A 57,671-nucleotide genomic window follows, 5' to 3' on the forward strand; every position below is an offset into this window, starting at 1 on the left:
CGGGAACTCGCCGCCGGCGAGCGCGAGCGCGCGCACGTCGTCGCGGCGGCGACCGGCGAGCAGCGCCGGCAGCAGCCGGTCGGCGAGCGCCTGCCGGCCGCGCCAGTCCGGCAGGAAAGGTTCGTCGTCGTCGAGCTCCTCGTCGCCGCCGGGCAGCGTCAGCCCGAGGCGCTCGCGCAGCAGGAAGCGGCTCGGGTTGCGGAAGAAGCGGATCAGCCGGTCGAGGCCGACGTCGCGCCATTCGGCACCGGGCGCGGGCAGCGGAGCCGAAAAGAACGGCAGCTGCATGCCGTCGTCGGGCTGGTCGCAATCGTCGGCCTCGTCGGCGGACGGGAGCGCGAGCGCGTCGTCGACGCCCGCGTGGCACGCGGACGCCCCGAGCCGCGCCCCGCCGGCGACGTTCGCGCGGTGCCGCAAGGCCTCGCAGTACTCGGCGTTGAAGCTCGCAAGCCGCGGATCCTGCCCCGGCTCGGCGAGGAAGTAGTGGCGCGAGAACGCCTGCAGCGGGTGGATCACGGTGAGCCGCCGGCGCGCCGCGGCGAGCGACGCCGGGTTGCGCGGATCGGCGGCGGTCGCGCGCGCGGCGTAGTCGAGCAGCTCGTCGACGAGCACCGACGGCGGCTTCTCGCTGTTGTCGCGCGTGCTGCGGCCGGCGTAGGACAGGTGCAGGCGCTCGCGCGCGGCGAGCAGCAGGTCGAGGAACAGGTTGCGTTCGTCGTCGCGGCGCTGGCGGTCGCCGCGCGCGGGATGCCTCGCCATCAGGTCGAACTCGACCGGCCGCTCGACGCCCGGGAACGCGCCGTCGTCGAGGCCGATCGCGCAGACGACGCGGTACGGCAGGGCGCGCAGCGTCGTCATCGCGGAGAAGGTCACCGCGCCGCCGGGCACGCCGCCGCGCGCCGGATCGTCGAGCACGTCGGTCAGCGCACGATGCACGAGCGCGAGCGGCAGCGGGATGCGCACGCCGCCGGCGGCGATGTTCGCGTGCAGTTCGGCGATCGCCGCGCGCACCGCGCGCAAGTCGTCGGCCCATTCCGCGGTCGGCGGAATCAGGCGGTCGAGCAGCTCGACGAGCAGTGCGCGCCAGCCGTCGGCGTCATGCGTCCGCGACGCGGCCGCTTCGAGCCACTGCAGCAGGTCGACATAGCGCGCCAGCCGACCGAGCGTCTGCGCGTCGCCGCCTTCCGGGTTGGCGGCGCCGATGCGCCCGCCGAACAGCACGCCGCCGACGCCTGCGCCGTCGTCTTCCTCGGCCCCGTCGTCGCCGTCGCCGAGCGCGTACGCGAGGAACAGGCGATGCAGGCCGTCGGCGAGGCTGTGGCGTTCGAGCGCCGGCAGGCCGAGGCGTCCGCGCTGCGCCGCGTCGAGGCCCCAGCGCACACCGGCTTCGCGCAGCCAGTCGTGCACCTGTTCAAGATCGGCGCCGTCGAGGCCGAAGCGCTGCGCGACCGGCGCGAGCTGCAGCAGCTCGAACACGCGGCTCGCGGGAAAGCGGCCGGCGGCGAGCGCGAGCGCGACGGCGAGCACGCGCGCGACCGGATTCGTGCGCGTGTGGCCGAGGCCGGTGATCGTCCACGGGATGCGGCGCGCCGGCGGCGCGGTGCCGAACACCGCTTCGATCAGCGGCGCGGCCGCTTCGAGGTCGGGCGTGACGACGAGGATCTCGTCGGGGCGCGGCGCGTCGGGCGCGGCGAAGAGCGCGAGCAGCCGGTCCTGCAGCACTTCGAGCTCGCGCGTCAGCGAATGGCAGACATGCACTTCGACGCTGCGGTCGTCGTCGGCGAGCGCGACGCTGCCGGGCTCCGGATCGACGAGGTCGAGCACCGCGTTCTGCAGCCGCGCGAGCAGGGTGTCGCCTGCCGCCGGCACGAACAGGCTGTCGTCGACTTCGGCCGCGCCGTCGCCTTCGAACAGCAGATCGACGTGCGACTGCGTCTGCCGGCCCCACGCCGCGAGCAGCCGGTTGCCGGTCTCGAAATAGAGGTCCTGCTGCCGCCCGACGAGCCACGCGAGCCGCCGCGGCTCGACGATCTCGAACCAGTATTCGCGGCACGGATTCAGCACGTAGAGCCGCACCTCGACCCACGCGGCGAGCGCGCGCAGCACGTCGCGGTACAGCGGCGGCATCGCCGGCAGGCAGAACACATGCACGCTCGCCGGGAGCTGCGGCAACGCGCCGGGCAGCGCGACGCCGGCATCCTCGATCGCGCGGAAGAAGGTCGCCGCGGGATGTTCGCTGCGCGCGCCGAGCTCGGCGGTGAGCCGCCGCCACAGCTCGGCCTGCCAGGCTTCGTCGGCGCGCGCATCGTCGGCGAGTCCGGCGACGGGGCGCCCGGCGGACCACTCGGCGAGCCAGCGCGGGCGGTAGGTCAGATAATGGTCGAGGACGCGTGCGGCGCGCGTCGCGAGGTCGAAGCGCATCGGCGCGTCGGCGCCGGCGAGGTAGCGCGCGAGCCGCGGGTGGCCTGACGTCCAGCCGCCTTCAGCCTGCTCGCCGCGCTCGCCGAACAGCCCGAAGATGCGCCACGCGAGTTGCGCCGGCGCGAACGGCGACGCTTCGTCGACGGCGATGACCTTGCCGATCTGGCTCCACAGCCACTGCGCGAGGTACGAGAAGCGCAGGTTCGCCGCAACGCCTTCTCGGTCGGCGACCGCGAGCTCGACGCTGCGCCGCAGCGCCGCGCTCGGCACGACGATCTCGCGCTGGCCGAACGGCCCCGGCTGCTCGTCGGCGAGGCGCGCGAGCAGCGTTTCGAGCAGCACTTCGTAGCGGTTCGAGAAGGCGAGCGAGAGCATCAGGAGGGTTCGCGAAACAGGCCGCCATGTTACCCGTTCCCGCCGGGCCGTTCGTCCGCAGGCGCTCGCCCGTCAAAGGCCTCGACGCGGATTGAACGGCAGCTCGCGCGCCATCCGTTCGTAGACCTGCCGCGCCGCATCCGTATCCGCGGGCGGCAGCACGATTTCGAGCACGAGGTAGAGGTCGCCCGCTTCGGCCGCGGGGATGCCGCGCCCCTTCAGGCGCAGCTTGCGGCCGTTCTGCGAGCCGGCCGGCACGCGCACCGACACCGGGCCGACCGGCGTCGGCACTTCGATCGTCGCACCCAGCGCCGCTTCCCACGGCGCGATCGGCACGGTCTCGTGGATGTCGCGGCCGTCGACGCGGTAGCGCGGATGCGGGCGGAAATGCACTTCGAGGTACAGGTCGCCCGCCGGCGCACCGCCCGCGCCCGGCATCCCCTGCCCGGCGAGCCGGATCCGCTGGCCATCGCGTACGCCTTTCGGGATGCGGACCTGCAGCGTGCGCTCGTGCGTCCCGACGTGGCCGTGGCTGTCGACCTGCGGCGCGCGCAGCATGATCTCGCGCGTCGCGCCGTGGAACGCGTCGTCGAGGTCGATGACGACTTTCGCGTGGTGATCCTCGCCGCGCGTGCGGAAATGCCCGCCGCGGCCATGGCCCATCTGCCCGAACAGACTGGAGAAGAAATCGCTGAAGTCGCCGGCCTCGCCGCCGCGGGTGAATTCGAAACCCGCGTCCCAGTTCGGCGGCGGCCGGAAATCCTGCCCCGCGTGGAAGCCGCGCCCGAGCTGGTCGTACGCCGCGCGCCGCTCCGGGTCGGACAGCACGGCGTTGGCCTCGTTGACCTCCTTCATGCGCTGCTCGGCGTCCGCCGCCTTGTTGACGTCGGGGTGGTACTTGCGCGCGAGCTTGCGGTAGGCCCGCTTGATGTCGTCGGCCGACGCGTCGCGCGCGACGCCGAGCACCTCGTAGTAATCCCTGAATTCCATATCGTCGAATCTCCCGCTCCGCCCCGAACGCGAGGCCGGGATCCGCGAATCATGCCACTTTCAAGATAGGGCCGGCGGCGCGGGTTTGAAAGGCGACGGGCGGCCGGGTCCCGCGACAGGCGCCGCGCACAGGTTTGTATTTGCGCGCCGCTTCACTACCATGCGCCGATCCCGATTTCCCGCGAGCGGCCGGCGATGGCACGGATTCACCCCGAAGGATGGCGGCAGGTGCCGGCGAGCGGCGCGCTCGCGCGCGAACTCGAAACACTCGCGACGCTCGCCGCCGGCCTGCCCGACGATTACGCGGTCTATCACGGCGTGCATTGGACCCGCGTCGAGGGCGGGCACCGGCTCTTCGGTGAGATCGATTTCGTCGTCGTCGGGCCGACCGGCCGGCTGCTGCTGATCGAGCAGAAATCCGGCTTCCTCGACGAGACGCCGGAAGGCCTCGTGCGCTCCCCGGCGAACGCGAAAGAGACCGTCGGCGTGCAGATCGCCCGCAGCGCCGCGCAGTTGCGCGAACGGCTCGCCGCGTTCCTGGAGCGGCGCGACGCGGACGTCGACGCGCTTCTCTACTGCCCCGACTACCTTGTGCGCCAGCCGGGCAGCGCCGGCATCGACCCCTCGCGGATCGTCGACGCGACCAAGCGCGAACATCTGCCGACGATCGGGCAGAGCCTGCTGCGCGGCGACGCGCGCGACGCAGTCCTCCTCGACGGCGTCCACCGCTTCCTCGCCGACCGCTTCGAACTCGTCCCGGACGTCGGCGCCGTCGTCGGGCAGGCCGACGCGCTCTACACGCGGCTCGCCGGCGGCCTCGCGGAATGGGCGCGGCGCATCGAGGTGGAACCCTTCCGCCTGCGCGTCACCGGAACCGCCGGCAGCGGCAAGACGCAGCTCGCGCTGGCGGTGTTCCGCGACGCGCTCGCCGCCGGGCGCCGCCCGCTGTACGTCTGCTACAACCGCCCGCTCGCCGACCGCATCGCGCTGCTCGCGCCGGCCGGCGGCGAAGTCGCGACCTATCATCAGTTGTGCGACCGGATCGTGCGCGCCCGCAGCGAACGGCCCGATTTCGCGCAGCCGGACGCGTTCGCGCGCCTCGAAGCGGCGTTCCGCGAACTCGAACCCGGCGACGACTGGCGCTTCGACGAGTTGATCGTCGACGAAGGCCAGGACTTCCGCGAAGACTGGCGCGACGCGCTGCTGCGGCTGCTGCGACCGGCCGGGCGCGCGTGGTGGCTCGAAGACCCGATGCAGAATCTCTACGGCCGTGCGCCGGTCGCACTGCCGGGCTGGGTGCGCCTCACGAGCGGGCGCAACTACCGCAGCCCGTCGGAGATCGTCGCGGCGCTGAACCGGCTGCTGCCGCTGCCGAAACCGCTCGAAGCCGGCAGCCCGGTCAGCGGCGGCGACGTGGAAATGCTGGTCTGGAAGAACCCCGAGGAACTCGTCGAGCAGACCAAGCGCGCGATCACCCGCGCGATCGGACTCGGATTCCGGCGCGAGATGATCGCGACGCTGACGTTGCGCGGCCGCGAGCATTCGCGGTTCACCGGCTCCGCGCGGCTCGGCGCGCACCGGCTGAAAGCTTTCACCGGCCGCTACGACCTGCTCGGCAACGCGGAATATTCGGACGGCGACGTGCTGATCGACTCGGTCTACCGCTTCAAGGGGCAGTCCGCGCCGTGCGTGATCTTTACCGAGATCGACTTCGACGCGCTCGACGAGCTGACCGTGCGCAAGCTCTTCGTCGGCGCGACGCGCGCGAGCGTGAAGCTGATCCTGGTGCTGTCGGAGCGGGCGGCGAAGCTGCTTTCACCGCCGCCCAACTGAAAGAGAGGCCGCCGTTCCGGCACGAGGCCGGTGCCGCGACGAACCGCACTTGGGGGCGCTGTGCGCTGCCGGCGGTCGCGAGGCTGCCGCCACCGCGAGCCCCGTCAAGCGCGGCTCAGCCTTTCGAGAACTTCCCGAGCAGCTGTTGCAGCTTCTCGGCCTTGCGGCGCTCGGCTTCCTCGGCGGCGCGCTGGGCCTTTTCCTGTTCGAGCGCGGCCTTCTTGCGTTTCGCGACGTCGGCGAAGCGCTCCTTCAGCGTCTGCTTCGCATGCTCGCGCTGCTCGGCGGTGACTTCGCCGTCGATCTTGCCGTCGAGGTCGAAGCGCTCGGTCGCCTTCTCCATCGCCTTCAGGTAGCGCGTCGAAGCGGTGTGCTGGCGCATCGCGCTTCGGATCACCTTGCGGTCGACGTCGGGGAAGCGCGCGGCGATCGCCTTGTCGATGCGCAGCGCGAGCGGCCTGACTTCGCGGAAGGTCGGCGAGACTTCCTGCAGCTTCGCGAGCAGGCCGCGGGCGTCGATCTGCGACTTCTTCGCCGCGGGGGTCCCGGCGGTCTGCTCGTTCGCGGCCGGCTCGCCTCCCGTCTGGGCGGCGGCGTCGGCTTGCTGCGCCTTCGGTTCGACTGTCGGATCTTGCGCGGCGGCCAGGGGCGCCGGTTGCTCGGGCTGTGCCGCGGAACGGGTTTCGGTAGTCATTGCGGGAAGAGTGTGCTTCGGCTGCGATCGAAAGCGCGCATGATCGCACGAAATGCGCGCAGATAGCCGTCGGTTGCCGGCGGCTATCCGGGATCGAACGCAGCCCGGTTCAGGCCGGCGTCGGTGCAACCTCGATGGGCGCCTCCACGCCCAGGCGCACCGCGCAGAACTTGAACTCCGGGATCTTGCCGAACGGATCGAGCGCCGGCTGCGTCAGCAGGTTAGCGGCCGCTTCGACGTAGCAGAACGGCATGAACACTGAGCCGCGCTGCACGACGGTGTCGGCGCGGGCTTCCAGCGCGATCGCGCCGCGGCGGGTTTCGAGCCGCACGCGCGCGCCGGACACGAGGCCCAGCGCCGCGAGGTCGTCCGGATGCACCGAGCACCACGGCAGCGGTTCGAGCGCATCGAGCACGTCGGCGCGGCGCGTCATCGAGCCGGTGTGCCAGTGTTCGAGCACGCGGCCGGTGATCAGCACGAGCGGGTAATCCGCGTCGGGCAGCTCGGCGGCCGGCAGCGGCGCGACCGCGACGAAGCGCGCGCGGCCGTCGGGCGTCGGGAAGCGGTCCTCGAACAGCACCGGATACGACGGCCCGTCCTCGGTGAACTTCGGCGCGACGACCGCGCGCTCGGCTTGGAGCTGCGCCCACGTGATGCCGGCGTAACTCGGCAGCGCGCGGCGCAGTTCGTCGAAGATCTCGTGCGGTCCGGCGTAATTCCACGTCAAACCGAGGCGCTGCGCGACCTGCTGGATGATCCACCAGTCCGGCCGAGCGTCGCCGGGCAGCGGCAGCACCGGCTGCGAGAGCTGCACGAGACGGTCGGTGTTCGTGAAGCTGCCGGTCTTCTCCATCAGGCTCGACGCCGGCAGGATCACGTCGGCGAGCATCGCGGTCTCGGTGAGGAAAAGGTCCTGCACGACGAGGTGCTCGAGGCCGCCGAGCGCGGCGCGCGCGTGCGCGAGGTCGGGGTCGGACATCGCCGGGTTCTCGCCTTCGATGAACATGCCGCGGATGTCACCGGCGAGCGCCGCGTCCATGATCTCGACGACCGTCAGACCGGGCTTGTCGGCGAGTTTCGTTCCCCACAGCGCCTCGAACTTCGCACGCACGGTGGGGTCGGCGACGTGCTGGTAGTCCGGGAACATCATCGGGATCAGGCCCGCGTCGGATGCGCCCTGCACGTTGTTCTGCCCGCGCAGCGGGTGCAAGCCCGTGCCGCGGCGACCGATCTGGCCGGTCATCAGCGCGAGCGCGATCAGGCAGCGCGAGTTGTCGGTGCCGTGCACGTGCTGCGACACGCCCATGCCCCAGAAGATCATGCTGTTGGGGCCCTTCGCATAGAGACGGGCGACTTCGCGCGCGGTGGCGGCGGGAATGCCGGTGATCGCTTCGACGCGCTCCGGCGGGAACGCGAGCGCCGCATCGCGGAACGCGTCGAAGCCGCTCGTGCGCGCGGCGATGAAGGCGTCGTCGGTGAGCCCTTCCTCGATGATCACGCACGCGAGCGACAGCAGCAGCGTGACATCGGCGTCGGGGCGGAACTGCAGGAAGCGGTAGGCGTGGCGCGCGAGCGGCGTCGCGCGCGGGTCCATCAGCACGAGCTTCGCGCCACGCTCGGCCGCATTCTTCATGAACGCCGCGGCGACCGGATGGTTCGACGCCGGGTTCGCGCCGATCACGACGATGACGTCGGCGACCTCGACGTCGCGCACCGGGTTCGACACCGCGCCCGACCCGATGCCTTCGAGGAGTGCCGCGACCGACGACGCGTGGCACAGCCGCGTGCAGTGGTCGACGTTGTGCGTGCCGAAGCCCGCGCGGACGAGCTTCTGGAAGAGGTAAGCCTCCTCGTTGCTGCCTTTCGCCGAGCCGAAGCCGGCGAGCGCGTGCGGACCGTGCTGCGCCTTGACGCGCGCGAGCCCGGCCGCGGCGAAGTCCAACGCCTCGTCCCAAGTCGCCTCGCGGAACGCCGCGAGCGGATTCGACGGGTCGAGGTCGACGGCTTTCGGGATGCCCGGCTTGCGGATCAGCGGCTTCGTCAGACGGTGCCGGTGCTGCGGATAGCCGAAGCCGTAGCGCCCCTTGACGCACAGCCGCCCGGCGTTCGCCGGTCCGTCGCGGCCTTCGACGTGGATGATCTTCGCCGCCGCGCCGTCGCCGGCGACCTGGTACGCGACCTGACAGCCGACGCCGCAGTACGGGCACAGCGACTCGATCGGGCGCAGGCCGGAGGCGGCCACGGGGCTCGGCTCGCTTTCGGTTGCCGCGCCTCTCCCGACTTCGACCGGCGTCCCGGCCGTCTCGCCCGGCACCGCTTCGGCAGCGTAGAAATCCGCGAGCGCCGCCGGCAGCAGCGCGCCGGTCGGGCAGGCCTGCACGCACTCGCCGCAGCCGACGCAGGTCGACGTCCCCATCGGGTCCGCGAAGTCGAACACGATCGCGGTGTCGGCGCCGCGGCGCGCGAGGCCGATGACGTCGTTCACCTGCTCCTCGCGGCACGCGCGTACGCAGCGCGTGCACTGGATGCACGCGGCGAGGTTCACCGCGATGCCGGGGTGGCTGCGGTCGGGCGCGGGGTTGTCGCGGGGCGCGAAGCGGGATTTCGCGATGCCGAGTTCGTCGCACCAGTGCGCGAGCTCGGAGTCGGGCTTCTCGGCGTCGGACGGGACATCCGCGCGCACCAGTTCCAGCACCATGCGCTGCGACGCGCGCGCGCGTTCGCTCTCGGCCTTCACCTTCATGCCCGGTTTCGGCGCGCGACAGCACGACGGCGCGAGCACGCGCTCGCCGTCGATCTCGACGACGCACGCCCGGCAGTTGCCGTCGGCGCGCATGCCCTCGGTGTAACAGAGGTGCGGGATGTCGACGCCGGCACGTTGCGCGGCTTGCAGGATCGACTCGCCGGGGACGGCCGGAATTTCGCGGCCGTCGAGCTCGAAGCGGATCAGGTCGGCGGCGTTCATGCGGTTTGCTCCTTCACGGCGGACTCGGTCGTCGGCGCGCCGACTTCATGCGCAAAAAAGCGCAGCACCGATTGCATCGGGTTCGGCGCGGCCTGGCCGAGGCCGCAGATCGACGCGTCCATCATCGTCTTTCCGAGTTCGCTCAGCAGTCCGGCGTTCCACTCCGGCGCTTTCATCAACTCGACCGCCTTTGCGGTGCCGACGCGGCACGGCGTGCATTGGCCGCAGGATTCGTGCGCGAAGAACGCCATCGCGTTCTCGGCGAGCACGCGTGCGCGGTCGTGCTGCGAGAACACGACGATCGCCGCCGAGCCGATGAAGCAGCCGTGCGGCGCGAGCGTGTCGAAGTCGAGCGGCACGTCGGCAAGGCTTGCAGGCAAGATGCCGCCCGACGCGCCGCCGGGGAAATAGCCGTACAGCTCGTGGCCGGGCAGCATGCCGCCGCAGTGCTCAATGATGAGTTCGCGCAGCGTGATGCCCGCGTCGGTGACGACGACGCCGGGCTTCGCGACGCGGCCGCTGACCGAGAAGCTGCGCAAGCCCTTGCGGCCGTTGCGCCCGAAGCTCGCGAACCAGTCGGCGCCGCGCTCGATGATGTCCCGCACCCACCACAGCGTCTCGAGGTTGTGCTCGAGCGTCGGCCGCCCGAAGAGACCGACTTCGGCGACGTAGGGCGGGCGCAGCCGCGGCATCCCGCGCTTGCCTTCGATCGACTCGATCATCGCCGATTCCTCGCCGCACACGTACGCGCCGGCGCCACGGCGCAGCTCGAACGGCGGCACGTCCGGCCATTCGGCGCGCACGCGGTCGAGCTCCTCGGCGAGGAGGCGCCGCAGCGCCGGGTATTCGTCGCGGATGTAGATCCAGATGCCAGCAACGCCGACGACGCGCGCCGCGATCAGCATGCCTTCGATGAAGCGGTGCGGGTCGGTCGCGAGGTAGTGCCGGTCCTTGAACGTGCCGGGCTCGCCTTCGTCGATATTGACCGCCATGTTGCGCGGCGCCGGCTGCGCGGCGACGGTGCGCCATTTGCGCGCCGCCGGGAAGCCCGCGCCGCCGAGGCCGCGCAGGCCCGCAGCGTCGAGCGCGGCGACGATAGCCTCGGGGTCGCGCTCGCCGCTCCTCACCGCTTCCCACAGCCGGTAGCCGCCCGCCGCGCGGTACGCGTCGAAGCGGATCGCGTCCGGCAGCGCCTCGTCACGCTCACCGCTGGCGACGACGGCCACGACTTTGTCGACGTCGGCGTTCAGCACCGGCTTCTGGCCGACGACCGCGACGGGCGCGCTGTCGCAGCGGCCGACGCACGGCACGCGCTGCACCCGCACGTCGGCACCGAGCCGGCCCGCGAGCGACGCCGCGAGTTCGGCGCCGCCCGCGATCGCACAGCCCAGCGAGTCGCAGACGCGCACCGTCAGCGCGGGCGGCGCTTCACCGCCGGTCGGCACGAAGTCGAAATGGTGGTAGAAGGTCGCGACTTCGAACACTTCGGCGCGCGCGAGCTTCAGCGCTTCGGCGAGCGCGGCGAGGTGGTCCGCGTGCAGCGCGCCCTGCGCGTCCTGCAGGCGGTGCAGGTATTCGATCAGCCGGTCGGCGCGCGGCGCGCTGCCGGCTTCGAGGTCCGCGGCGAGCGCCGCGGCGGCAGCCGCATGGGCCGATTCGGGGAGCGGTGCGCGCACGCGGCCGCGGTCGGGATTTCTTCGCATAGTGGGATTCCCGCGAAAAGAGGGCCGCGAGCACAGACCGCGGCGATGGAGCTGAACGATAGTGCGGACCGCGGCGTGCGCAAAGCGGAATCTGCCGAAGGTCCGTTCGCTTTTTCCGAACGTCACCCGCGCCGGTTCGACGACCCACGGCGCCAGCCGGACACTGCCCCGCCGCGCTCGGGCCGGAGACGATTCCTACGTGCCCGACGCGTAACCGGGCAGCGTGCGCGCCGCGGCGAGCAGCGCGTCGACGAGCGGTGAATTCGGCTCGCGCCGCAAGGTCACGAGGCCGGTCTCCCACGCGACCGAAGGCTTCACGAGCGGCAATGCGCGCAGGCCGTTCGGCGTGCCGACGAGTCCGAGCACGCTGCGCGGCAAAATCGTCGCCCAGCGCCCGGTGCGCACGTGCGCCAGCAGGCTCAGGATCGAGTTCGTCTCAAGGCTCACGTGCGGCGTGCATTCGAGGCCGTCGAACACGCGGTCGATCGTCTGGCGGTTCTGCATGTCGCGCGACAGCAGGCACAGCGGCCGGCGCGCGGCCGTCGCCCATTCGATCTCGTCGCCCGCGGCCGGCGCCGACTCGGCGGTAACGTAGACGAGCTTCTCGCGCCACAGCGAGGAATACTGCAGGTCCGCCGCGTCGGCCGACTGCGCATAGACGACCCCCGCGTCGAGTTCGAAGCCGCGCAGCCCCGTCAGGATCGCCTGCGTGCTCGCGGAGCGCACCTCGATCGCGACCGCCGGATGCGCGTCGGCGAACGCTCCCGTCAGCGACGCGACGACCGGCAGCGCGGTCGGGATCACGCCGATCCGCAACGGCCCGCGCAGCCCGTCGCGCAGCATCCCGAGCTCGTGCCGCAGATCGTCCGCCCCGACCGCGACGCGCTGGGCATGTGCGACGACGCACTCGCCCTCCGCGGTCAGCCCCGCGAAGCGCTGGCCGCGCACGACCAGCGCGACGCCGAGTTCGTCCTCGAGATCGCGGATCGCCGCCGACAGCGTCGACGGCGACACGTGACAGCTCGCCGCCGCCTTGGCGAAATGCCGTTCGCGCGCAAGGGCGAGGAGGTAGAGGTATTTGCGGGCGATCATGGCGGAAGATGCGACGGATGCGCAGCATGCGGGTTACGAACCACCGTACTGTACGCGCGCAGGGTTCGCAAAGAGATCGTTTGTGCAGACCGCGGCGTTCATCGCGCCCTTCCCCCCGACGCGCGATCGACGAAAAAAAGCCGGGGAGCCCCGGCTGATTCGTGTGTCGCGAAACGGGTTCCGCTTACTGCACGCGCACCTCGACGCGACGCGCCTCGGCGGCATCGCCACCGCCCAAAGTAACCGCCGGACGGCGCAGCAGCACGCGCTCGGCGGGCACCCCTGCCTCGAGCAGCGCCTCGCGCACCGACAGCGCGCGGTTCTTCGACACTTCGGCATTCACCGCGGCGCCACCGGTCTCGTCGTGGAAGCCCGACAGCAGCACCTTCTTCTCCGGCGCAGCCTCCACTGCGGCGACGACGGTCTCCAGGTCGGCGGACGCGTTCGCGGACATCGCGGTTTCTCCGACCCCGAAATAGAACTTCACCAGCGGCTCGCCGACCTCCGCGACTTCGGTGAATTCGGCCGCCGGCGTTGCCGCGATCGGCTCCGCATTGGCCGCGCCCAGCTTCCAGGTTGCAATTCCGATGACCAGCGCGATCACAAGCGCTATGACGCCGAAGAGTACACCGATGACGACGTTGAGTTCGCCGTCTTCCTGATCGAACATGTCCCGAGCTCCAGTCATGAGGTTGTCCCGCGCACGCGGGGTCGGGCGAGAGTTTAGCCCAATCCCGTTCGCCTTTTGTCCGGATGCATGGAACGGGCACATAGCGGGCAAGCCGGAGGAAAACAAGGTCTGCCACCCCAGTGTGGCCGCGGTTGCTGCGGTTGCCCTCCCCCGCACCGCCCTTCATGAGCGCCGGTTTTCCGTGCTATGGTCGCTCGGGAATATTTCCTCAAATTCTTTGCCTTACGGAGCACGCCGATGACCGATCCGTACCTGTCAGCGACCGCACTGATCGACAGCGACCACCCCGAAGTCCTTGCCTTCGCGCAAAAGCACTGTCGCGGCAACGACGTCCGCGAGCGCGCGGTGTCCCTGTACTACGCCGTCCGCGACGGCTTCCGCTACGATCCCTATCGCATCGACCTGTCGGAAACCGGGATGAAGGCGAGCAGCGTCATTGCCACCGGCGCGGGCTGGTGCGTGCCGAAAGCGACGCTGTTGGCCGCCGCTTGCCGCGCAGTGGGCATTGCGGCGCGCCCCGGTTACGCCGACGTGCGCAACCACCTCAGCACCGAACGCATGCGTCAGACCTTCGGATCGGATCTGTACCGCTGGCACGGCTACACCGAAATCCTCATCGACGGCGCCTGGCACAAGGCCACGCCCGCCTTCAACCTCGCCCTGTGCGAGCGCTTCGGCTTGCTGCCGCTGGAATTCGACGGTCGCAGCGACTCGATCTATCACGCCTTCGACCGCAGCGGGAATCAGCACATGGAATACGTGCACCAGCGCGGGCACTACCCCGACGTGCCGCTGCCGCAGCTCGCCGCGGATTTCCGCACGCATTACCCGGTGTGGCTCGAACAGGCCGAACAGCTGAGGGCGGAGGATTTCCTCGCGGACGTGGAAAGGGAAAACCAGCCTGCGTAGCGTCGTTTTAAGGGAACGGGGGGGGTTCCGACCGAGAGAACACGTCGAGCGCAATTCGACTCTGCTCCCGATTTTCTACTCGCGGCCGGGGGGCGCAGGGATTCTGAAAACGGCATTTAACCCCGCTTTCCCCGACGACGCTTGAAGGGCAATTGGCGCGCGACCCCGTTTTCGCCCCCGGTCACGCCCGGTTTTCGGAACCCGTTTTTGCGTCGAACGCCAGGTCGCCCGCCACGTCGACGATCGCCCGCAGCATCGGCGCCACGAATGGATTGTGCCCCGCGCTCGCGACGATATGCAGCCGGGCGTGCGGCACCGCGCGATGCAGGCGGCGGGCATTGTCGACGCGGCAGACGAGGTCGTCGGCGCCGTGAAGGATCGCAACCGGCAGGGTGTCGAGCGTCGCGGCGAGTTCGAGGACGCGCGGCTCGCCGAGGAAACACTGCCGGCGCAGGTAATGCGCCTGGACCCGGTATTTCGCGAGGAGCGCCGCCTGCGCGTCCGGGTCCGGAAACGGCGGCAACGGGACCGGGGAGCCGCCGTCGAGCGTTGCCTCCCATTGCATCCAGCGGCGCACCGCTTCGGCTGCGACCCTCTCGTCGTCTCCGAGCACGGCGTGGAACAGGCGATCCGCGAGCGCGCGATCGTGGCCGCCGGGCACGTGCCGGTCGAATGCCTGCCACGCTTGCGGGAACAGGCCGGCGGCGCCGCCGAAGAACCAGTCGAGATCCGCAGGACCGGTCAGGAAGATGCCGCGCAGGATCGCGCCGACACACGCTTCCCGGTGCGTCGCGGCGTACGCGACGGCGAGCGCGGCGCCCCATGAGCCACCGGTGACGAGCCAGCGCGCGACGCCGAGATGGCATCGCAGCCGCTCGATGTCGGCGACCAGATCGGCGGTCGTGTTGTGCGCGCGTTCCCCGCGCGGCGTACTGCGTCCGCAGCCGCGCTGGTCGAAGAGCACGATGCAAAAGCGCGCGGGGTCGAACAGCTGCCGCATGCGCGGCGAACACCCGCTGCCGGGGCCGCCGTGCAGCACGACCAGCGGCCGGCCCTGCGGATTGCCGCACTGCTCGAAGTAGATGGCATGGCCGTCGCCGACAGGGAGCCAGCCGCGTCGCCAGGGTTCGATCGACGGGAATGGCGGCGAGGGCGTGCGAGCGGACTGAGGAATGGCCGGCATGCGCAGGATCCTAGCGCAATCCCCGCGCCAGCGGCCGTCGGCGGCGGAGTGCAGAAGCGCCGGCCCGTATCTCATGCAAATCGCTAGGCGAAATTCGCCGCCTTTGCGATCTGCGTCGGGGAGCGCGCAGGGCATCCTGTCTTCCAGACCGGCAAGACGCCGCGGTCGCTTCGCAAGGAGGCAGGAGGTGAAGATCAGGGTGCTCGGCTCGGCGGCGGGAGGCGGATTCCCGCAGTGGAACTGCAACTGCCGCAATTGTGACGGACTGCGGCGCGGAACCGTGCGCGCGCAGGCGCGGACGCAGTCGTCGATCGCGGTCAGCGGCGACGACGAGAACTGGGTGCTGTTCAACGCATCGCCCGACGTGCTGCAGCAGATCCGCAGCTTTCCCGCGTTGCAGCCGGCTCGCGCGCTGCGCGACACGGCGATCCGCGCGATCGTGCTGATCGACGCGCAGATCGACCACACGACGGGGCTCCTGATGCTGCGCGAGCACCGCTCGCCGCACCCGCTGTGGTGCACGGTCGAGGTGCGGGACGACCTGTCGGCCGGCAACCCGCTTTTCGGCGTGCTCGGTCATTACTGCGGCATCGACTGGCGCGAGGTGCCGCTCGGGGGACGATTCGACATCGACGGCGCCGCGGGCCTCGCGTTCGAGGCGCTGCCGCTGACGAGCAACGCCCCGCCGTACTCGCCCCATCGCGACCAGCCCCGTCCAGGCGACAACATCGGCGTGACGCTCGTCGATGCGAAGAGCGGCCGGAAGGCGTTCTACGCGCCGGGCCTCGGCGAGATGGAGAAGCACGTCTGGACGGCGATGCAGGCGGCCGATTGCGTGCTCGTCGACGGCACCTTGTGGACCGACGACGAGATGATCCGGCTCGGCGCGGCGCAGAAGACCTCGCGCGCGATGGGGCACCTGCCGCAGTCCGGCCCGGGCGGGATGATCGAATGGCTCGACCGCCTGCCCGCGACGACGCGCAAGGTGCTGATCCACATCAACAACACGAACCCGATCCTCGACGAGGAAAGCCGCGAGCGTGCGGAACTCGCCGCGCACGGCATCGAGGTCGCGTACGACGGCATGGAGCTGTCGTTCTGAACACGCGCCCCGCCAAGGTCCGGTTCCGCTGGAAGGAGAGAACATCATGGATTTCGACGTCGCCATCGAGGACGCCGCTGCGCGCGCCTTTACGGCAGATGCGCCGCCGCTGAGCCGCGAGGAATTCGAGGCCCGCCTGCGCGGCAAGAGCGCGAGCTACCACATCCATCACCCGTTCCACGTGATGATGGCTGAAGGAAAGCTCACTCGCGCGCAGCTGCAAGGCTGGGTCGCCAACCGTTTCTATTACCAGATCGCGATCCCGGTGAAGGACGCCGCGATCCTGTCGAACTGCCCGGACCGCGAGATCCGCCGCGAGTGGATCCAGCGCATCCTCGACCACGACGGCTACGAGATCGGGAGCATCAAGGACCCGGGCGGCATCGAGGCGTGGATCCGCCTCGGCGAGGCGGTCGGGCTCACGCGCGACGACGTTACATCGCTGCGCCACGTCGTGCCGGCCGCGCGCTTCGCGGTCGACGCGTACGTCAACTTCGCGCGCCAGCGCCCGTGGCAGGAAGCGATCGCGTCGAGCCTGACGGAGCTCTTCGCGCCGCACATCCATCAGCAACGCATCGACACCTGGCCCGATCAATATCCGTGGGTCGATCCGGCCGGCCTGCAATATTTCCGCAACCGCCTGACGCAGGCGCGGCGCGACGTCGCCCACGGGCTGCGCTTCACGCTCGACTACTTCAGCCGCAGCCGCGCGCTGCAGGAGCGCGCGTTGGAAATCCTGCAGTTCAAGCTCGACGTGCTGTGGGCGCTCGCCGACGCAATCATGCTCAGCCAGTGCGAGATCGAAATCCGCGGGGAGAAGCGGCCCACGCCGGCAGGAGCGCGCTCATGAGCACACCGCTCGCGACCGACGCCGCTCCGGATCGTCGGGGTCACTTCGCGGGGCGTGCCCCTGAAGCGTCGAGCGGCCGCTCCCAAGGCTCGATTTGCCCCGGACGGACAACGAAGAGAGGGTGGCATTCCGGCTCATCGCAACTGCGCCACTGCTCATAGAGCGCGGGATTGCGTGTCGCGAGCTTGTGCAGCAGGTGTCGCCACTCGTATGCGATCTGCCCGTCCGTGACCGGCAGTTGCACGCCCGCGTCGACGCTGCCGATCTTGCTCCGGTCGAACGAGTAGCCGCGCGCGACGGCCTCGCTGTACACCGCTGCGAGATACGCGCCGATCGCCGAGACCGGGTCCGCCTGGCTGCGGAAGCGCTCCAGCTGCGGATGATTGCGGTAGCCCTTCGTCTCGCCGCGCAGCACGGCGCGGGCGAGAAGCGCTTCCCGCCACAGCGCGACCAGACCTTGCGGGTCGAGATACTTTGGATGCAACGACCAGAGCCGCATGAGGGGACCTGACCGGGAGGGGAGATACTCGTGAATCTTCCCAGAATTTACGCATCCCGCCGTTCTTTTTTTCAGAAAAACGGAGGCTGTCCCCCATTTTCCGCGGCTCGCGCGGCCTCCTGCGGCCGTCCCCCGCCGGCGGGACGCACCGGGCGCACGGCCGCACTCGCGTCAGGCCGACAGTGCCTGCATCTCGCGATACAGGTCGGCCTTGCCTTCGAAGCCGATGCCCGGCAGGTCGGGCAGCGTGACGTAGCCGTTGTCGACTTTCACGCCGTCGGGGAAGCCGCCGAAAGGCTGGAAGAGATCCGGGTAGCTCTCATTGCCGCCGAGGCCGAGGCCCGCTGCGATGTTCAGCGACATCTGGTGGCCGCCGTGCGGGATGCAGCGGCTCGCGGACCAGCCGTGCTCCTTCAGCATGTCGAGCGTGCGCAGGTATTCGACGAGGCCGTAGCTCAGCGCGCAGTCGAACTGCAGCCAGTCGCGGTCCGGGCGCATGCCGCCGTAGCGGATCAGGTTGCGCGCGTCCTGCATCGAGAAAAGGTCCTCACCGGTCGCCATCGGGTTCTTGTAGTAGTTGCGCAGCGTCGCCTGCAGCTCGAAGTCGAGCGGGTCGCCCGCTTCCTCGTACCAGAAGAGGTCGTACTGCGACAGCGCCTTCGCATACTGGATCGCGGTGTCGAGGTCGAAGCGGCCGTTGGCGTCGACGGCGAGCTTCTGGCCGTCCTGCAGCACGCTGAGGATCGCGTCGATGCGGCGCAGGTCCTCGTCGAGCGACGCGCCGCCGATCTTCTTCTTGACGACCGTGTAGCCGCGGTCGATGTAGCTGCGCATCTCGTCCTTGAGCTTCTCGTGGTCCTGCCCCGGGTAGTAATAGCCGCCGGCGGCGTAGACGAAGATCCTGCGATCCGGCTGGCCGTTGCCGTAGCGCTCGGCGAGAAGCTGGAACAGGGGCTTGCCTTCGATCTTCGCGACCGCGTCCCACACCGCCATGTCGATCGTGCCGATCGCGACCGAGCGCTCGCCGTGGCCGCCGGGCTTCTCGTTCGTGAACATCGTCGCCCAGACCTTGTGCGGGTCGAGGTTGCGGCCGCTGGCGTCGAGCAGCGATTCCGGTTTAGCCTCCAGCACGCGCGGGATGAAGCGCTCGCGCATCAAGGTGCCCTGGCCGTAGCGGCCGTTCGAATTGAAGCCGTAGCCGACGACCGGCTTGCCGTCGCGGATCACGTCGGTGATGACGGCGACGAGGCTCAGCGTCATTTTGCTGAAGTCGATGTAGGCGTTGCGGATCGGAGAGCTGATCGGAACGGTCTTTTCGCGGATGTCGACGATCTTCATTGGGGCTCCTGAGGGGCTGCGAGAGGTTCGATGCGGATCATCCGCGCGTCCGCTTGGCCGCGCCAATGCCGATTTTTTCGCTTTTCATGCGCTGAAGGCATCGCCGATGACGCCGATGAACCTGTCCTGTCTCGACGACTTCCTCGCGCTCGCCGCGAGCGGCAATTTCTCGCGCGCCGCCGACGAGCGGCACATGACGCAGCCGGCATTCAGCCGGCGCATCCGCGCGCTCGAGGAATAGGTCGGCACCGAGCTCTTCGACCGGTCGGGCCAGCCGGCGCGGCTCACCGAGGCGGGCGAATGGTTCCGCGGCACCGCGGAGGATCTGCTCGCGCGCGTCGCGCGGGTGCCGGTCGAAGCCCGCGCCGTGGCCGAAAGCCAGTCGGCGACCCTGCGCTTCGCGGCGACGCACGCGCTGTCCTTCACGTTTCTGCCGGGCTGGCTGCGCGCGATCGAGTCGCGGATCGCGATGGGGCCGGTGCGCCTCGTCTCCGACGTGCTGCAGCGCTGCGAGGCGATGCTGCTGCACGGCGAAGTGCAGTTCGTGCTGAGCCACGCCCACCCGCAAGTCCCGGGCGCGCTGCAGGCGCAGGGCTATCCGTCGCTAGTGGTCGGTGCGGACCGGCTGGTGCCGGTGTCGGCGCCCGATGCCGATGGCCGCCCGCGTCACGCGCTCGTCGCCGACGGTGCGGAACAGCCGGTGACGCTGCTGAGCTACAGCCCGGAATCCGGCATGGACCGGCTGCTGCACGAGGTGCTCGGCCCCAAGCTCGCACGGCTGCCGGCGCACAGCGCCTTCACCGCGCACCTGTCGTCGGTGCTGCGCACGATGGCGCTCGACGGGCGCGGCATCGCGTGGCTGCCGGACAGCCTCGTCGCCGACGACGTCGCAGCCGGCCGGCTCGTCGAGGCGGGCGCGCGCGAGTGGAGCATTCCGATGGAAGTGCGGCTCTACCGCGACCGCGCGCCGCTCGGCCAAGCCGGCGAGGACTTCTGGGCGGCCGTCGCCGCGGCGGCGTGAGCCGCAAGCGGCAGTCCCGAATTCGCCATCAGCCACCCGCCGCTTCCGCCGTCAGCGGCGTTCGCGGTAACGGTAACCGCCCCGGTCGCCCCAAGGGCGATGATCGCGGTCGCCCCAGTGCCGGTCGCCGCGGTCATGGTGTTCGCCCCAGTGTCGATCGTGGTGACGGTGGCCGTCATAGTCGATCGGATGCACGACACAGCCGCCCAACAGGCCGGCGACGAGGAATGCGGTCAGTAAGCGAGCCATGATTGACCTCCTTGTCAGTGGTCAACGTCCCGGCGGCAGTCGCCGGAGACCGCCGCGCATGGCTCATTTGTAAGACTGTTTTTGGAGCGCCCGACCGTGCGAGCTCCCCGTCACGACGTCGCCGTGCACGACCCCCGTCGCACCGCGAGCAGCGGCGCCAGATAGTCGAGGTCCGGCCCGAGCGGCACGATGCCGGTCGGGTTCAGCGCCTTGACCGAGTAGTAACCCGCCTTGATGTGGTCCGGACGGACGCTCGCGGCGAACGCCGGGATCGCGAGCAGGCGCACGAGGTACGCGCACACCGCGGGGTAGGCCGAAAGCGGCCGCAGGTTGCACTTGAACAGGCCGTGGTACGCGAGATCGAAGCGCACCAGCGTGACGAAGGCGCGAATGTCGGCTTCGGTGAGCCGGTCGGCCACGAGCCAGTCCGCGCGCGCGAGGCGCGCTTCCATCCAGTCGAGCGCCGCGAACACGTCCGCGACGGCTTCCTCGTAAGCGTTCTGCGTCGTCGCGAAACCCGCGCGATACACGCCGTTGTTGAATCCGTCGTACAGGCGGTCGTTTACCGCGTCGATCTCGTCCTCCAGCCCCCCGGGCCGAAGGTCGACGTCGCCGGTCGCCAGTGCGCCGAAGTCCTTGTCGAAGATGCGGACGATGTCCGCGGACTCGTTATTGACGATCGTCCGCGTCTTCTTGTCCCACAGCACCGGCACCGTCGCGCGTCCGCTGTAGGTCGGGTCCGCGAGCGTATAGATCTCGTGCAGGTGGCTCGCGCCGTTGACGCGGTCGAGGTCGCTGCCGTCGCGACCGGTGAAGGCCCAGCCCTGATCGCCGAGGCGCGGGTCGACAACGCACACGTCGATCGCATTCTCGAGTCCCTTCAGTCGCAGCGCGATCAGCGTCCGCGAAGCCCACGGGCAGATGTACGCGACGTAAAGCAGGTAGCGCCCCGCTTCGGCGGCGAAGCCTTTCGCGCTGTCCGCGCCGATCCGATCGCGAAACCCCGAATGCTGACGAATGAAGCGCCCCTCGGCGTCACTCTCCTGCACCGGCTGCCATTCTTCAGTCCATTTACCGTTCACCAGCATGTTTGCGTCCTCTCTCTCTTGTCGGGTTTGCCCTGTGGGAGAGAGCGTAGTGGACGCGCGGGGTGAGATAAACAGCCGCTACAGCGCATTATTGTTGCGGGAACGAGCACAAACCTTGGGTGGTCCGCTAATTCGCGATAACGTGGCCGCCTCGCCAGCTTAGGGTCATGGCGTCTAAGGCATTACGCGATTTGAGGGGGGTGTCAGGATTTCTGTGTGTGAGGCTTGAAGAGACTTCTCCACCGAGCTGCCGCCAGGCGGCTCGGTGGAGAAGTCGGTAGTCATTCTAGCCGCGCGCCGCTTCAAAGCGTTCGGCGTAAAGGATGGCGAACTGGTTCATCGCCGCTTTCCAGTCCTTGGCCGCCCGTCCCCAGTCAGCGGTGATGTTGTGCAGGGCGAGCCAGATCAGCTTGGTTGCGGCCTCGTCGCTGGGGAAATGCCCCCGCGTCTTGATGATCTTGCGCAGCCGGGCGTTGATGCTCTCGATGGCATTGGTGGTGTAGATCACCCGGCGGATCGGGGGTGGAAAGGCGAAGAAGGGAATCACCCGATCCCACGCCCGGCGCCAGGCGGCGGTCATGGGGGGAAACTTCTCGCCCCAGGGGCCTTGGGCGAACGCATCGAGTTCGGCCAGCGCGGCTTCGGCACTGGGCTCCGTGTAGATTGGCCGGATCGCCGCCGCCAGCGCCTTGCGCTCTTTCCCGCTCGCGTAGTCGAGGCTGTTGCGGATCAGATGCACGATGCAGGTCTGCAGCGTGGTGGCCGGAAACACCGCCTCCAGCGCTTCGGGCATGCCCTTCAGGCCGTCGGTGACCGCAATCAGGATGTCGGCCACGCCGCGCGTCCTGAGGTCATTGAAGACCTTCATCCAGAACTTGGCGCCCTCGGTGTTCTCGATCCAGAGACCCAGAATGTCACGCGTGCCGTCGGGCAGCACCCCGAGTGCCAGGTAGATCGCCTTGTTGCGCACCACGGCGTCCTCGCGAATCTTGACCCGCAGGGCGTCGAAGAACACCACCGGGTACATCGGTTCCAGCGGGCGCGACTGCCAGGCGGTGACCTCACCCATCACCGCCTCGGTGACCGAGCTGATGAACTCGGGCGAAACCTCGGTGCCGTACTGCTCGGCCAAAAAGCCCTGGATCTCGCGAATCGTCATCCCGCGCGCGTACATGGCAACGATCTTGTCGTCGAAGCCGGTAAAGCGCCGCTCGTGCTTCGGGATGAGCACCGGCTCGAAACTGCCCGCCCGGTCGCGCGGCACATCGATCCGCAACGGTCCATCTTCGGTCAGCACGGTCTTGCCAGTGGCGCCGTTGCGGTGATTGCTGCTCTCGCCGGGCTTGTCCGCTCCGGGCGGGTAACCCACGTGATGACTGAGCTCGGCGCCAAGCGCGCGTTCGATCAGCGCCTTCTTGAATGCCATCGCGGCGGCATTGACCGCCTCGGCGCTCATCGGACCGCTGACGAACTGATCAATGAGTTTTTTCGGGATGCTGGGCAGCGCCGCTGCCACTTGCTTCTTGCTCGTCTTGCTTGGCATACATGCTCCTTGCCGACATGTTATGCCTCACACACAAAATTTCTGACAGGCTCGATTTGAGTCCACCAATCATTTGCCGACGACATCTTGCGATGTGTCGCGCCCACAGCCTGAAGCACGCCGTTCGCTGATCCCGCGTAAACTCCCTGCAATGCCTCCCTGCCATTCGTCGCGTCAACGTTCCAATGTCTACGAAGTCGACCGGTTACACGGCTAGTATCCATGGCAGAACTTCTTCAGGAGCCGACTCTCGCCTTTAAGCATTAGTCCGTCCGCTATATGCCAAGCTCCAGTCGAAGTGGAGGCTAAGAAACCCTCGGGAAAGCGGCGATCAGCTGATACGAAAGCTATCACATACCCTACTTGCCTCTCTGCCGCTTCGGCCGCAAAAGTAGACCGCTCCCTTTTGGTTTATCCGCATATCGGCAGATATGCCTTATAGGCTAAGATTGAGCGAAGAATCGAACCCTGAGGGGCCGTGCTCCAAGAGTCGTTACCTACTAGCTTGCGGTGCCGCGCGAGCGGTTGAAGGCTCGGAGCGACAGTGAAAGAACTATCACAAATGCGACCTAATCCTATTACGGCGTTCAATAAAGTAACTGCATTTATCGACTGGAACGCACAACTACATTTAGCACGTATCGACAAGAAAGCTGATCCGTTAAGCGTAGCACGTGCCGTCTTCAACAAGATCACCAAGCGTATTGCGAACTGTCTTTTTTCTCTGGAACCGAATAAGCGTTTCACGGTATCAATGCGGCTGTATCACGGCTGGCACAAAGGGTATGAGCCCACGCCTAACAGGAAAGCGGTACAACGCGTTATATCTGAAGCAGATTTCGCTTCAATATCACAAAGAGCCAATGTGATTTTTTCTCCCGAAGTTGATTTCGGAGACCGCTTGCTTGCAGCCTGCCCGGAACGGAGCCATAGCAAACTCGCCATTCACCTACCTAATACCTTGCGTGCGCAAGGGAAAAGAAGCCTGGAAGAAAAAATGGTCGACACCGCGCTGGCCTCTGACGTCGTCTTTTCCGCCCATCAATCTTCTTCTGACTGGATTCTTGTGGTAGCAGAAGATGACGATCTCATCCCTCCGCTATTTGTTGCAGAAGCGATGATCAAGACAACGGGCTCTCGCGTAGTCCTTCTCCGAAGCCGCGCAACAAACAATTTCTTGAAATTGGACAATATTCTGGTGAACGATTAAATATGAACCGCGAAACCATCATTAATGACTTTGCACCCTTCGTGGATCTTGGGGAAGGTCTGCCAAAAGTTTCAGAACAAGGCGAAAAACTTGTCGCGAAGTTTACGCGCGACGGGCGCCCATTAAAAATAGTTCTCGACAAAACCAACGGAAAAATTACGACCATTTGGGGAGCCACGACAAAACATTTCAGCTCTGTTGCTGCAATGTTGTCTTCTGAAATTTTTGCCAACCTTCGACGCTGGGCTGATGCTCAGACCGAACTGTTGGGAAAGGGCACTGCACAAGAAAGCGCTTTAATACCTCTAAATGGCATCACACATCGAAAGGTTCGAATCAACTCGGTTGACGATGTTGACTCACTCCTAGGGAGTACCGAAAGAAAACCTGATGCGACGGAGGTATTGCTAATCGACGGCCCAGCCGGGATAGGCAAGACGCGATTGATTGAGCAGATCGCCTTTAAGCGCTCGTCCGCTTACAAGAATTCCTTTCAACCGCTTCTTTTGCACGTCAAAAGCCGTGGCCGTGTATTGTCGAATATACAAGACCTCATGGCCTTTAGCCTGCAAACCATCCGCTCTACTATCACCTACGACCAGCTTCCAATCCTTGCAAGATATGGCGTGGTCCTTATCGCAATTGACGGCTTTGACGAGCTCGGGGATCCGAATGGGTACGAACTCGCATGGGCGCAGGTTGGGCAATTGATAACGTCTATCCGTGGCAATGGCACCCTCATTTTGGCAGGGCGAGATACTTTTATCGGCCGCTCCAGATTGCTCGCAGACGTCCCGGCGCTGCGAGCGCATACGGATATCGTTTCAGGAGTAACGTTAGAATCACCGACTCCTGAACAAGCAAAGGACTGGCTGAAGCGATACAACTGGACTGACGCAAATTTTGAGTTACCAAGTATCTCGGTGCTTTTGGAGCCAGATTCATTTGCACTACGGCCGGTGTTCCTCAAGTTACTTAGTGAAATCAAGCCTAAGCAATTGAAGGAAAAACATGAGCGCTACCTCACCCCGTTCCTCGTAGACCACATTACCGATCGAGAGGCACGCCTATTCGGTAGGCCGGTTGAGGCAGTAATGTCGTTTGACGAAATCAGACGCTTTATTAACAACTTCATGCTGGAAGTTGCGCGTGAGATGGCTGAGTCTCAGACTGAAGCGCTGGAAGCCATTGCCTTGATGTGGATTGCCGAAGCTTCACTTGGTGATGGCTATCCGCCGGAAATCGTCTCACTCGTAAAGAACCGTGCCTCTGTAGTTGCATTCTTGATGAATGACGAGCGTCAAGGCTATCGGTCGTTTATTCACACTCACCTCTTAAACTACTTCCTGTCTCACGTCACGATCCACGCTATCGTTCAAGGTGAAGTGCCAAAGTTTGTTCGACGTAATTTGTTTGGCACTGAGTTTCTAAGCGTATTCGTGGACGTGCTTTCTGAGACTGCGAGCGAGAACCGAACGTTGGTTGATCGCTTTATTGATCGTCTGCTGGTCTTACCTCATACATATACATCGGTAGATCGCACGATTCGAAATGCTGGCGCACTAGTGCTTGCAAGCTTGGCGAATATTCAAAGCAAGGCGGACATTCGCGTAGCTGACTTTGAGATCGATGACGCGGTAGTTACTGGAACAGCTGCTTCTGTCCAATTGAACAATGTTGTGGTGAACCAGTTAAACTGCAGAAGCGCGGATTTATCTCAAGTAGTTTTTTCCGAATGTCAAGTATTCACGCTACTGGCTAGTGACTCTTCAAGATTTTCGGCGAGCTTCCCTACGCCATCCGTTCTCGTGTTGGATTCAGGAGAGCAAGTCCTTGACGCAGAGACGATAACCAAGTGGCTAGAAGCGCGAGGCAGAAACGTGAATTTGACCGTTTCAACCGGTGTCTCGTCGAGCAAGCTACGGGCTCACCCAATATATATACTGTTGGGGCAAGGGTGCCGGATACGACAATATTGGCTTCGCGCGGAGGATGACCTTTACGGGAAGATTCTTAAAGATCGTTACTGGAGCGTTTTAAGTACGCTCTTGCGTGAAGAAGGATTTCTGCGTGAGGAGTACCGACAAGCCTCAGGCAAGTCCTCAAACTTCGTGCATATCAAACACAAGAATCGCCTTCTTGCGGAAGACCCTAATGACATAATGATTGTGCGTTTCTTTCAGAAGCTCGAGGAGCTGGCCACGTAGTCAGGCTGCGCGGAAGCGGGAGTAGTCCTACGTTTAGTGCTGATTGGAATACGGTTAGGGCGCAGAATTTGTTGCTTACTTCTGAATCTGGGTAAGCCGATCGTCAGATCGCGAACAGTTTTTTCTACTCATGGTCATTGGAAAAAATTCCCGTCGAGTGAAATTCCCGACCGATAACCTGTAAAGAGCCAATACCCGCCGTCGGTTCCACCCTGGGGGAGCAGTGTCTAAGGGCCGAACGGTAGCGTGCCCTTCGCTACTTCAACGAAGAACGGACCACAAGATCCGAATGTTGGAGCCCACGAAGCCGCCGATGAATCCGTGATCGATCGCCGACCGGTATCGCGTTCGCCCTTGATCGGCTACCGCCGAAAACTTGTGGCGTCGAACAGGGGATGAGGACGTCGGACAGGAGGGCGAACATTGTGCGCCCCCACTTCGCGAGGTCCTCAGCCGTGCGATATGCGCCTGCCCATTGGGAACGAGCCTCCGTCACGCGTTCGCCTCGGGTCTTGCAGGCGGTGCGAGTCGGGACTCCCCGTCCGCCCCCCGCGCTTCGCCCGCGATCCAGTCATGCACGCTCGCGACGCGCGGGTCCGCCAGCGCGCCCGCCGAATACACCAGGCAGTAGCGCTTCCCCGTCGGCACCGTCTGGCGGAAGGGCGCGATCAGGCGTCCGCTGTCCAACTCGTCCGTGATCAGCGTGCGGCGTGCGATCGCGATGCCCATGCCGGCGATCGCGCACTGCATCGTGATGTGGTTGCGGTTGAACATGTAGCCGCGGCGCACCTCGACCATCGGCGCGCCGATCGCCTTCAGGTAGCGTTCCCATTCGGCATAAGGCTGGCTGCCGCGCCATGCCGTCATGTCGTGCAGCAGCGGGTAGTGGCGCAGCGCCTCGGGCGTGTCGAGCGGCGGGCGGCCATGGAGCAGCAGCGGCGAGCACACCGGGAAGATCTCCTCCTCGAGCAGCACCGTGCTCTGGAAACCGGGGTAGGCGCCATCGTTGAGATCGATCGCGAGGTCGAACTCGCCGTCGCGCAGCGAATGCGCGCTGTCCTCGGCTTCGACCTGCAGGTCGATCTGCGGGAACTGTCGCATCAGCCCGGGCAGCCGCGGCACGAGCCAGGTCGCGAGGAAGGACGGCAGCGCGCGCAGGCGCACGACGCCGCTCAACGCGCCGCCGCGCAGGCGACCGATTGCGAGGTCGACCGCGGCGTAGGCGGGATCGACCGCGGCGAGGAGGCGGTTGCCCGCGTCGGTGAGCTCGATGCGGCGCGGCAGCCGGCGGAACAGCCGTTGGCCGAGCCAGTCCTCCAGGAGCTTGATCTGCTGGCTCACCGCGCCGGTCGTGATGTGCAGCTCCTCGCCGGCACGCGTGAAGGAAAGGTGGTGCGCGGCGGCGAGGAACACGCGCAACCGGGTGTGGACCTGCGAGGGCGCGGCCGAAGTCATGGTTCAGCGCTGCTAAAGCTTCCGTAAAAAACTATCGATTGAGCCGCTTTGTCTACGACTCGAAAATGCGCTGATGCGGCCATAAGAATTTTGGCCGTTAGCTCGATTAAATCAACGCACTTATTTCTCCGGAGTCGTCCATGTCCATCAGCGTCCTCGACCTGTTCAAGATCGGTATCGGGCCGTCGAGCTCGCATACCGTCGGGCCGATGCGCGCGGCGCACGACTTCGCCGCGGTGCTGGAGCGGAAGGGGCGGCTCGCCGACGTGCGGCGCGTCGAAGTGAAGCTCTACGGTTCGCTGTCGGCGACCGGCGTCGGTCACGCGACCGACCGTGCGGTCATCGCCGGCCTGATGGGGGCGCGGCCCGACAGCGTCGATCCGGACTTCGTCGTCGGCGCGGTCGACCGCGTGCGTGCTGACGGCTGCCTGATGCTCGCGGGCACCGCGTCGGTCCCCTTCGACTGGGACCGCGATCTGCGCCTGCTGCCGGTGAGCCTGCCTTACCACCCGAACGCGATGCGGCTCGTCGCGCACGGCGACGCCGGCGGCGTGTACGAGAACACCTATTACTCGGTCGGCGGCGGCTTCGTCGTCGACGAGGCGCAGGCGCAGTCGGGGGCCACAGCCGAAACCGAAGTCGCGCTGCGCTATCCGTTCGAGACCGGTGCCGAGATGCTCGCGCAGTGCCGGCGTCACGGCCTTGGCATCAGCGAGCTGATGCTCGCGAACGAAGCCGCGTGGCGCAGCGAGGCGGACACGCGCGCGGCACTCGCGCGCATCTGGGATGTGATGCGGGGGTGCGTCGAACGCGGCATCACGCAGGAAGGTGTGTTGCCCGGCGGGCTGAAAGTCCGGCGCCGCGCCGCCGCGCTGCATCGCAAGCTGAGCGAGCGCGCGGCCGGGCGCAACCTGATCAGCGACACGATGGCGGCGCTCGACTGGGTGAATCTGTACGCGCTCGCGGTGAACGAGGAGAACGCCGGCGGCGGGCGCGTCGTCACCGCGCCGACCAATGGCGCCGCGGGGATCATCCCGGCCGTGCTGCACTACTACATGGCGTTCATGCCCGGAAGCGGCGCGCGCGACGTCGACCGCTTCCTGCTCGCGGCGGCGGCAGTTGGCGTGCTGTGCAAGAAGAACGCGTCGATCTCAGGGGCCGAAGTCGGCTGCCAGGGCGAGGTCGGTTCCGCCTGCGCGATGGCCGCGGCGGGGCTCGCGGAAGTGCTCGGCGGCACGCCGGAGCAGGTCGAGAACGCTGCCGAGATCGGTCTCGAGCACAACCTCGGCCTGACGTGCGACCCGGTCGGCGGCCTCGTGCAGGTGCCGTGCATCGAGCGCAACGCGATGGCGTCGGTCAAGGCGATCAACGCCGCCCAGCTCGCATTGCGCGGCGACGGCGCACACGCGATCTCGCTCGACCACGCGATTCGCACGATGCGCGACACCGGCCGCGACATGCTCGACAAGTACAAGGAAACCTCCCGCGGCGGCCTCGCCGTCAGCTTCCCCGAGTGCTGAGCGCAAACCCGCTCACGCCCGGTCCGGCCCCACAAGGGCATCCCTGCAACACATAACAATTACTCACGAGGAGACACTCGATGAACACAGCAGCTCCCACGGCTTTCCAGCGCCTGACGCGCCTGAGCCTGATTTCACAGATCGCGATCGGCCTGGTGCTGGGCATTGCCCTGGCCGTGATCGCGCCCGACGCGACGAAGTCCGTCGCGCTGCTCGGCAACCTTTTCATCGCCGCGCTGAAGGCGGTCGCCCCGGTGCTGGTGTTCGTGCTGGTCGCCGCGTCGATCGCGAACCACAAGCGCGGGCAGCCGACGCACGTCCGCCCGGTGCTGATGCTCTACCTGTTCGGCACGCTCGCCGCCGCGCTGGTCGGGGTGCTCGCCAGCTTCGCGTTCCCGACGACGCTGGTGCTCAACGCACCCGCAGCGAGCGGCACGCCGCCGGCCGGCATCCTCGGCGTGCTCGAGAACCTGCTGCTGAGCGTGGTCGCGAACCCGGTCAAGGCGCTGATGGAGGCCAACTTCATCGGCATTCTCGCGTGGGCGATCGCGCTCGGCGTCGCGCTGCGCCACGCGAGCCCTGGCACGCGGAGCACGGTGAATGACTTGGCGGACGCGGTGTCGTCGATCGTCCATGGCGTGATCCGCTTCGCGCCGCTCGGCATCTTCGGCCTCGTCGCCGCGACGCTCGGCGACTCGGGGCTCGACGCGCTGCTCGGCTACGGCCGCCTGCTGCTGGTGATCGTCGGCTGCATGCTGTTCGTCGCGCTGGTCGTCAATCCGCTGTTCGTGTTCTGGAAGCTGCGCCGCAACCCCTATCCGCTGGTGTTCACCTGCCTGCGCGAGAGCGCCGTGACCGCATTCTTCACGCGCAGCTCGGCCGCGAACATCCCGATCAACCTCGAACTGTGCAAGCGCATGGGCCTGCACGAGGACACCTACTCGATCTCGATCCCGCTCGGCGCGACGATCAACATGGCGGGCGCCGCGATCACGATCAGCGTGATGACGCTCGCCGCCACGCACACGCTCGGCATCCCGGTGGACTTCGCGACCGCGCTGCTGCTGTGCATCGTGTCGTCGTTCGCCGCGGCCGGCGTGTCGGGCGTCGCGGGCGGCTCGCTGCTGCTGATTCCGATGGCCACCGCGCTGTTCGGCATCGACACCGACGTCGCGATGCAGGTCGTCGCGATCGGCTTCGTGATCAGCGTCTTGCAGGACTCGGTTGAGACCGCGCTGAACTCCTCGACCGACGTCGTGTTCACCGCGGCCGGGTCGGCGGCCGCGACCGGCGAGCCGCTGAACCTCGAGCGCTGAGCACGTCCGTCGGCGGCCGCAGGTCGCCGACGACCACCCATCCGGCCGCGTCCGGCGGGCGCGGGCGCCGTTTTTGAGCTATCACAGGAGCATGCGGCCCGCGGCGGCGCGTCTGCGCCGGCGTGCCCGAGCGTTCTCCGGAGCGAGCCCATGGATCGAGACGCCGACGGCGCGGCGGTGCCGGAGTGGCAGGAATTCGTGCAACGGTGCCGCGAGCGGTCGCTGCAGTGCGAGAAGGCGGCGCGCGTTCACCTGTTCATGATCGTGCTGACGCTCGTCGCCGGGCTCATCGTGTTCGTCGGTGGTGAGCAGCTCGGCAAGTGGGCGTTCAGCACGCGCGCCGAGCGCGACGCGGACGTGGCGCTCGCGAACGCGGGGGCGCGCCTGAAGCGCGAGCTCGCCGCGCTGGCGGATCCGGCAAGCGAGTTCATCCGCACGCTGCCGGAGCAGCTGCGTCCGGCACTCGAAAAGATGCTGCGCGACATCGCCGGACTGCCGCCACCGCCGGAGCCCGATGTCCCACCGGCGCCCCGCCCCGCGCCGGTTCGCCCCCCCGAGCCAGTCCCGGCGCCGCCCGCTCCCGCAGTGCAACCCTTCACGCCGGTCCCGAGCACCGCCGCCCCGCCGCCGCCGAGGGCCGCGGCGCAGCGCCGGCAACTGTCGCAATCCGAGATGCAAGCCCGGCTCGAACAGTACGAACGGCTGGTGAGCCTGTACGAGCGCAACGCCGCGCTGCACGCCGAACTCATGGCCGAGCGCGACCGCCAGGCGGAAGCCGCCGACGGTTACCTGATCGAGACCCTCCGGAACGACACCGCGCGAGAGATCGCGCAGATCGGGGCCGATTCGGCGCGCGAACGGGCGCAAGCGGAACTCGACATCGCGCGCGCGAACGCCGACGCGCAGTCCAACGCCGCGACCGAGAGCACGACGCGGTCGGAGGATCTCAACGCACTGGTATCGGGTTCCGTCACCCGCGTCGGCGCCGTCGTGCTGGTGATCTGGCTGGTGCGGATCTTTTTGCGCGACCGTCAGCGCTACGCGCAGCGCTCGGATTTCTTCCGCGGCCTCGCCGATGCGATGAGCATCAGCCGCGGCAATCTCGCGGATTTTCGCGAGCTGGTCGCGCAACTCGTGCCGCCGACACTTCCCGACGGCGGCGAAGCGGCGCTGCCGATGGAGGCGGTCGGCCAGCTGCTGGCCGGGGCGGCGAAGCGCGCGCCGTGACGGCGGCGCGCGCCGGGGCTCCGCTCACGCCGAGTGGAAGCGTCCCTCGGGGCGCAGCGCGATGCGTTGCAAGAGCGGCGACAGGCGATAGCGCGTGTCGAAGTAGTGCTCGCGCAAGTGGTCGAGCACGCGCGCGACGAACGCGACGCCGAGCGCGTCCGCCCACGCCAGCGGCCCTAGCGGATAGTTCGTGCCGTAGCGCATCGCGGTGTCGATGTCCGCGGCCGAGCCGATGCCGGCGAGCACGCCGTCGGCGGCTTCGTTCGCGAGCATCACGACGGTGCGCAGCGCGACCATGCCGGCGACGTCATCGATGCGGCCGACCGTGACGGCGGTGCGCTGCAGCGTGCCGACGACCGCGTCCCATCCGGCCGGCGAGCAGATGTCGCCGCGCGCGAGCGTCAGCCGCGGCGTCGTCATGTAGTCGCGGCAGAGGTCCACCAGCACGTAGTTCGGCTCGCCCTCGTCGGCCGCCCGGCGCGACGCGGTGCGGCCATCGGACAGCGCGAGCCGCGCGACGCCGACTTCGATCCAGCCGCGGCCGGCAGCGGTCGACTCGCCTTCGCGCGGACGGCGGCGCACTTCGACGCCGGCGGCTTCGAGGCGCGCGACGAGCGGCGCAAGGGGGCCGAGGTCACCGACGACGGTGATCACGGCTTCGCCTTCGCACGGCTCTTCGACCTGCGGCTGCGGCCGCTCGGCGCCGTCACGGTAGTCGTAGAAGCCGCGCCCGCTCTTGCGGCCGAGGCGGCCGGCGGCGACGAGCTCCTGCTGGATCAGGCTCGGCGTGAAGCGCTTGTCGCCGAAATACGCGTCGAACACCGAGTTCGTGACGGCGAAATTGACGTCGTGGCCGATCAGGTCCATCAGCTCGAACGGCCCCATCGGGAAGCCGCAGCCGTCGCGCAGCGCCGCGTCGAGCGTCGCCGGGCTCGCAGCGCGCTCGCCGAGCACGCGCAGCGCTTCGGCGTAGAACGGACGCGCGACGCGATTGACGATGAAGCCCGGCGTCGAGGTCGCATGCACCGGCACCTTGCCCCAGGCCTTCGCGGTCGCGTACAGCGTGTCGGCGACCGCGAACTCGGTCGCGAGGCCCGAGACGATCTCGACGAGCTTCATGCGCGGCGCGGGGTTGAAGAAGTGCAGCCCGGCGAGCCGCTCGGGCCGCGCGAGCGCCGCGCCGATCTGCGTGATCGACAGCGACGACGTGTTCGTCGCGAGGATCGCGTCGGCCGGCAGCAGCGCTTCGAGCTCGCGGAACAGCGCCTGCTTGACGTCGAGCTTCTCGACTATCGCCTCGACGACGAGACGGGCGTCGCGCGCGGCGACGAGCTCGGTCGCCGGGATCACGCGCGCGAGCGCCGCGTCCGCGTCGGCCGCGGCGAGCTTGCCCTTGTCGACGAGGAAGCGCAGGTCGCGGGCGATGCCGTCGCGGCCGCTGTGCACCGCGTCGGCGCGCGTGTCATACAGATAGACGGTGTGGCCGGCCGCCGCGGCGACGTGGGCGATGCCGCTGCCCATCGCGCCGGCGCCGACGACGAGGACCTTCACATCGGAGGAGAGCGCAGTCATCGCGTCACCTCAATCGTCCGAGTCGGGGGCGGGGTTGAAATGCTCCTTGCCGTTGCCGCAGTCCGGGCACACCCAGTCGGCCGGCACGTCTTCCCATTTCGTGCCGGGCGCGATGCCGTCGTCGGGCAGGCCGTCGGCCTCGTTGTACGGGAAGTAGCAGGCGCTGCACTGGTAGGTGGTCATGATCGTGTTCTCTCTGTGTTTGTCGGTTTATTTCGGGGTTGGGGTCGGGCGCTCTGCGGCGCCGTTGTTATCGGGTGCGTCGGGTGCGTCGGGTTGGGGTCGGGTGAGTCGGGTGTAGGGCGGCGCCCCGTCTCGATTGCCGGATCCTCATATCCGCGAGCCGCCCTGGAAATTCGGGGGCCGGCGCTCGCGCACCGCGGCGAGGCCTTCGCGCACTTCGGGGCCGGTGAAGCCGAGCATTTCGAGCGCAACCGAGTTGTCGAAGATCGGCCCGGCCTGGCGCAGCCAGTTGTTGAGGCTGTGCTTCGTCCACCGCAGCGCGGTCTGCGGACCGGCGGCGAGCTTTTTCGCGATGTCGAACGCGGTGTCGCGCAGCTGCCCGGCGTCGACCGCCATCGACACGAGGCCGATGCGCTCGGCTTCCTCGCCGCTGATCTCGTCCGACAGCAGGAGGTGCAGCTTCGCTTTCGCCATGCCGCACAGCAGCGGCCAAATCATCGCCGCGTGGTCGCCGGCCGCGACGCCGAGGCGCGTGTGGCCGTCGATCAGCCGCGCGTTCTTCGCCGCGATCGAAATGTCCGCCATCAGCGCGACCGCGAGGCCGCCGCCGACCGCCGGGCCGTTGATCGCGGAGACGATCAGCTTCGAGCAGTTGATCATGTTGTAGACGATGTCGCGCGCCTCCTTCCAGACGCGCGCGCGGTGCTCGAAGTCGTCGACCATCGCGGCGACGAGGTCGAGCGTGCCGCCGGCCGAAAAGCCCTTGTCCTGGCCGCGCACGACGACGACGGAAACCGCCGGGTCACGGTCGAGGTCGCGCCAGATGTCCGCGAGCTCGCCGTGGCCGGCGGCGTCCGCGGCCGGCAGCTTGCCCGGCTCGCCGAGAACCAGTTCGGCGATGCCGCCACCGTGATGCTCGACCGTCAGGCTCGTGTAGCGGCTGTAGTCCATCTGTCTCTCCCAGTCATTCCTTTCGATGCACGTTGCCGATGTCGGCCGTCGCTACTCTCGGTGCGACCGACGTCGTGCTCGGCGCCGTCATTCCTTCCCCGGCGACATGAAGCGGCTGAAGCGTTCGCGCCATTCGTCGTCGATGCGCGCGGCTTTCGGTGCGCCTTCGAGGTCGGCCCAGACGACGGTTTGCAGCGCCGTGAAGCGGACGATGCCGTCCTTTTCCGCGGAGATCGCGAGCCGGATCGACGTGCCGCCGAGGTGGTCGATGCCGAGGCTGAAGGTCAGCTCGTCGCCGTGCACGCTCGGCGCGAGGAAGTCCACTTCCATGTGCCGCATCGGCACGCCGCGGTGCATGTCGGCGTGCAGCTTGTAGAAGTTGATGCCGAGCCCTTCGTCGAACCAGTCCTCGACGAGCTCGTTGCACAGCACGAGGTACTGCGGGTAGAACACGATGCCGGCGGGATCGCAGTGGTGGAAGCGGATCAGTTTCTTGCGTTCGAAGTTCATCTCGGGGCTCCGTTGACGTTGGGGCTGCCCGCTCCCGTCAGTAGTCGAGGATGCGGGCGACAAAATCGCCGGCCGCCGCGATCACCGCTTCGGGCTGATCCTTGTGCGGCGAATGACGGCAGTCGGCGAGCTTGACCAGTTCCACGTCGCGCGCCTGCGCGGCGATGCGGTCGATCTGCGCCATCGTGCCATATTCGTCGTCCTCCCCCTGGATCGCGAGCACCGGCACCGCGATGCGGGGAAGGTATTCCTCGATATTCCACGCGCGGAAATCCGGGTGCAGCCAGATGTCGTTCCAGCCGCGGAACGCCGCCTCGACGTCCGCGTGGTACTTGCCGAGCCGCGCCGGCAGGTCGGTCGTCCGCCACGCGACTTTCGCCTCGGCGATGCTCTCGACCGAGAGGGCCTCGACGATCACGTGCGGCGCCATGACGACGACGCCGGAGAGCGGGGTATCGGTGCCGCCGGCGCAGATCAGCGCGATCGACGCGCCGTCGGAATGGCCGAGCAGGATCGGCCGCTCGAGCCCGAGCGCGGCGATGAAGGCCGGCAGCACGTCGAGCCCTTCGTCGTGCATGTAGCGCGTGTCCCGGGGCAGCGTCGCTGCGTCGGAGCGGCCGTAGCCGGCGCGCGAAAAGACGACCGCCTCGCAGCCGGTCGCGTCGGCGACCTTCTGCGGGAAGTCCTTCCACATCGCGAGCGATCCGAGCCCTTCGTGCAGGAACACGATGGAAGGCGCGCCGTCGCGCGGGTGTGCCGACCGCAGACGGACGTATTCGAGGCGCTGCTGACCCGACCGGGTCCCGACCTGTACCAGCTTCACGTCAAACTCCCAGATGTTTCTTGATCAGTTCCGGATCATTGCGCACGTCCTCGCTCGGGCCGTCGAAGACGACCTGGCCCTTGACGAGGATCATCGAGCGGTCGGTGAGCGCGGTGATCGCGGCGTGGTTCTTGTCGACGATCACGGTCGCGATGCCGCTGTCGCGGATCTCGCGGATCACGCGCCAGATCTCGCGGACGATCAAGGGTGCCAGGCCTTCGGTCGCCTCGTCGAGAATCAGCAGGTCCGGGTTCGTCATCAGCGCGCGGCCGATCGTCAGCATCTGCTGTTCGCCGCCCGACAATTGCCCACCGCCATTCGTCAGCCGCTCGGCAAGGCGCGGGAAAGTCGCCATCACGCGATCGAACGTCCAGTCGCGCTGGCCGTCGACGCCGGCGCGCGCGGCCATGATGAGGTTCTCCTTCACCGACAGGTTCGGGAAGATGCCGCGGCCTTCCGGCACGTACGCGATGCCGCGCTGCGCGATCTTGTGCGTCGGGCCGCCGGTCATGCGCTCGCCGCGCACCAGCACGCCGCCGCCCTTCGGCGTCAGGAAGCCCATCATCGTGCGAATCAGCGTCGTCTTGCCCATGCCGTTGCGGCCCATCAGCCCGAGCGCTTCGCCCTTGTGGATCTTGAAATTGACCCCATGCAGGATGTGGCTCGATCCGTAGTAGGTGTGCAGGCCGATCGCTTCGAGCAGGGTTTCGCGCGCGTCGGCGGGCTCGGCGACGGCCGGGGTCGCGGACGCGAGACGCACCGGTTCGGCTTCGCGCTCTGGCGCGGCCGCCGGCAGCGCCGAGAACAGGCCTTCGCGCAAGCTTCCGATCGTGGTGTCAGACATGTTCCGCCTCGTGTCCCAGATAGGCTTGCTGCACGTCGGGGCTGTTGCGGATTCTCTCCGGCGTCCCCGATTCGAGCACTTGCCCGTTGACCATCACGGTGATGCGGTCGGCGACCGCGAACACCGCGTCCATGTCGTGCTCGACGAGCAGGATCGCGCGCGTCGCCTTCAGGCGGTTCAAGAGCGTGACCATCTGCGCGGACTCCTCCGAGCCCATGCCGGCGAGCGGCTCGTCGAGCAGCAGCACTTCGGCGTCGGTCGCGAGCACCATCGCGATCTCGAGCTGCCGTTGTTCGCCGTGCGACATCGTGCCGGCGATGCGTCCCTCGCGCCCGGCGAGGCCGGCCTCGGCGATCGCCGCCTTCGCGCGCTCGACGGTGTCCGAGAGGCGCAGCGCGTCGGCGAACAGGCGCCACGGCCGCGGATTGCGCGATTGCGCCGCGAGCCGGCAGTTCTCGAGCACGGTGAACTTCGGGAAGATGTTCGTGCGCTGGTAGCTGCGGCCGATGCCGATCTTCGAGCGCTGGTGCGAGGTCAGGCCGGTGATGTCGTCGCCCTTAAAGCGGATCGTGCCTTCCGACGGCGGCAGGTCGCCGGAGAGCATGTTGATGCAGGTCGACTTGCCGGCGCCGTTCGGCCCGAGCAGCGCGTGCAGCACGCCGCGCTCGAGGCTGATGTTGACGTCCTGGTTCGCCGCGAGGCCGCCGAAGCGCCGCGTCATGCGCTCGGCCGAGAGCAGCGTCTCGCGCGCGAGCACGCGGGAATCGAGCGAAGCGTTCATTTCGCGCCTCCGTTCTTCCAGTTCAGGATGCGACCAGGCACCGCGGTCAGGCCGCCCGGCATGAACAGCACCGCGGCGACGATCGTGAGGCCCATGATCAGCTGCCAGTGCTTCGTCCAGCCGGTGAACACTTCCTGCAGACCGACGATCGCGACCGCACCGGCGATCGCGCCGACGAGGTTGCCCATGCCGCCGAGGATCACCATCAGCAGCACGTCGCCGGATTTGTGCCACGACAGGTATTCGGGCGTCACGAAGCCGAACAGCACCGCGTACAGGAAGCCGGCGACGCCGGCGAGCGCGCCGGCGAGCGTGAACGCGGCGAGCTTGTAGCGGAAGGTCGCGTAGCCGAGCGACAGCATGCGGTGCTCGTTGCTGCGGATGCCGACGAGCACGCGGCCGAACGGCGAGCGCAGCACGAGCTTCAGCAGGCCAAAGACGACCAGCAGCGCGGCGACGACGAAGTAGTACAGGTGCAACGGCTCGTTGAGGTCGAACGGCGCCCAGCCCGCGATCGACGTGTCGGGCTTGAAGTTGAGATAGATCCCGTCCGAGCCGCCGCCGAGCGGCGTGTCGTGGAACACGTAGTAGGCCATCTGCGCGAACGCGAGCGTCACCATGATGAAGTAGATGCCCTTGGTCCTCAGCACGAAGAGCCCGATCAGGAAGGCCGCCGCCGCCGCGGCGCCGATCGACAGCGGCAGCGCAAGCCACAGGTTCGCCGGGTCGTACTGCGGCGTCAGCAGCGCGACTGCGTACGCGGCGACGCCGAAGTAGGCCGCGTGGCCGAACGACACGAGCCCGGTGAAGCCGACCAGCAGATCGAGGCTCATCGCGAAGATCGCGAGGATCAGCACCTTCGCGACGAGCTCGGCGTAGAAGTCCGAGCCGAACGCCGGGAACGCGACGACGCCGGCGAGCACCGCGAGCTTGAGAAACATTGAGATACGCGGGTTCATCGCCTTACCCCTTCTTGAAGATGCCTTCGGGCCGCCACAGCAGCACCCCGGCCATCACGAGATAGACCATCAGGCCGGCGAGGTCGGGCACGAGCACCTTGCCGAACGTGTCGGCGAAGCCGATCAAGAGCGCCGCGACGAGCGCGCCCCACACCGACCCGACGCCGCCGATGACGACGATGACGAACGAGATGATCAGCACCGACGAGCCCATGCCCGGATACACCGACGAGATCGGCGCCGCGAGCATGCCGGCGAGTGCGGCGAGCGCGACACCGAGCGCGAACACGGTGCGGTACAGCAGGTTGATGTCGATGCCGAGCGCCTTGACCATGTCGCGGTCGTGGCTGCCGGCGCGGATCATCATGCCGAGGCGCGTCTTCTGGATCAGGAAGTACAGCCCCGCGGCGAGCGCGAGACAGACCACCGAGATCACGATGCGATACACCGGGTAGCTGAGGTTCTCGGACAGCGGGATCGATGCCGAGAAGATCGCCGGGATCGCGACGCCATGCACGTCGTCGCCGACCGCGAGGCTCCGGAGCTCCTCGAAGATCAGGATCAGGCCGTAGGTCAAGAGCACCTGCTCGAGGTGGTCGCGCTTGTAGAGATGCGAGAACAGCAGCCATTCGAGCAGCGCGCCGAACACGAACGCCAGCGGAATGCCGAGCGCGATCGCGAGCATCAGGTTGCCGGTCAGGCTCGTCAGCGCGAGCGCGAGGTAGGCGCCGACCATGTAGAAGCTGCCGTGCGCGAGGTTGATGATCCCCATGATCCCGAACACGAGCGTGAGGCCGCTCGCGACGAGGAACAGCAGGAGGCCGTACTGCAGCGAGTTCAGGATCTGGATCAGGAACGAGACGAAATCCATGAGTCTTCCCCGCCAGGCGCCGCGAGGGCGCCCGGAAACGGTTGAACGGAAACGCGGGAGGGAGACGCGCGCTTACAGCATCCGGCAGCCGCGCGCCGGGTCCGCGAGCGCCTTCTCGGCGACGCCGACGAGCTTGTTGTCGCGGCCTTCGACCTTGCGCAGGTAGATGTCCTGCACCGGGTTGTGCGCCTTCGACAGCGTGAAGGCGCCGCGCGGGCTGTCGATCTTCGCGGCTTCGATCGCCTTGATCATCACGGCCTTGTCGAGCTTGGCGCCCTTCACCGCGTCGAGGCCGGCGCGCAGCATCTGCGCCGCGTCGTAACCCTGCACGGCGTAGACGTCGGGCTCGATCTTGTACGTCGCCTCGTACTTGCCGCGGAAGCCGGCGTCCTTCGCGTTCGTCAGGCCGTCGGCGTAGTGCAGCGTCGTCATCAGCCCTTCGCCGGCGCCGCCCATCGCGTCGAGCGTCCCGTCGGTGAGGAAGCCCGAGCCGTACAGCGGAATCGACTTCTTCAGACCCGCCGCGTCGTAGTCCTTGACGAACTTCGCCGCGCCGCCGCCGGCGAAGAACACGAACACCGCGTCGGGCTTCAGGCTCGCGATCTCGGTGAGATACGGCTGGAACTCGACGTTCAGGAACGGCAGGTAGAGCTCCTTCGCGACCTTGCCGCCGGCCTTCTCGAACGCTTCCTTGAAACCGGCGACGGATTGTTCGCCGAACGAGTACTTCCACGACACGGTGACGACGTTCTTGTGGCCGCTCTCGGCGACGATCTTGCCCATCGCGTACGCGGGCTGCCACGCCGAGAACGAACTGCGGAACACGTTCGGCGCGCACAGCGGGCCGGTCAGCTCGTCGGCGCCGGCGTTCGGGATGATCAAGAGCGTCTTGGTGTCGCGCGCGACTTTCGCCATCGCGAGCGCGACCCCGGAGTGCACGGTGCCGACGAGGACATCGACGTCGTCGCGCTTGACGAGCTTCGACGCGTTCTCGGTCGCCTTCGACGGATCCGACTCGTCATCGACGACGAAGTACTCGACTTCGCGCCCGCCGAGCGTGCCGCCCTGCTCGGCGACGTACTGCTTGAAGCCGTTCGTGATCGCATTGCCGAGCGATGCGTAGGTGCCGGTGTAGGGCAGCATCAGCCCGACCTTGACCTTCTCGGCCGCGTACGCGGCGCCGGGCAGCAGCGCGGCGGCCGCGACGGCGAGCGCAGTGCGCTGCCACATTCTCGTTTGCTTCATGGTGTCTCCTCTCCAGCTGGGGGGTCGGGGTCAATGCCCCGTTGTCGATTTTTTGTTGAGCTTTTCGTGGCTTTTCGTCGCGCGGAAAACGACGTTTCGGCTTAGCCAAAAGCGCAGCGCCCCCTGCCGGGCGCCCCGGTCTCCGAACCGGCCACGTCCGGCGGATAACGCCTTCGGCTCATCCGCCCTACGGTCCGCCTTACCGGCCGCCCAGCGCCCGCAGCTTGAAGCGCTGGATCTTGCCGGTCGCGGTCTTCGGCAGTTCGTCCACAAACTCCATCCAGCGCGGGTATTTGTAGGGCGCGAGCTGCGCCTTGCAGTGCGCCTTGATCGAGTCGGCGAGCGCCGGGGTGCCGCGCACGCCGGGCTTCAGCACGATGAACGCCTTCGGCTTGATCAGCTGGTCGTCGTCCTCCTGGCCGACGACGGCGGCCTCGAGCACCGCCTCGTGCTCGATCAGGCACGATTCGACCTCGATCGGCGACACGTAGATGCCGCTGACCTTCAGCATGTCGTCGTTGCGGCCGGCGTAGACGTAGTAGCCGTCGGCGTTGCGCGAGTACTTGTCGCCGCTGCGCGTCCACGGCCCCTGGAAGGTGTCGCGCGTCTTCGTGCGGTTGTTCCAGTACATCGCCGCGCTCGTCGGGCCGGAAATCTGCAGCTCGCCCGGCTCGCCGTCGCGGTCGACAACCTGACCCTGGTCGTCGATCAGCCGCACGTCGTAGCCGGGCACCGGCTTCCCGGTCGTGCCGTAGCGCACTTCGCCGGGGCGGTTCGACAGGAAGATGTGCAGCATCTCGGTCGAGCCGATGCCGTCGAGGATCTCGACGCCGAAGCGCTCGGTCCAGCGCCGGCCGATGTCCTCCGGCAGCGCTTCGCCGGCCGACGCGCAGACGCGGATCGCGAGTTCGGTCTTTTCCGGACAGTCCGCGCCCGCGAGCATCGACGCGTAGAGCGTCGGCACGCCGAAGAAGATCGTCGGGCGATGTTCGCGCAGACGCCGGAACACCGCGTCCGGTGTCGGCCGCTCGGCCATCAGCACCGCGGTCGCGCCGGCCGCGAGCGGGAACGTCAGCCCGTTGCCGAGGCCGTACGCGAAGAACAGCTTCGCGGCCGAGAATCCGATGTCGTCCTCGCGGATGCCGAGGATCGGCTTCGCGTACAGCTCGTAAGTCTGGATCAGGCTCGAATGCACGTGCACCGTGCCCTTCGGCGCGCCGGTCGAGCCCGACGAGTAGAGCCAGAAACAGGGGTCGTCGCAGGTCGTCGCGACGGCGTCGAAGCGATCGGACGCGGCGTCGATCAGCGCGGCGAGCGCGTCGGCCGGCGCCTGTGCTCCGTCACCTCCGGCTACGACGATGCGTTCGAGCGTCGGCACGCGCTCGAGGAGCGGCGCGAACGTGTCGTACAGCGGTGCCGACACGACCGCGATGCGCGCGCGGCTGTCGGTCAGCATGTATTCGTAGTCGGACTGGGTCAGCAGCGTGTTGACCGCGACCGGCACGACCCCCGCCTTGATCGCGCCGAGGAACACCGTCGGGAAGTCGATCGTGTCGTGCACGCACATCAGCACGCGCTGCTCGCGCATGATGCCGAGGGTGCCGAGCGCGTTCGCGAAGCGGTTCACGCGCGCCGCGAGGTCGTCGTAGGTGTAGCTGCCGGCGTCGTCGATGTACGCGGTCTTGCCGCCGCGGCCGGCGGCGAGGTTGCGGCCGATCAGGTCCTCGGCCGCGTTGTAGTCGCGGGGCAGCGTGATCTTCGGCGAACCCGTGCCGGGGTCGCGCGCGCTTTGCGTGAGCATTCTGTCTTTCCTCCGTTGGTCCGGTTCGCACCGGTATCTCTCTCGTCGCCGGCCTTCGTGGCCGGTCTGTTTTTCGCTCGCGGTGTCGGACTTCGCGGCGCTCCCTCCGACCCGCGCACCGTCGCCTCTTCTTATCGTAGGTCGGACCGCACCGAAGGCGATGTCCGACGCGGCCGGCCTTCGTGGCGCCGCGGATCCGCGCACCCGATCACGTGGGCGCGCGCGTGAATTCGATTGCGCCTTGCGGCAGCAGGTACAACACGTATGCGCGTCCGCCACTGACGGTCGGGCGATGCGCGCTGCCGGGGCCGTAGACGAACCAGCCGGCGCCGCGCCCGTCGAACTTCGCGTCGCCTTCGAGCGGCATGATCATGTCGATCTCGCCGTTCGGGTGGACGTGGTGCGGGCCGGCGATGTCGGACATCTCGACGACGTCGACGCTGAAATCGTCGATCTCGGGGCAGGGCTTCACGACGCGACCGAACTTGATGCCGCCGTGCTCGCGGTCGCACATCCAGCCGGCCGCGACCGCCTCGCGGCAGGCAGCGGCGATCGCCTGAAACTCGGGCCCGGTCGCCGGAAAGCGCTCGTTGAGGAAGGCTTCGAGCGTCTTGTCGAGCGGGCGGCCCTTGATCTCGCGCGTCACGTTCGCGATCTGCGCCTGGAATTTTTCTCGCGTCATCGTCTCGGTCTCCGGTCGGGGTTGGAGGTGCGGGAAGCTTTATTGTTGTCAGGCATCGAGCAACGCCGCGTCAGCCGCATCGCGCGACAGCGCGTCGAGCAGCGCCGGGCCGCCCTGCACGACGACGCGGCGGTGGTACATCGCGAGCGCGCGCAGGCCGCCGAGCTCCTCGCCACCGCCGGCGCGCCCGGGACCGCCGTGCAGGCAGTTCGGCATCACGTTGCCGTGGCCGGTGTGCTGCGATCCGACCGCGGCATCGACGACCATCACGCGCCCGTGCAGGTCGGCGATGCCCGGCACGAGTTCGCCGAGGAAGCCCGCGTCGCCGGAATACACCGACGCGACGAGCGAGCCGCGGCCGCGCCGCGCGAGTGCAATGGCGTCCGCGGTATCGGCGTACGGCAGGATCGTCGCGACCGGCCCGAACACTTCGACGTCATGGACGAAGCGCGCGTCGAGGCCCTTGTCGCAGTACAGCAGCGTCGGCTGCACGAAGGCCGAATCCTCGCCGTGCGCATCGACCGGCTCGAACGCCGGATCGCCGCCGAACACGGTGTCGCATTCCTCGCGCAGCTTCGCGATGCCTTCGAACGCCGCCGCCTGCTGCGCCTTGCTGACGAGCGGCCCGACGCGGACCGCTTCGTTACGCGGATTGCCGACCTTGCAGCCGGCGAGCTTCGACGCGACCGCGTCGGCGAGCGAGCGCGCGACGCCGGCGGGCGCGAGGACGCGGCGGATCGCGGTGCATTTCTGCCCGGCCTTGATTGTCATCTCGCGCACGATCTCCTTCACCGCGAGATCGAACTCCGGCGCCCCGGGCCGGGCGTCGGGACCGAGGATCGCCGAGTTCACGCTGTCGGCCTCGATATTGACGCGCACCGAGCGCGCGACGACGTTCGGGTGCGTGCGCATCCGCGCCGCGGTGTCGGCCGAGCCGGTGAAGGACACGACGTCGCATTCCTCGACGTGGTCGAGCAGGTCGCGCGCGGAGCCGCAGACGATCGACAGCGCGCCCGCGGGCAGGATGCCGGCGCGGACGACGTCTTCGACCATGCGCTGCGTGAGCCACGCGGTCGGCGTCGCCGGCTTCACGAGCACCGGCACGCCGGCGAGCAGCGCGGGCGCGGCTTTCTCCCACAGGCCCCACGCCGGGAAGTTGAACGCGTTGATGAACACCGCGACGCCCGTCAGCGGCATCAGGAAGTGCTGCCCCTGGAACGCGTCGGTCTTCGCGAGCGGCGCGCGGCCGCCTTCCTTGAGGTGTCGCGCGGCGCCGAGCGTCTTGCCGGCGCGCGCGTAGGTCTTTAGCGTGAAGATCGCGCCGTCGACGTCGAACCCGCAGTCGGCTTCGGTCGCGCCCGAGTTCCGCAGCGCAATGTCGAAGTACTCCGCACGGTTCGCGGCCAGCAGCTTCGCGATCGCGTCGAGCATCGCCGCGCGCGCTTCGTAGCCTTGCGCACGCAGCGCGGGGCCGCCGGTGCGGCGTGCGAAATCGAGCGCACGCCGGACGTCGATGCCATCCGACGAAACAGTGACGAGTTGCTCGCCGGTGACCGGGTCGCGCAACGCGGTGCCTTCCCCGACGCCTTCGACCCACTCCCCGTATACGTAATTGGCCAGTTTCACCTTGTCTCCTCTCTTGTCCCTTTGTCGGGTGTCGCGTCGGCGTCTTCTTCAAAGCGCCGCCGGCGCAGTGATGTGGAGATAGAATACACGCGTTTGGTACACCGTCAAGCACTTTACTTCATTCATTTGGCCGATGCGCCACGATTTACGGCGCTATTTTGCTATCTCTGGAGCCGCGAAGAAAGCTCGACTGTAATTACACTGCAAATCATCGCTGCCTCAGCCGCATCAAACTGCACTTTACCTCTTGACTCTCGCCATCTCCTGCACTATTGTTCAACTCAACGACGCAACACAGCGCACGACAGGACCCAGAGATGAGCTTCAATTCCGACACCGAATCGCCCCCCGTGGAGGCCCGCAGCGATGCCGCGCCGGCCTCCTCGACGCTGCTGCCGACGCTCGGCAAGCGCGTGCGGGAGATCCGCGACCGGCGCGGCATGACGCGCAAGCTCGTCGCCCGCGAAGCCGGCGTGTCCGAACGGCACCTCGCGCACGTCGAAGGCGGCGAAGGCAACGTGTCGATCGTGCTGCTCGACAACATCGCCCGCGCGCTCGACGTCTCGCTCGTCGAACTGCTCGCGCCCGAAACCGAGGACACCGTCGAGCGCCGCCTGATCCGGCGCTTCCTCGAGCGGCTGCCGCAGCACCGCCTCGAAGAAGTCGTGTTCCGGCTGATGCGCGACTTCGGCCACGAGGAGTCGGTGCGCCGCAAACGCATCGCGCTGATCGGGCTGCGCGGCGCCGGCAAATCGACGCTCGGCACCCGGCTGGCGCGCGAGGAAGGCATGCCCTTCATCGAGCTCGACCGCGAGATCGAAAAGGAAACCGGCATCCCGGGGCGCGAGATCTTCGCGCTGTACGGCCAGGCGGGTTACCGCCGCATCGAAAAGCGCACGCTCGACCGCGTGATCCGCGAGCACAGCCGCGCGGTGATCTCGGTCGGCGGCGGCGTCGTGTCGCAGCCGGAGAGCTTCGAGATGCTGCTGTCGAACTGCCTGACCGTGTGGGTCAAGGCGACGCCGGAAGAACACATGGCACGCGTGATGGCGCAGGGCGACCTGCGGCCGATGGCGGGCAACGACGAGGCGATGGACGACCTCAAGCGCATCCTCGAAGCGCGCGAGGCGCTGTATGCGAAAGCCGACACCGTGCTCGACACGAGCGGTGAAAGCGCCGATGAAAGTTTCATGAAGTTACGCCGGCTCGTGATGAGCTGAGCCCCAACGAGAGAGAGGAGACAGAGATGGAAGCAGCCAAGCAGGAAGCCGTCGTCGAGGCGGTCGACTACCGCACCGAGCCGTCGAAGTACCGCCACTGGTCGCTCGCGACCGACGACGCGGTCGCGACGCTGACGCTCAACATCGACGAGGACGCCGGCATCCGCCCGGGCTACAAGCTGAAGCTCAACTCGTACGACCTCGGCGTCGATATCGAGCTGCACGACGCGCTGCAGCGCATCCGCTTCGAGCACCCCGAAGTGCGCTCGGTCGTCGTCACGTCCGGCAAGCCGAAGATCTTCTGCTCCGGCGCGAACATCTACATGCTCGGCCTGTCGTCACATGCGTGGAAGGTGAACTTCTGCAAGTTCACGAACGAAACGCGCAACGGCATCGAGGACTCCAGCCAGTACTCCGGCCTCAAGTTCCTCGCCGCGTGCAACGGCACGACCGCCGGCGGCGGCTACGAGCTGGCGCTCGCGTGCGACGAGATCGTCCTCGTCGATGACCGCAACTCGTCGGTGTCGCTGCCCGAAGTGCCGCTGCTCGGCGTGCTGCCCGGCACCGGCGGGCTGACCCGCGTCACCGACAAGCGCCGCGTGCGCCGCGACCACGCCGACATCTTCTGCACGATCTCCGAAGGCGTGCGCGGCAACCGCGCGAAGGAATGGCGCCTCGTCGACGACGTCGTCAAGCAGCAGCAGTTCGCCGATCACATCCAGGCGCGCGCCGAAGCGCTCGCCGCGCAATCCGACCGTCCGGCGGGCGCCAAAGGCGTGCAGCTGACGCGGCTCGAGCGCACCGACGACGCGAACGGCTACCACTACGAATACGTCGACGCGGCGATCGACGCCGCCGCCCGCAGCGTGACGCTGACCGTGCGCGCACCGGCCGCCGTCACCGCGAAGACCGCCGCCGAGATCGAAGCCCAGGGCGTCAAGTGGTGGCCGCTGCAGATGGCGCGCGAACTCGACGACGCGATCCTGAACCTGCGCACGAACCACCTCGACATCGGCCTGTGGCAGCTGCGCACCGAAGGCGACGCGCAAGTCGTGCTCGACATCGACGCGACGATCGCCGCGAACACCGACCACTGGTTCGTCCGCGAGACGCTCGGGATGCTGCGCCGCACGCTCGCGCGCATCGACGTGTCGTCGCGCAGCCTGTACGCGCTGATCGAGCCGGGTTCGTGCTTCGCCGGCACGCTGCTCGAGATCGCGCTCGCCGCCGACCGCAGCTACATGCTCGACGCCGCGGACGCGAAGAACGTGATCGGGCTGTCGGCGATGAACTTCGGCCCGCTGCCGATGGTGAACGGCCTGTCGCGCATCGACGCGCGCTTCTACCAGGAAGAAGCGCCGGTCGCCGCGGTGCGCGCGAAGGAAGGCAGCCTGCTCAGCCCCGCCGAAGCGATGGAACTCGGCCTCGTCACCGCGATCCCCGACGACCTCGACTGGGCCGACGAGATCCGCATCGCGATCGAGGAGCGCGCCGCGCTGTCGCCGGACGCGCTGACCGGCCTCGAAGCCAACCTGCGCTTCGGCCCGGTCGAGACGATGAACACGCGCATCTTCGGCCGCCTGTCGGCGTGGCAGAACTGGATCTTCAACCGCCCGAATGCGGTCGGCCCGAACGGCGCGCTGAAGCTCTTCGGCTCCGGCAAGAAGGCGCAGTTCGACTGGAACCGGGTTTGACGAATTCCCTCCCGGCCGCGGGCGAACCGTCCCGCTGCCGTTGCAGCCGGCGCCTCGCGGCGGCCGGGAGGCTCGCAGTAAAGCAGAAAGATGGGGTCGCCGGAGGCCCCGCCCCAGACGAGAACAGGAGGAGTACACCATGATCGATTACAACGAGCGGATCCCGAACAACGTCAACCTGTCCGAGAACAAGACGCTGCAGCGCGCCCTCGAACACTGGCAGCCGTCCTACCTGCAGTGGTGGCAGGACATGGGTCCGGACAACTCGACGAACTACGACGTCTATCTGCGCACCGCGATCAGCGTCGATCCGAAGGGCTGGGCGGATTTCGGCTACGTGAAGATGCCTGACTACCGCTGGGGCATCTTCCTCGCGCCGCAGGACGGCGACAAGAAGATCCACTTCGGCGAGCACAAGGGCCAGGACGTGTGGCAGGAAGTCCCGGGCGAATACCGCTCGACGTTGCGCCGCATCATCGTCACGCAGGGTGACACCGAGCCGGCGTCGGTCGAGCAGCAGCGCCACCTCGGCCTGACCGCGCCGTCGATGTACGACCTCCGCAACCTGTTCCAGGTGAACGTCGAGGAAGGCCGCCACCTGTGGGCCATGGTCTATCTGCTGCACGCGCACTTCGGCCGCGACGGCCGCGAGGAAGGCGAGGCGCTGCTCGAGCGCCGCTCCGGCGACGCGGACAACCCGCGCATCCTCACCGCGTTCAACGAGAAGACCCCGGACTGGCTGTCGTTCTTCATGTTCACGTTCATCACCGACCGTGACGGCAAGTACCAGCTCGCGTCGCTCGCCGAGTCCGCGTTCGACCCGCTCGCCCGCACCTGCAAATTCATGCTGACCGAGGAAGCGCATCACCTCTTCGTCGGCGAATCCGGCATTGCCCGCGTGATCCAGCGCACCTGCGAAGTCATCAAGGAACTGAAGACCGACGACCCCGCGAAGCTGCGCGCCGCCGGCGTCATCGACCTGCCGACGCTGCAGAAGTACCTGAACTTCCACTTCAGCGTCACCAGCGACCTGTACGGCGCCGAAGTGTCGTCGAACGCCGCGACCTACTACACGAACGGTCTGAAGGGCCGCTTCGAGGAAGGCAAGATCGACGACGATCACAAGCTGCAGAACTCCGAGTACGAGGTCATGGACGTCGCCGGCGACAAGATCCTGTCCCGCCCCGTGCCGGCGCTGTCGGCGCTCAACGAGCGGCTGCGCGACGACTGGATCACCGACGTGCAGGCGGGCATCGACCGCTGGAACCGCATCCCGGCGAAGTTCGGCATCGACTTCCGCTTCACGCTGCCGCACAAGGGCTTCCATCGCAAGATCGGCATGTTCGCCGACGTGCATGTCGCCCCGGACGGCCGCCTGATTTCGGAAGCCGAATGGACGCACCAGCAGAAGAACTGGCTGCCGACCGAGGAAGACCGCCTGTACGTGCATTCGCTGATGGGCCGCTGCATCGAGCCGGGCAAGTTCGCGAACTGGATCGCGGCGCCGGGCCGCGGTATCAACAACCAGCCGGTGAACTTCGAGTACGTCCGGTTCAACTAACGAAACACGGAGCACCCGTAGGGCGGAAGGCGCTTCGCTTTTCCGCCCTACGAAACGCCGCAAAGAGAGACCGAGGGGGACGACTCGCGCGTCCCCGCCCCAGTGGAGAGAGACAGCCATGAACGCGCCCGTAGAGCACGCGATCGCCAAGCAGCACCTCATCGACCCGGAAATCTGCATCCGCTGCAACACCTGCGAGGAAATCTGCCCGGTCGACGCGATCACGCACGACAACCTCAACTACGTCGTGAAGTTCGACGTCTGCAACGGCTGCCTCGCGTGCGTGCCGCCGTGCCCGACGGGTGCGATCGATTCATGGCGCAACGTCGAGCGGGCGACGCCGTACAGCCTCGAAGAACAGTTCCAGTGGGACGTGCTGCCGGACACGACCGAGCTCGATAACGTCGAGGCGCCGTTCGCGGTCGAACGCGCCGACGACGAACTCCCGGCCGAAGTGCAGGAAATCACCAGCATCGCGACCGCCGGCCAGGGCGGCCCGGCGCTCGCGCCGTGGTCCGCGTCGCACCCGTACCTGAACCTCTATCCGCCGACGCGTCCGATCACCGCGACCGTCACCGGCAACTACCGCCTCACCGCCGACGACGCGTCGAGCGACATCCATCACATCGTGCTCGATTTCGGTGCGACGCCGTTCCCGGTGCTCGAAGGCCAGTCGATCGGCATCATCCCGCCGGGCACGGACGAGAAGGGCAAGCCGCAGCTGCTGCGGATGTACTCGGTCGCGAGCCCGCGCGACGGCGAGCGCCCGCACTACAATAACCTCTCGCTGACGGTGAAGCGCGTCACCGAAGACCACGAAGGCCGCCCCACGCGCGGCGTCGCGTCGAACTACGTCTGCGACCTGCAGAAGGGCGACAAGGTGCAGGTCACCGGCCCGTACGGCTCGACCTACCTGATGCCGAACCACCCCGGCTCCTCGATCATGATGATCTGCACCGGCACCGGCTCGGCGCCGATGCGCGCGATGACCGAGCGCCGCCGGCGGCGCCTCGAACGCAACGAAGGCGGCGAACTGGTGCTGTTCTTCGGCGCGCGCTCGCCCGACGAGCTGCCGTACTTCGGCCCGTTGCAGAAGCTGCCGAAGGACTTCATCGACATCAACTTCGCGTTCTCGCGCGTGCCGGGCGAACCGAAACGCTACGTGCAGGACGTGATCCGCGAGCGGGCCGACAAGGTGCTGCAGATGCTGCAGGACGAGAACTGCTACATCTACATCTGCGGCCTGAAAGGCATGGAGACCGGCGTGCTCGAAGCCTTCCGCGACATCTGCCGCGCGAACGGCGCCGACTGGGACCAGCTGCGCCCCGAACTCCTCGCGAACGCGCGCTTCCACGTCGAGACGTATTGAATCCGCACGGATCATAGGGCGGAAAACGAAGTTTCGGCGGAGCGCCAAAAGCAAAGCGCCTTCCGCCGAATGTTGCCGATCCCGGTACCTCGGCGTCGGCGCATCCGCCCTACGAATCACTGCCGAAAAGGAAATTGCCCGCATGACCCGCCCCGTCTACATCTGCGACGCCATCCGCACCCCGTTCGGCCGCTACGGCGGTTCGCTCTCGTCGCTGCGCGCCGACGACCTCGCCGCGCTGCCGCTCCGCGCGCTCGTAGCGCGCAACGCCTCCGTCGACTGGGCGGCCGTCGATGACGTCGTCTACGGCTGCGCGAACCAGGCCGGCGAGGACAACCGCAACGTCGCGCGCATGGCCGCGCTGCTCGCCGGGCTGCCGGTCGAAGTGCCGGGCAGCACGGTGAACCGGCTGTGCGGCTCCAGCCTCGACGCGCTCGGCATCGCCGCGCGCGCGATCCACGCCGGCGAAGCCGAGCTGATGATCGCCGGCGGCGTCGAGAGCATGTCGCGCGCGCCGTTCGTGATCGGCAAGGCCGACAGCGCGTTCTCGCGGGCGGCGAAGATCGAGGACACGACGATCGGCTGGCGCTTCGTCAATCCGGTGATGAAAGCGCAGTACGGCATCGACTCGATGCCTGAGACCGCGGAAAATGTCGCGCAGGATTTCAGCGTGAGCCGCGCCGACCAGGATGCGTTCGCGCTGCGCAGCCAGCAGCGCTGGGCCGCGGCCGCCGAGCGCGATTTCTTCGCGCGCGAGATCGTCGCAGTCGCGGTGCCGCGCAAGAAGGGCGACCCGCTCATCGTCGCCGCCGACGAGCATCCGCGGCCGGAGACGACGCTCGACGCGCTCGCGAAGCTCAAGGGTGTCGTGCGGCCCGACGGCAGCGTCACCGCGGGCAACGCGTCGGGCGTGAACGACGGCGCGTGCGCGCTGCTGCTCGCGTCGGAAGACGCCGTGAAGCGCCACGGGCTCAGCCCGCGCGCGCGCGTCCTCGGCAGCGCCGCGGCCGGCGTGCCGCCGCGCATCATGGGCATCGGCCCGGCGCCGGCGACGCAGAAGCTGCTCGCGCGGCTCGGCATGAAGATCGGCGACTTCGACACCATCGAGCTCAACGAAGCGTTCGCCGCGCAGGGGCTCGCGGTGCTGCGCCAGCTCGGCCTGCCCGACGACGGCGCGCAGGTGAATCCGAACGGCGGCGCGATCGCGATCGGCCACCCGCTCGGCGCGTCGGGCGCGCGGCTCGTGACGACCGCGCTGAACCAGTTGGAGACGACCGGCGGACGCTACGGCCTCGCGACGATGTGCATCGGCGTCGGCCAGGGCATCGCGCTCGCGATCGAGCGGCTATGACAACCAAGCGGCAGATCGCCGCACCAAGGGGACGGACGTGAAACCGGAAGCCATTCAGATCATCAGGGACGAACACCTCGCGATCAGCGCGGTGCTGTATTCCCTGCGCTATCTGGTCAAGGAGATGCGCAAGGGCGCGGCGCCGAATTTCGCGCTGCTGCGCGCGATTCTCGACTACATCGTGTCCTACCCCGACCGCTGGCACCATCCGAAGGAAGACAAGTACCTGTTCGCCGCGGTGCGGCGCCGCACGCGCGAGGCCGACACCCTGATCGCGCGGCTCGAACGCGAGCACCGGCTCGGCTACCCGATGGTCGAGGACCTGAAGAAGCACCTCCTCGCGTTCCAGGCCGGCGACGAGGCCGCGCGCGACGCATTCTTTGCGACTGCGGACCGCTACGCCGAACTCGAATGGGAGCATCTACGCGCCGAGGAGGACGTCTTCCTGCCGATCGCGGAGCGGGTGCTGAGCCGCGAGGAATGGGCCGAGATCGCCGCGGCGTTCCGCGAAAACGACAATCCGCTCTTCGGCATCAAGCCGAAGGACGAGGCGGAGGTGCTGTACCAGCGCATCCTGAGCCTTGCCCCGTCGCCGATGGGATTCGGCGCGGGGGACATGGCCTGACGCCACCCCGCCACGTTTGCTGCGGCGCACAATTTGTTTCTTGACTGAGGTCGCCCCCCGTCTAGAATGAACTTGTGCACCGCGGCAGACCGGACGTATTGATGCCGGATCTGCCTGAAAAATAAATATTTTTCTTCCCCAGGAGATCCTTGTGACCACATCCGTCGAAACCCTCTCCGCGACGAACCGCGGCCTCTTCGAGACCTCGCTCGACGTCGCTCGCACGCTGTTCGATTCCGTCGAACGGCTGACCGCGCTGAATCTCAACACCGCCCGCAGCTTTTTCAGCGACGCCACCGGCGCCGTCCGGGCCGCGCTGGCCGCGCGCAGTCCGCAGGAGTTCATCGCCGTTCAGACCTCGATCGCCCGCCCTGCGGCCGACAAGGTGCTCGGCTATTACCGGAGCGCCTACGAAATCGCGGCGCAGACACTCGAGGAGGCGATGAAGCCCTTCGAGATCCAGTTGTCGGCGGCGCACCGCAGCTTCGGGCAGGCGCTCGAGAACGCCGCGAAGTCCGCGCCGGCCGGCTCGGAAGTCGCGCTCGCGGCAGTCCGCTCGGCGCTCGCCACGGCGAGTTCGGCCTATGGCCAGGTGAACAAGGCCGCGCGCCAGGCCGTCGAAATGGCCGAGGCGAACGTCGCGAACGCAACGGCCGCAACCGCGGCGATCGGCGCGGCGGCGAACCGCAAGAGCGGCATCTGAGCCGCTCGCGGCAGCGGCGCGGTCGTCGTCGCCTGCCGCTGCGCGCCGGGCGGGGCGCAGGCTTTCGCTCCCTGACCGGCGTCGCTCGCCGGCGCGGCGCATCTGGTCTCCCATCCCGCGCCGCCGTCCCGACGAGCTTCGCCACCGTTTTTCGCCTCTCCCGGAACCCGGCGCGGCCGCGCGGCGTCGAAACTGATCGGTAGCAACGATGTTCCGGAGGCGGTCATGATCGAACGTGCGACCTTCGAGCGGTCGCCCGCCGCGTGCTCGACACGCGGCCCGCGCCGCCCGCAGCCGGCCCCGCCTGACGCATGAAGATCGGACGCGCCCCATCCGCGGTCGCGTCCCTGTTCGCCATGCTGTGCTTCGCAACGATTCCCTGCTCCGCGCACGCGCTCGACGCGGCGTCCGCCGGCTCGGCCGTTCATGACGCGGCGGCGACGGCTACGGCCTCGTACCGCCTCAACGTCCGCCTCGATCCCGCGACTCGCGAACTCGCCGGCGAAGCGGAGATCACCGTCTCGGACGGCGCGCCGTTCGATCTGCTTCTCAACCGGCGCTTCGGCGTCGACATGCTCGCGGTCGACGGGAAACCGGTCGTCGTTCGTCTGCAGCGCAACGGCGAGTTGAACCGTATCGCTCTTCCTCCCGGGCCGCGCCGAAAAACGGTGAAACTCGCGTGGCGCGGTCCGCTCGCGCCCCTTGCGGCCCTCGAGCATCGCGACACGCTGCGCGCGCACGAACCGACCGCGGACGCGCTCGGCAGCTTCCTGCCGTCCGCGGGCGTGTGGTATCCGGCCGCTTCGCGGCGGGGACAGCGCCTGCTCCATTCGTACAACCTGCGGCTCGATCTCCCGCCAGGACAGCGCGGGCTGGTCGCCGGCCACCGCGGCACCGAAGCGACACGCGGGTCGCGCACGGTCGCGGAGTTCGCCTTCCCGCACCCGTCCGAAGGCATCGACCTGATCGCCGGGCCGTACCGCGTCGCCGAACGGACGGCGCGCTCGATCGACGGCCGCCCGATCATGCTGCGCACCTATTTCCACGCCGAGCTCGACCCGCTCGCGCCCGGTTATCTCGACGCCGTCGCGGACTACCTCGCGCTGTACGAGCGCTGGATCGGCCCCTATCCGTTCACGACGTTTTCGGTCGTGTCGAGCCCGACCCCGACCGGCTTCGGCATGCCCACGCTGACCTACCTCGGCATCGAGGTGCTGAAGCTGCCGTTCATCAAGTCGACGTCGCTCGGCCACGAAGTGCTGCACAACTGGTGGGGCAACGGCGTCTATCCCGACTACGAGGCCGGCAACTGGAGCGAGGGCCTGACCACTTTCATGGCCGACTACCATTACGCCGAACGCGAAAGCAGCGACAAGGCGCACGCGATGCGTCTCGCGTGGCTGCGCGAGCTCTCCGGCATCCCGCCTGGCGCCGACCGGCCGCTCGCCGCGTTCACCGCGCGGACCCACGGCGTCGATCAGGCGATCGGCTACGGCAAGGCGGCGATGCTGTTCCTGATGCTGCGCGACCGCATCGGCGAGCCGGCCTTCGATCGCGGCATCCGCCGTTTCTGGCAGGCGCAGCGCTTCCGCAACGCGGACTGGGACGACTTGCGCGTCGCGTTCGAAACGGAGTCGGGTCAGCAACTCGATCGCTTTTTCGAACAGTGGCTCGCGCGCGCCGGCCTTGCCGAAGTCGCGCTCGTCGAAAGCCGGAGGTGCGAAAACCGCGTCGCCGTGACGCTCAGGCAGGGCGAGCAGCCGTACGCGATCGAAGTACCGCTCGCGATCGGCACGACCGGCGGCGAGGCGGTCCGGCGCGTGCGTCTCGACCGCAGCGAACAGCGCTTCGAACTCGAGCTCGCCGCCGCCGACCCGGCGACACGCGTCACGCTCGATCCCGATAACCGGCTGCTGCGCCGCCTGCACGGCAGCGAAGCGCCGCCGATCCTGCGCGAGTTGCAGTTCGACGCGCGCAGCGGGCTCGTCGCGCTCGGCGACGACGCGTTCGCGACGGCGGCCGGCGGACTCGCCGCGCGGATGCTCGACCACTCGCCGCAAGCCGTGCCGCCCGGATCCGCGCCGGGGGAGCACCCGCTGCTCGTAATCGGCGAGGCGCGCGCGGTATCGGCCTGGCTCGCCCGCCACGGCCTTCCGCCCGCGCCGCCGGAAGTCGCCGGCCGCGGTGCCGTGCGGGTGTGGACGCAGCGTCTTCCATCGGGCGCGCCGCTCGCGGTCGTCGCCGCCGACAGCGCGCCCGAGCTCGTCGCCGCCTCCCGGCCGCTGCCGCATTACCGCCAGCAGAGCTGGCTCGTGCTGCAGAACGGCCGGGCGCTCGCGCGCGGCGTCTGGCCGGCCGAAGCCTCGTCGATTCCGGTGACGCACTGCCCGGCGGGCAGCCTTCGATAGATCCCGCGGCTCGCATTTTGCATGGCTGCGGACGTGAACGCTCCCGACGCCCTTCCCGAGCTGCTGAGCCGCTGCGACTACGAGCCGATCGACGCCTACGCCGTCGTCGGCGACTGCCGCAGCGCGGCGCTCGTGTCGCGCCGCGGCTCGATCGACTGGCTGTGCATGCCGCATTTCTCCGCGCCGTCCGTGTTCGCCGCGCTGCTCGACCGCCGGCACGGCGGGCGCCTGCTGCTCCGTCCGCGCGACATCGTTCGCGTGGCGCGGCGCTACCGGGGCGGCAGCGCGGTGCTGAAAACGACGTTCGAGTGCGCCGCCGGCCGGGCGACGCTCACCGACTTCATGGCTATCCCGGGAAACGAGGACGCGCCGCACCGGCTGTTCCGGCTCGTCGAGTGCGAGGCGGGCGAAGTCGTCGTCGACGTGGTCTATCAGCAGCGGCCCGACTATGCCCGCGCAAGACCGGACATCGAGCCCCACGGGGACTTCGGCTGGGTGTACCGGCATGCGGACGCGGTCGTCCTGTTCGACGCCGACGCGCCGCTTGCGCTCGACGAAGCGCGGCAGCTCGTCGGCGGGACGTGCCGGCTCGTGCCTCAAGCTGCTGGCCCATCGCAGTTCCGGCGCGGTCATGGCCGCGCTGACGACCTCGCTTCCCGAGTCGCTCAACTCGGGGCGCAACTGGGACTACCGCTACTGCTGGCTGCGCGACACGTCGTTGCTGCTGCAGTCGTTCATCGACCTCGGCTTCCAGCGTGAAAGCAAGGCCTTCCTCGCATGGCTGCTGAGAGTCGGGCGCAAGCCCCGGCTGCAGCCGTTTTACGACCTGAACGCGCAGCTGCCGCCCGACGAGATCGTCCTGCCGCATCTCGAAGGCTATCTCGGCCGCGGGCCGGTGCGCATCGGCAATGCCGCACACGGGCAGCTGCAGCTCGACATCTACGGCGAGGTGCTGCAGACCGCGTGCAGCTTCGTCGCGCGCGGCGGGCTGCTGAACGACGACAAGAAGCAGCTGCTGGCGGGCTTCGGCGCGGCCGTGTGCCGGCTGTGGCGCGAGCCCGACGCGAGCATTTGGGAGCCGCGCAACGCGCCGCGCCACTACACCTATTCCAAGCTGATGTGCTGGGTGGCGCTCGAGCGGCTCATCGACCTGCAGACGCGCATTCCGCTCGGCATGGCGCTGCCGTACCTGCGCGCCGAGCGCGACCACATCCGCCGCGAGATCGAGACACACGGCTTCGACTCCCGGCTCGGCAGCTACGTCGGCTACTTCGGCGGCACCGAGCCCGACGCGAGCCTGCTGCTGATGGCGCGCTACGGCTATGCCGACCCGACCGCCCCGCGTCTGCGCGGCACTTTCCGCTACATCCACGAACGGCTGGCGGTGGACGGCTTTCTTTACCGCTATCCGCCTGGCCGCGCGTACGACGGCATCGGGGGGACGGAGAACCTCTTCGCTGTCTGCAGCTTCTGGGCGGTCGACTATCTCGCCCGTGCCGGCGAGATCGACGCGGCGATCCGCCTCTTCGAACGGGTGCACGCGTGCGCGAACGACGTCGGGCTGTACGCCGAACAGTTCGAAGTGAACAGCCTGCGGCCGCTGGGAAATTTTCCGCAGGCGTTCTCGCATTCCGGCCTGATCACCGCCGCCCTCGCGATCGAGCAGGCGCTCGCGGGCCGGCGCGGACAGCAGATTTCGGCCTGACGGGGCGGTCGGCAGTGACCGCCCGCGTCGACTGCAACGACGCGTGGTTCAGGACTCGCCCGCGCCGCCGGGCCGCCAAGTCAGGCGGTTGTGGTTCCACGACAGCATGCCGACGAACAGCATCACGCCGCCGGCGAGCGCGAGTCCGAGAGCCGGCACGACGTACAACAGCACCGGCAGACGCACCGCGCGGAGAATCATCGCGTCCTGCGGGTTGTCCGGGTCGACCCAGACGGTGATCTTCGGCGAGGTTTTCAAACCGGCGAGCACTTCGCCGCTCTCGGGGTGCGCGTATTGCCCGCTGTGGGGGTCGTAGCGCGTGCCGGCATGGACTTCGCCGTTCACGGTGTATCCGTAACGGATTTCGACCGTTTCCAGCTGCGGATGGAAACCCGAGACGGGCGGGCTCAGCGCGACCGACTCGACACTTGCCTCGACCGGCTGCCAGTCGCGGCTTCGCGCCGCGTCGATCACCGGCAACACGCCATAAGATACGACCCCGAGGAGGCCGGTCATCAACAGCGCGAGGCCGATCAGCGGCAGACCGACACGCACGGCGAACAGGGTCAGGGCACTACTCAGCGGAGACGAAAGCTGCTCGTTCGGTGGCATCTCGTGGACTCGCGAAGGTGGCCTGATGATTGTAGTTCGTAATTCCCGGAAATGGGATTTAATCCCACATCAGGTCTCGCCCGGGCACGGGAAC

Annotated in this window: 49 protein-coding genes; 21 read left to right on the forward strand and 28 right to left on the reverse strand. The window is 67.8% G+C overall.

What is annotated here, in order from left to right:
* Together recC and V6M37_RS07735 are read right to left on the reverse strand one after the other, a co-directional pair.
* Positions 1-2,796: exodeoxyribonuclease V subunit gamma (recC, locus tag V6M37_RS07730; RefSeq protein ID WP_332672033.1), on the reverse strand; the 2,796-nt coding region annotated here is incomplete at its 3' end.
* Positions 2,797-2,868: 72 nt separating this feature from the next.
* On the reverse strand, positions 2,869-3,786 hold the full coding sequence (locus tag V6M37_RS07735; protein ID WP_332672035.1) for a DnaJ C-terminal domain-containing protein: 918 nt from the start codon (positions 3,784-3,786) through the stop codon (positions 2,869-2,871).
* A gap of 195 nt (positions 3,787-3,981) precedes the next feature.
* On the opposite strand from V6M37_RS07735, the gene V6M37_RS07740 reads away from it, so the two are divergent.
* Positions 3,982-5,619: an ATP-binding domain-containing protein gene (locus V6M37_RS07740; protein WP_332672037.1), complete on the forward strand. Its 1,638-nt coding sequence runs from the start codon at positions 3,982-3,984 to the stop codon at positions 5,617-5,619.
* A 115-nt stretch (positions 5,620-5,734) separates the two neighbouring features.
* Here the strand turns inward: V6M37_RS07740 and V6M37_RS07745 are convergent, their stop codons facing one another.
* From V6M37_RS07745 to V6M37_RS07765, 5 genes are all read right to left on the reverse strand, one after another.
* Complete coding sequence (locus V6M37_RS07745; protein ID WP_332672039.1) at positions 5,735-6,313, reverse strand: ProQ/FINO family protein; 579 nt, start codon at positions 6,311-6,313, stop codon at positions 5,735-5,737.
* Between the two features lie 109 nt (positions 6,314-6,422).
* Entirely contained in the window at positions 6,423-9,278 is a 2,856-nt protein-coding gene (gene fdhF / locus V6M37_RS07750; RefSeq protein WP_332672041.1) for a formate dehydrogenase subunit alpha, read from the reverse strand.
* Positions 9,275-10,981 (reverse strand): NAD(P)H-dependent oxidoreductase subunit E, encoded by a 1,707-nt coding sequence (locus V6M37_RS07755; RefSeq protein WP_332672043.1) that lies wholly within the window; start codon positions 10,979-10,981, stop codon positions 9,275-9,277. The genes fdhF and V6M37_RS07755 overlap by 4 nt, the downstream gene beginning before the upstream one ends.
* A 195-nt stretch (positions 10,982-11,176) precedes the next feature.
* Complete coding sequence (locus V6M37_RS07760) at positions 11,177-12,073, reverse strand: LysR family transcriptional regulator (RefSeq protein WP_332672045.1); 897 nt, start codon at positions 12,071-12,073, stop codon at positions 11,177-11,179.
* A gap of 184 nt (positions 12,074-12,257) precedes the next feature.
* Positions 12,258-12,743 carry an OmpA family protein gene (locus V6M37_RS07765; protein ID WP_332672046.1) on the reverse strand — a complete coding sequence of 162 codons (486 nt, stop codon included), beginning with the start codon at positions 12,741-12,743 and terminating at the stop codon, positions 12,258-12,260.
* A gap of 258 nt (positions 12,744-13,001) precedes the next feature.
* On the opposite strand from V6M37_RS07765, the gene V6M37_RS07770 reads away from it, so the two are divergent.
* The gene (locus tag V6M37_RS07770) at positions 13,002-13,673 is read left to right on the forward strand and encodes a transglutaminase-like domain-containing protein (RefSeq protein WP_332672048.1); all 672 of its coding nucleotides are present in this window, start codon (positions 13,002-13,004) and stop codon (positions 13,671-13,673) included.
* A gap of 181 nt (positions 13,674-13,854) precedes the next feature.
* Here the strand turns inward: V6M37_RS07770 and pip are convergent, their stop codons facing one another.
* Entirely contained in the window at positions 13,855-14,856 is a 1,002-nt protein-coding gene (gene pip / locus V6M37_RS07775; RefSeq protein ID WP_332672050.1) for a prolyl aminopeptidase, read from the reverse strand.
* A 187-nt stretch (positions 14,857-15,043) separates the two neighbouring features.
* Here pip and pqqB point away from each other — a divergent pair, with 187 nt between their 5' ends.
* Together pqqB and pqqC are read left to right on the forward strand one after the other, a co-directional pair.
* Positions 15,044-15,958, forward strand: coding sequence for a pyrroloquinoline quinone biosynthesis protein PqqB (gene pqqB, locus V6M37_RS07780; RefSeq protein WP_332672052.1), 915 nt, complete (start codon positions 15,044-15,046; stop codon positions 15,956-15,958).
* A gap of 46 nt (positions 15,959-16,004) precedes the next feature.
* Positions 16,005-16,808 (forward strand): pyrroloquinoline-quinone synthase PqqC, encoded by an 804-nt coding sequence (pqqC, locus tag V6M37_RS07785; protein ID WP_332672054.1) that lies wholly within the window; start codon positions 16,005-16,007, stop codon positions 16,806-16,808.
* 40 nt (positions 16,809-16,848) lie between these two features.
* Here pqqC and V6M37_RS07790 read toward each other — a convergent pair whose 3' ends face one another.
* Together V6M37_RS07790 and V6M37_RS07795 are read right to left on the reverse strand one after the other, a co-directional pair.
* On the reverse strand, positions 16,849-17,307 hold the full coding sequence (locus V6M37_RS07790) for a pyrimidine dimer DNA glycosylase/endonuclease V (RefSeq protein WP_332672056.1): 459 nt from the start codon (positions 17,305-17,307) through the stop codon (positions 16,849-16,851).
* Between the two features lie 171 nt (positions 17,308-17,478).
* Positions 17,479-18,645, reverse strand: coding sequence for a mandelate racemase/muconate lactonizing enzyme family protein (locus tag V6M37_RS07795; protein WP_332672058.1), 1,167 nt, complete (start codon positions 18,643-18,645; stop codon positions 17,479-17,481).
* Here V6M37_RS07795 and V6M37_RS07800 point away from each other — a divergent pair.
* Entirely contained in the window at positions 18,629-18,886 is a 258-nt protein-coding gene (locus V6M37_RS07800) for a LysR family transcriptional regulator (RefSeq protein ID WP_332672060.1), read from the forward strand. The genes V6M37_RS07795 and V6M37_RS07800 overlap by 17 nt on opposite strands.
* Positions 18,887-19,012: 126 nt before the next feature.
* A complete protein-coding gene (locus V6M37_RS07805) occupies positions 19,013-19,666 on the forward strand; it encodes a LysR substrate-binding domain-containing protein (protein WP_332672062.1) in 654 nt (217 codons plus the stop codon).
* Between the two features lie 51 nt (positions 19,667-19,717).
* Here V6M37_RS07805 and V6M37_RS07810 read toward each other — a convergent pair whose 3' ends face one another.
* The 3 genes from V6M37_RS07810 to V6M37_RS07820 form a co-directional block, all read right to left on the reverse strand.
* On the reverse strand, positions 19,718-19,915 hold the full coding sequence (locus tag V6M37_RS07810) for a hypothetical protein (RefSeq protein ID WP_332672064.1): 198 nt from the start codon (positions 19,913-19,915) through the stop codon (positions 19,718-19,720).
* A gap of 110 nt (positions 19,916-20,025) precedes the next feature.
* Entirely contained in the window at positions 20,026-21,003 is a 978-nt protein-coding gene (locus V6M37_RS07815) for a glutathione S-transferase family protein (protein WP_332672066.1), read from the reverse strand.
* A 286-nt stretch (positions 21,004-21,289) separates the two neighbouring features.
* Positions 21,290-22,546, reverse strand: coding sequence for an IS256 family transposase (locus V6M37_RS07820; RefSeq protein ID WP_332672068.1), 1,257 nt, complete (start codon positions 22,544-22,546; stop codon positions 21,290-21,292).
* A 544-nt stretch (positions 22,547-23,090) separates the two neighbouring features.
* On the opposite strand from V6M37_RS07820, the gene V6M37_RS07825 reads away from it, so the two are divergent.
* Positions 23,091-23,756 carry a hypothetical protein gene (locus V6M37_RS07825; protein WP_332672070.1) on the forward strand — a complete coding sequence of 222 codons (666 nt, stop codon included), beginning with the start codon at positions 23,091-23,093 and terminating at the stop codon, positions 23,754-23,756.
* A gap of 2 nt (positions 23,757-23,758) precedes the next feature.
* The gene (locus tag V6M37_RS07830) at positions 23,759-25,963 is read left to right on the forward strand and encodes an NACHT domain-containing protein (protein WP_332672072.1); all 2,205 of its coding nucleotides are present in this window, start codon (positions 23,759-23,761) and stop codon (positions 25,961-25,963) included.
* 492 nt (positions 25,964-26,455) lie between these two features.
* Here V6M37_RS07830 and V6M37_RS07835 read toward each other — a convergent pair whose 3' ends face one another.
* Entirely contained in the window at positions 26,456-27,418 is a 963-nt protein-coding gene (locus tag V6M37_RS07835) for a LysR substrate-binding domain-containing protein (RefSeq protein WP_332672074.1), read from the reverse strand.
* A 140-nt stretch (positions 27,419-27,558) separates the two neighbouring features.
* On the opposite strand from V6M37_RS07835, the gene V6M37_RS07840 reads away from it, so the two are divergent.
* The 3 genes from V6M37_RS07840 (at position 27,559) to V6M37_RS07850 (ending at position 31,481) form a co-directional block, all read left to right on the forward strand.
* Positions 27,559-28,938: an L-serine ammonia-lyase gene (locus tag V6M37_RS07840; protein WP_332672076.1), complete on the forward strand. Its 1,380-nt coding sequence runs from the start codon at positions 27,559-27,561 to the stop codon at positions 28,936-28,938.
* A gap of 80 nt (positions 28,939-29,018) precedes the next feature.
* On the forward strand, positions 29,019-30,254 hold the full coding sequence (gene sstT, locus V6M37_RS07845; RefSeq protein ID WP_332672077.1) for a serine/threonine transporter SstT: 1,236 nt from the start codon (positions 29,019-29,021) through the stop codon (positions 30,252-30,254).
* A gap of 150 nt (positions 30,255-30,404) precedes the next feature.
* On the forward strand, positions 30,405-31,481 hold the full coding sequence (locus tag V6M37_RS07850) for a hypothetical protein (protein WP_332672079.1): 1,077 nt from the start codon (positions 30,405-30,407) through the stop codon (positions 31,479-31,481).
* Positions 31,482-31,505: 24 nt separating this feature from the next.
* On the opposite strand, the gene paaH is transcribed toward V6M37_RS07850, so the two are convergent.
* The 13 genes from paaH to V6M37_RS07915 all read right to left on the reverse strand — a co-directional run bounded on the left by paaH (position 31,506) and on the right by V6M37_RS07915 (position 44,329).
* The gene (paaH, locus tag V6M37_RS07855) at positions 31,506-33,053 is read right to left on the reverse strand and encodes a 3-hydroxyacyl-CoA dehydrogenase PaaH (RefSeq protein WP_332672081.1); all 1,548 of its coding nucleotides are present in this window, start codon (positions 33,051-33,053) and stop codon (positions 31,506-31,508) included.
* 9 nt (positions 33,054-33,062) lie between these two features.
* The gene (locus V6M37_RS07860) at positions 33,063-33,236 is read right to left on the reverse strand and encodes a rubredoxin (RefSeq protein WP_332672083.1); all 174 of its coding nucleotides are present in this window, start codon (positions 33,234-33,236) and stop codon (positions 33,063-33,065) included.
* Positions 33,237-33,383: 147 nt separating this feature from the next.
* Positions 33,384-34,187, reverse strand: a complete 804-nt coding sequence (locus tag V6M37_RS07865; RefSeq protein WP_332672085.1) for an enoyl-CoA hydratase/isomerase family protein — start codon at positions 34,185-34,187, stop codon at positions 33,384-33,386.
* A gap of 87 nt (positions 34,188-34,274) precedes the next feature.
* On the reverse strand, positions 34,275-34,697 hold the full coding sequence (locus V6M37_RS07870) for an acyl-CoA thioesterase (RefSeq protein ID WP_332672086.1): 423 nt from the start codon (positions 34,695-34,697) through the stop codon (positions 34,275-34,277).
* Between the two features lie 37 nt (positions 34,698-34,734).
* Positions 34,735-35,520, reverse strand: coding sequence for an alpha/beta fold hydrolase (locus V6M37_RS07875; RefSeq protein ID WP_332672087.1), 786 nt, complete (start codon positions 35,518-35,520; stop codon positions 34,735-34,737).
* 1 nt (position 35,521) lies between these two features.
* Positions 35,522-36,364, reverse strand: coding sequence for an ABC transporter ATP-binding protein (locus V6M37_RS07880; RefSeq protein ID WP_332672089.1), 843 nt, complete (start codon positions 36,362-36,364; stop codon positions 35,522-35,524).
* Positions 36,357-37,145, reverse strand: a complete 789-nt coding sequence (locus tag V6M37_RS07885) for an ABC transporter ATP-binding protein (protein ID WP_332672091.1) — start codon at positions 37,143-37,145, stop codon at positions 36,357-36,359. The genes V6M37_RS07880 and V6M37_RS07885 overlap by 8 nt, the downstream gene beginning before the upstream one ends.
* Positions 37,142-38,104: a branched-chain amino acid ABC transporter permease gene (locus V6M37_RS07890; RefSeq protein ID WP_332672093.1), complete on the reverse strand. Its 963-nt coding sequence runs from the start codon at positions 38,102-38,104 to the stop codon at positions 37,142-37,144. The genes V6M37_RS07885 and V6M37_RS07890 overlap by 4 nt, the downstream gene beginning before the upstream one ends.
* Before the next feature lie 4 nt (positions 38,105-38,108).
* Positions 38,109-38,975 carry a branched-chain amino acid ABC transporter permease gene (locus V6M37_RS07895; protein WP_332672094.1) on the reverse strand — a complete coding sequence of 289 codons (867 nt, stop codon included), beginning with the start codon at positions 38,973-38,975 and terminating at the stop codon, positions 38,109-38,111.
* Positions 38,976-39,047: 72 nt separating this feature from the next.
* Complete coding sequence (locus tag V6M37_RS07900; RefSeq protein ID WP_442880998.1) at positions 39,048-40,220, reverse strand: ABC transporter substrate-binding protein; 1,173 nt, start codon at positions 40,218-40,220, stop codon at positions 39,048-39,050.
* A 199-nt stretch (positions 40,221-40,419) separates the two neighbouring features.
* Positions 40,420-42,021, reverse strand: coding sequence for a benzoate-CoA ligase family protein (locus tag V6M37_RS07905; RefSeq protein ID WP_332672097.1), 1,602 nt, complete (start codon positions 42,019-42,021; stop codon positions 40,420-40,422).
* A 208-nt stretch (positions 42,022-42,229) separates the two neighbouring features.
* Positions 42,230-42,703 (reverse strand): 4-hydroxylaminobenzoate lyase, encoded by a 474-nt coding sequence (locus V6M37_RS07910; protein ID WP_332672098.1) that lies wholly within the window; start codon positions 42,701-42,703, stop codon positions 42,230-42,232.
* A 48-nt stretch (positions 42,704-42,751) separates the two neighbouring features.
* A complete protein-coding gene (locus V6M37_RS07915) occupies positions 42,752-44,329 on the reverse strand; it encodes a 3,4-dehydroadipyl-CoA semialdehyde dehydrogenase (RefSeq protein ID WP_332672100.1) in 1,578 nt (525 codons plus the stop codon).
* A gap of 317 nt (positions 44,330-44,646) precedes the next feature.
* On the opposite strand from V6M37_RS07915, the gene V6M37_RS07920 reads away from it, so the two are divergent.
* From V6M37_RS07920 to V6M37_RS07965, 10 genes are all read left to right on the forward strand, one after another.
* Entirely contained in the window at positions 44,647-45,549 is a 903-nt protein-coding gene (locus tag V6M37_RS07920; RefSeq protein WP_332672102.1) for a helix-turn-helix transcriptional regulator, read from the forward strand.
* A 26-nt stretch (positions 45,550-45,575) separates the two neighbouring features.
* Positions 45,576-47,243 (forward strand): 2,3-epoxybenzoyl-CoA dihydrolase, encoded by a 1,668-nt coding sequence (gene boxC / locus V6M37_RS07925; RefSeq protein WP_332672104.1) that lies wholly within the window; start codon positions 45,576-45,578, stop codon positions 47,241-47,243.
* Between the two features lie 139 nt (positions 47,244-47,382).
* Positions 47,383-48,804: a benzoyl-CoA 2,3-epoxidase subunit BoxB gene (boxB, locus tag V6M37_RS07930; protein ID WP_332672106.1), complete on the forward strand. Its 1,422-nt coding sequence runs from the start codon at positions 47,383-47,385 to the stop codon at positions 48,802-48,804.
* Between the two features lie 118 nt (positions 48,805-48,922).
* Complete coding sequence (gene boxA, locus V6M37_RS07935; RefSeq protein ID WP_332672108.1) at positions 48,923-50,173, forward strand: benzoyl-CoA 2,3-epoxidase subunit BoxA; 1,251 nt, start codon at positions 48,923-48,925, stop codon at positions 50,171-50,173.
* Between the two features lie 142 nt (positions 50,174-50,315).
* Positions 50,316-51,524, forward strand: a complete 1,209-nt coding sequence (pcaF, locus tag V6M37_RS07940) for a 3-oxoadipyl-CoA thiolase (RefSeq protein ID WP_332672110.1) — start codon at positions 50,316-50,318, stop codon at positions 51,522-51,524.
* Between the two features lie 37 nt (positions 51,525-51,561).
* Positions 51,562-52,149 (forward strand): hemerythrin domain-containing protein, encoded by a 588-nt coding sequence (locus tag V6M37_RS07945; RefSeq protein WP_332672112.1) that lies wholly within the window; start codon positions 51,562-51,564, stop codon positions 52,147-52,149.
* Positions 52,150-52,300: 151 nt separating this feature from the next.
* Positions 52,301-52,852 (forward strand): phasin family protein, encoded by a 552-nt coding sequence (locus V6M37_RS07950; protein ID WP_332672114.1) that lies wholly within the window; start codon positions 52,301-52,303, stop codon positions 52,850-52,852.
* Between the two features lie 311 nt (positions 52,853-53,163).
* Positions 53,164-55,260 (forward strand): M1 family metallopeptidase, encoded by a 2,097-nt coding sequence (locus V6M37_RS07955; protein ID WP_332672116.1) that lies wholly within the window; start codon positions 53,164-53,166, stop codon positions 55,258-55,260.
* Between the two features lie 33 nt (positions 55,261-55,293).
* A complete protein-coding gene (locus V6M37_RS07960) occupies positions 55,294-56,019 on the forward strand; it encodes a trehalase-like domain-containing protein (RefSeq protein WP_332672118.1) in 726 nt (241 codons plus the stop codon).
* Complete coding sequence (locus V6M37_RS07965; RefSeq protein ID WP_332672177.1) at positions 55,901-56,965, forward strand: glycoside hydrolase family 15 protein; 1,065 nt, start codon at positions 55,901-55,903, stop codon at positions 56,963-56,965. The genes V6M37_RS07960 and V6M37_RS07965 overlap by 119 nt, the downstream gene beginning before the upstream one ends.
* 48 nt (positions 56,966-57,013) lie before the next feature.
* Here the strand turns inward: V6M37_RS07965 and V6M37_RS07970 are convergent, their stop codons facing one another.
* Positions 57,014-57,577, reverse strand: coding sequence for a DUF3592 domain-containing protein (locus V6M37_RS07970; RefSeq protein ID WP_332672120.1), 564 nt, complete (start codon positions 57,575-57,577; stop codon positions 57,014-57,016).
* Positions 57,578-57,671 lie beyond the last annotated feature (94 nt).

Source organism: Aromatoleum sp., assembly GCF_036675785.1.
GTDB lineage: Bacteria > Pseudomonadota > Gammaproteobacteria > Burkholderiales > Rhodocyclaceae > Aromatoleum.

Bases quoted from the DNA above. Each gene is read 5' to 3' on its own strand.
- sstT (WP_332672077.1), top strand. From the start codon at position 29,019: ATGAACACAGCAGCTCCCACGGCTTTCCAGCGCCTGACGCGCCTGAGC.
- V6M37_RS07910 (WP_332672098.1), bottom strand. From the start codon at position 42,703: ATGACGCGAGAAAAATTCCAGGCGCAGATCGCGAACGTGACGCGCGAG.
- V6M37_RS07835 (WP_332672074.1), bottom strand. From the start codon at position 27,418: ATGACTTCGGCCGCGCCCTCGCAGGTCCACACCCGGTTGCGCGTGTTC.
- V6M37_RS07890 (WP_332672093.1), bottom strand. From the start codon at position 38,104: ATGAACCCGCGTATCTCAATGTTTCTCAAGCTCGCGGTGCTCGCCGGC.
- V6M37_RS07840 (WP_332672076.1), top strand. From the start codon at position 27,559: ATGTCCATCAGCGTCCTCGACCTGTTCAAGATCGGTATCGGGCCGTCG.
- V6M37_RS07740 (WP_332672037.1), top strand. From the start codon at position 3,982: ATGGCACGGATTCACCCCGAAGGATGGCGGCAGGTGCCGGCGAGCGGC.
- V6M37_RS07895 (WP_332672094.1), bottom strand. From the start codon at position 38,975: ATGGATTTCGTCTCGTTCCTGATCCAGATCCTGAACTCGCTGCAGTAC.
- V6M37_RS07795 (WP_332672058.1), bottom strand. From the start codon at position 18,645: ATGAAGATCGTCGACATCCGCGAAAAGACCGTTCCGATCAGCTCTCCG.
- fdhF (WP_332672041.1), bottom strand. From the start codon at position 9,278: ATGAACGCCGCCGACCTGATCCGCTTCGAGCTCGACGGCCGCGAAATT.
- V6M37_RS07920 (WP_332672102.1), top strand. From the start codon at position 44,647: ATGAGCTTCAATTCCGACACCGAATCGCCCCCCGTGGAGGCCCGCAGC.
- V6M37_RS07770 (WP_332672048.1), top strand. From the start codon at position 13,002: ATGACCGATCCGTACCTGTCAGCGACCGCACTGATCGACAGCGACCAC.
- V6M37_RS07820 (WP_332672068.1), bottom strand. From the start codon at position 22,546: ATGCCAAGCAAGACGAGCAAGAAGCAAGTGGCAGCGGCGCTGCCCAGC.
- pqqC (WP_332672054.1), top strand. From the start codon at position 16,005: ATGGATTTCGACGTCGCCATCGAGGACGCCGCTGCGCGCGCCTTTACG.
- V6M37_RS07865 (WP_332672085.1), bottom strand. From the start codon at position 34,187: ATGGACTACAGCCGCTACACGAGCCTGACGGTCGAGCATCACGGTGGC.
- V6M37_RS07900 (WP_442880998.1), bottom strand. From the start codon at position 40,220: ATGAAGCAAACGAGAATGTGGCAGCGCACTGCGCTCGCCGTCGCGGCC.
- paaH (WP_332672081.1), bottom strand. From the start codon at position 33,053: ATGACTGCGCTCTCCTCCGATGTGAAGGTCCTCGTCGTCGGCGCCGGC.
- V6M37_RS07755 (WP_332672043.1), bottom strand. From the start codon at position 10,981: ATGCGAAGAAATCCCGACCGCGGCCGCGTGCGCGCACCGCTCCCCGAA.
- V6M37_RS07955 (WP_332672116.1), top strand. From the start codon at position 53,164: ATGAAGATCGGACGCGCCCCATCCGCGGTCGCGTCCCTGTTCGCCATG.
- V6M37_RS07850 (WP_332672079.1), top strand. From the start codon at position 30,405: ATGGATCGAGACGCCGACGGCGCGGCGGTGCCGGAGTGGCAGGAATTC.
- V6M37_RS07870 (WP_332672086.1), bottom strand. From the start codon at position 34,697: ATGAACTTCGAACGCAAGAAACTGATCCGCTTCCACCACTGCGATCCC.
- V6M37_RS07970 (WP_332672120.1), bottom strand. From the start codon at position 57,577: ATGCCACCGAACGAGCAGCTTTCGTCTCCGCTGAGTAGTGCCCTGACC.
- V6M37_RS07830 (WP_332672072.1), top strand. From the start codon at position 23,759: ATGAACCGCGAAACCATCATTAATGACTTTGCACCCTTCGTGGATCTT.
- V6M37_RS07760 (WP_332672045.1), bottom strand. From the start codon at position 12,073: ATGATCGCCCGCAAATACCTCTACCTCCTCGCCCTTGCGCGCGAACGG.
- boxC (WP_332672104.1), top strand. From the start codon at position 45,576: ATGGAAGCAGCCAAGCAGGAAGCCGTCGTCGAGGCGGTCGACTACCGC.
- V6M37_RS07885 (WP_332672091.1), bottom strand. From the start codon at position 37,145: ATGAACGCTTCGCTCGATTCCCGCGTGCTCGCGCGCGAGACGCTGCTC.
- V6M37_RS07815 (WP_332672066.1), bottom strand. From the start codon at position 21,003: ATGCTGGTGAACGGTAAATGGACTGAAGAATGGCAGCCGGTGCAGGAG.
- boxB (WP_332672106.1), top strand. From the start codon at position 47,383: ATGATCGATTACAACGAGCGGATCCCGAACAACGTCAACCTGTCCGAG.
- V6M37_RS07735 (WP_332672035.1), bottom strand. From the start codon at position 3,786: ATGGAATTCAGGGATTACTACGAGGTGCTCGGCGTCGCGCGCGACGCG.
- V6M37_RS07790 (WP_332672056.1), bottom strand. From the start codon at position 17,307: ATGCGGCTCTGGTCGTTGCATCCAAAGTATCTCGACCCGCAAGGTCTG.
- boxA (WP_332672108.1), top strand. From the start codon at position 48,923: ATGAACGCGCCCGTAGAGCACGCGATCGCCAAGCAGCACCTCATCGAC.
- V6M37_RS07765 (WP_332672046.1), bottom strand. From the start codon at position 12,743: ATGTTCGATCAGGAAGACGGCGAACTCAACGTCGTCATCGGTGTACTC.
- V6M37_RS07860 (WP_332672083.1), bottom strand. From the start codon at position 33,236: ATGACCACCTACCAGTGCAGCGCCTGCTACTTCCCGTACAACGAGGCC.
- pcaF (WP_332672110.1), top strand. From the start codon at position 50,316: ATGACCCGCCCCGTCTACATCTGCGACGCCATCCGCACCCCGTTCGGC.
- V6M37_RS07880 (WP_332672089.1), bottom strand. From the start codon at position 36,364: ATGTCTGACACCACGATCGGAAGCTTGCGCGAAGGCCTGTTCTCGGCG.
- V6M37_RS07745 (WP_332672039.1), bottom strand. From the start codon at position 6,313: ATGACTACCGAAACCCGTTCCGCGGCACAGCCCGAGCAACCGGCGCCC.
- V6M37_RS07810 (WP_332672064.1), bottom strand. From the start codon at position 19,915: ATGGCTCGCTTACTGACCGCATTCCTCGTCGCCGGCCTGTTGGGCGGC.
- V6M37_RS07905 (WP_332672097.1), bottom strand. From the start codon at position 42,021: ATGCTCACGCAAAGCGCGCGCGACCCCGGCACGGGTTCGCCGAAGATC.
- V6M37_RS07800 (WP_332672060.1), top strand. From the start codon at position 18,629: ATGTCGACGATCTTCATTGGGGCTCCTGAGGGGCTGCGAGAGGTTCGA.
- pip (WP_332672050.1), bottom strand. From the start codon at position 14,856: ATGCCGGCCATTCCTCAGTCCGCTCGCACGCCCTCGCCGCCATTCCCG.